The sequence below is a fragment of the Flavobacterium frigidimaris genome (assembly GCF_002217275.1).
GTDB lineage: Bacteria > Bacteroidota > Bacteroidia > Flavobacteriales > Flavobacteriaceae > Flavobacterium > Flavobacterium aquidurense.
Window position 1 is genome coordinate 57672 of the sequence record NZ_MUGV01000029.1, and the last position, 56867, is coordinate 114538.

Below are 56867 nucleotides of genomic sequence, written 5' to 3' on the forward strand. Positions count from 1 at the left end.
TTAAAGTACTTTATATAACTACACAATACAAATACAATGCCTAAAGACACATCAATAAAATCAGTTTTAATAATAGGATCAGGACCTATTGTTATTGGTCAAGCTTGCGAATTCGATTATGCAGGATCTCAATCTGCACGTTCTATTCGTGAAGAAGGAATTGAAGTTATTTTGATAAACTCAAATCCAGCGACTATTATGACCGACCCAACTATGGCGGATCATGTATATTTGAAACCATTAACTACAAAATCGATTATTGAAATTCTAAAGGAACATCCACAAATTGATGCTGTTTTGCCAACAATGGGTGGTCAGACTGCTTTGAATTTATGTTTGGAAGCTGAAGAAAAAGGAATTTGGCAGGATTTCGGAGTGAAATTAATTGGGGTTGATGTAAATGCAATTAATATTACCGAAGACAGAGAGCAGTTCAAACAACTTTTAGAAAGAATAAATGTACCAACTGCACCTGCAAAAACGGCTACTTCTTACCTTGAAGGAAAAGAAATTGCTCAGGAATTTGGTTTTCCACTTGTAATTCGTCCTTCGTTTACTCTTGGAGGAACCGGAGCAGCGATAGTTTATAAAAAAGAAGATTTTGATGAGCTTTTAACACGCGGACTTGAAGCTTCTCCAATTCACGAAGTTTTAATTGATAAAGCTTTAATGGGATGGAAAGAATACGAGTTGGAACTTTTAAGAGATAAGAATGATAATGTTGTAATTATCTGTTCGATCGAAAATATGGATCCAATGGGAATTCATACCGGAGATTCGATCACGGTTGCACCAGCAATGACTTTGTCTGATACAACTTTTCAAAAATTACGTGACTATGCGATCTTGATGATGCGTAGTATCGGAAATTTTGCTGGAGGTTGTAACGTACAATTCGCAGTTTCACCAGACGAAAAAGAAGATATCGTTGCGATCGAGATTAATCCTCGTGTATCTCGTTCATCAGCTTTAGCATCAAAAGCGACGGGTTATCCAATTGCTAAAATTGCTTCTAAACTGGCTTTAGGGTACAACTTAGATGAATTGCAAAATCAAATTACAAAATCGACTTCGGCTCTTTTTGAACCAACTCTTGATTATGTAATCGTGAAAATACCACGTTGGAACTTTGATAAATTCGAAGGTGCTGACAGAACTTTAGGACTTCAAATGAAATCTGTTGGTGAGGTAATGGGAATTGGGCGTTCGTTCCAGGAAGCATTACACAAAGCGACTCAATCTTTAGAAATTAAAAGAAATGGGTTAGGAGCTGACGGAAAAGGATATAAAAACTACGAACAAATTATCGAGAAACTAACTTTTGCAAGTTGGGATCGTGTTTTTGTAATTTATGATGCAATTGCAATGGGAATTCCGTTGAGCCGTATTCATGAGATCACAAAAATCGATATGTGGTTCTTGAAACAATACGAAGAACTATATACTTTAGAAAAAGAAATTTCGAACTATAAAATTTCAAATCTTCCTAAAGAATTGTTACTTGAAGCGAAACAAAAAGGTTTTGCCGACAGACAAATCGCACACATGATGAATTGTCTGGAAAGTGAAGTACATACTTTACGTATGGAAAAAAATGTGAACCGTGTGTTTAAATTGGTTGATACTTGTGCAGCAGAGTTTAAAGCGCAAACGCCTTATTACTACTCTACTTTTGAAGCTGAAATCGAAAAAGCAAATGGTGAGCGTTATGTAGATAACGAAAGTATTGTTACGGATAAAAAGAAAATCATAGTTCTGGGTTCAGGGCCAAACAGAATTGGACAAGGAATTGAGTTTGATTATTCTTGTGTGCACGGAGTTTTGGCTGCAAAAGAATGTGGTTACGAAACGATTATGATCAACTGTAATCCTGAAACGGTTTCGACTGATTTTGATACAGCAGATAAATTGTACTTCGAACCGGTTTTTTGGGAACATATTTACGATATTATTCAGCATGAAAAACCAGAAGGTGTTATTGTGCAGTTAGGTGGGCAAACAGCTTTGAAATTGGCTGAAAAATTATCGAAATACGGAGTAAAAATTATCGGAACTAGTTTTGATGCACTTGATTTAGCAGAAGACAGAGGACGTTTCTCTGATTTATTGAGAGAATTGCATATTCCTTTCCCACAATTCGGAATCGCAGAAACAGCTGATGAAGCTTCTGCCTTAGCAGATACTTTAGATTTTCCATTATTGATTCGTCCTTCTTATGTATTAGGAGGTCAGGGAATGAAAATTGTAATCAACAAAAAAGAATTAGAGGAGCACGTTATCAACTTATTGAAAACGATTCCAGGTAATAAATTGCTTTTAGATCACTATTTAGCAGGAGCAATCGAAGCTGAAGCAGATGCGATTTGTGATGCTGATGGTAATGTTTACATCATCGGAATTATGGAGCACATCGAACCTTGTGGAGTTCACTCCGGAGACAGTAATGCTACATTGCCTCCTTTTAACTTAGGAGAATTCGTAATGCAACAGATAAAAGATCATACATATAAAATTGCTAGAGCTCTTAAAACGGTTGGTTTGATTAATATTCAGTTTGCGATTAAAGATGATACGGTTTATATTATTGAAGCAAATCCTAGAGCTTCGAGAACAGTACCTTTTATTGCAAAAGCTTATGGAGAGCCTTATGTAAACTATGCTACAAAAGTAATGTTGGGTCATAATAAAGTAACTGACTTTGATTTTAATCCGCAATTAAAAGGATACGCGATAAAACAACCAGTTTTCTCTTTCAGTAAATTCCATAATGTAAACAAAGCATTAGGACCAGAAATGAAATCGACTGGAGAAAGTATCTTGTTTATTGATGACTTAAAAGATGATCAATTCTATGAATTGTACTCAAGAAGAAAAATGTATTTGAGTAAATAATCTCAAATTCTGATATAAAAAAAGCTCCAATGAAAATTGGAGCTTTTTTGTTTTTGTGCAATTCTAAAATTTACTCAGCTTGATTGAAGCTCATATTATCTCTTGTATTTTTTTGTACCGAAATAGCGCCAAATAATGCTAATAAAAAGGCAAATGCATAGAAACCTTTTTCGCTTGGTGAAATAGTAGCATTCCAAAGTCCAACGGTTAATAATACAATTGACAATAATGTTCCGAACCAGCAAATTCCGTAATACATATCCGTTACGGGAAGTTTTTCAAGTCTGTCTCTTACACTTTTTTGTAATGAAACAACAGCAAAAAGGCCAAACATTAAAACGGTAAAGTAATATCCTTTTTCGTTTAATAGCATTTCTGCTCTTGCAAGGCCAACAATATATCCAACCATTCCAGCTCCAAGAGCTACCCAAGATGCCGCTATAAAGGCATTCGAAGTTTTTTGTACCATAATAATCTAAGTTTATTTATATTTCGAAAAAATTCCTGAATCGGTAGCAGTCCAAAAACAACATTTTTGACCACTTATTTTTAGACCGCTATTTGCCCATGTATTGCATGTATGAAACAAGCTGTAGCTTCCGGTGGCTTCATAGAAAGCGTCGGTTTTACCATAATTTGCATTTGTCTTTATGTTTAAGAAACTTCCAGAAGCATCTTTTTGGAAACTTTCAGAGATATACTTTATTAAACGGTTGTATTGCGCTCTGCTAATCATTATTTTTTTACAATCGTCACCTTCTTTTAAGTTTTTGTAGTAAGTTGCATGAATTGCAGTTGTACTTAAGCCCGATGCAGCTTTGAATGCTACAGATGCTTTTAAGTCAGACCATTCAGGTGTTTCCAGGTAAAAACCTTTGTCTCCCCAACCCATGGCAATATATTTGTAAGTTGAATCTGCAGCTTTAGTGTTTTCAAATTTTACTTGTTTGCTCCAGTCGATCTGATCAGTTTTGGTAGGCATTACAATATCCGTATGCACACCATTTGTTAAAATGTATATTTCGACTTCGGGTTTTGTTTTAGGTTCTTGATTTACGGTTATTTTTGAAAGAGAAAATGCAACTATTAGGTATAGTAAAATAAAACCTAAGAAACCTAGAAATATTTTAAGTACAATTTTTAATGCTTTTTTCAATGTTTTGTATTTTTGGTTTTAGCTTGTAAGTCTTGTTATTTAGTAAGTTTTGGACAATAAATAAAATTTTGCCACGTGCAAATATACTTAAATTCACTTCCAATAATTTAAAACATACTAAAAAAATTATTAAGTATAATCTTTCATTTAATATCAAAAAAAAAGCCCCAAATATTTGGAGCTTTTCTTGTCTAAGTAAGATGATTATTTTTTATTAACCAATTGCTGCAAAGGCTTCAATTGTTCCATGTCAATTTTTGATTCTTTCAAAACAGACATTAAGGTCATGATATTATTCGGATTCATATTTTTTCCTAAAACACGAACTACTGCAAAACCATTTTCCTTTCTGTTGGCAAAAATCACAAATTCTTCAATGTTTTCATCCGTGCCAACGTAACTTATCGAAGCGCCATCTTTACCTGAACCAAAAGACATTAATTTTTGGTATTTTGGATCCTTTAAAATAGCTTTAACTTTTGTTCTTTCTGTTTCAAATTGCGCCTGATTTGTAGCATTTGCTTTGAATGCCAGGATGTTCATTTTGTCAAAAGAATTTAAAGCTTCAGTCTGTGCTGCTGTTAATTTCGATTTTTCAACGTTTAAAATAGTTGGTGAAATATCCAGAGCGATAAAATTCTTATTTTCTGTATTCTGTACAAAATATTTCTGTAATGAAGGTTCAGAATTACAACTTATCAAAGTAAGTAATACTAAAATGGCCGTGGTAAAAACATTTAGTTTCATGATTATTTTTTGCCTTTAGAGGCTTTTTTTAAGTCAGAACCTCCAGGAAGTTGCATTTTATCTGTTAGTACCGAGATTTCGTTGATATCAAAATTACCTGTTAAAGATAGTAAAACCGTTTCGTCACCTTTAGCTCCGTCAACGTACATTAGTAATTCTCTTACCTGCGAGTCTGTTGCTCCTGATTTTACGGATATTTTTACGTTTCTGCCACCGTCATTTATCCTCATTAATTCTTCTAAACCAGCAGTTTTAACATATTTATCTGCTGAGGCTTTCATTTCAGCTTCGATTTTAGGGTTTTTTGTTGTAAACACTTTTAGGTAGTCTAATTTTTTAATCAGACTGATGTATTGCTGCATTTCTTTATCAGAAGCGTCAACTTTTACTTTGCTCATTAAATCGAACATTTTTTTGTTTACAATTACTGAGGTTACATCGTCCTGACCATCAAATTTATCAAATGCTCCCTGAGCATAAAAAGCGGTGCTAACGAATGCGAAAACTAGTGTTATGATGAAATTTTTCATTTTTTTTGATTGATTTAATTACTGTTTAAAAATTTTGTTTTTTGATTGTTCGTATTCCTTAATGTATTGTACACTTCCAATACCTACATTTACATTGTTTGATAATAAGGCCAAAGCTTTTTGCGTTGCGGCAAGAGCTTCTTCCGGATCATCATAGGTTCCTAATTCTGATTGCGCTACAACCTGAGTCGTAGTTTTTTGACTTGCAAAATAAAAGGTTCCGATTCCCAGTAAAACAACAACTGAAGCTGCAATCGATAACCACACCACATTTCGTTTCTTAGTTTTTAGTGGTATCTCCTGTGTCGATTTTTGTTCTTTTACCTGAGAGAAATAACCAAACATTGGTTTGTATTGCTCTAAATGCTGCGCAACATTCGGTGAAGAAAAGTATTCTTTTAATTCTTTTTCTTCAGCAATAGTAGTTTCTCCCTGAAAGTATTTTTCTAATATATTTTCTATTTTATCTAATTCCATAACTGTGTGTGTTAACCATTGATTCTCTTATTTTTTTTCTCGCTCTCGAAAGTGCTACCCGAATAGCCGTTTCATTCATGTTGACAATTTTAGCAATTTCATCAAATTCATATTGCTCAACATCGCGAAGCTGAATTAATATTTGGAGTTGCTCGGGCAACTGATTTATAATTTTTTCGACCCATTCCAGGCTATCGGAATCTTCTAATTTTTTATCCAATTGAGGTTCGCGGTCTGTAAAATTGTTGTGAACTATTTTCAGATTTCCGGCTCTTTTAGATTTTAACTGATCCAGACAATAATTTTTGGTCATTGTCATTGCAACAGCTTCAATATTATTATAAGCGTCTAGATTTTCTTTCTTATTCCATAATTTCACCATTACTTCCTGAGTGGCGTCTTCAGCTTCTTCAGTACTGGTAAGCAATCTTTTTGCCAGACGAAAAACTTTGTCTTTAAAAGGATTGATTAATTCTATAAACGCAACTTGATTCATAATTGGTTATTTGTTGGTTTTTGGTCGGTTATAAATTACTTGCGGATTATGATTTTTTCAATTAATCAGTATTTACAAGTAAGCTTATATAGTCAAGACGAGGCACTATTATTTTTGTTACAACGTGTTTGTGATTTTTTTTTGAAAAAATTGCTGAAACTGAATACAGTTAAAACTAAAGGTAGTATTTTTACGTTAATATAGTATTGAATACCACTATACCTACCTATATGAAAACAATATTAAAGAGTTTATTGCTACTGTTTTTGCTTGCTTTTGCATTGCAATCATGTGAAGATCAGGATGATGTTGCTGCTCCGGCAGATTTGCAAGTGAATGATTTTATCTGGAAAGGACTGAATCAGTTTTACTTATGGCAGCCTGATGTTCCTAATTTAGCAGACAATCGCTTTAGTTCTCAGGAGGCTCTTAACTCTTTTTTAAAAGGATATGCTGAACCCGAAGATTTATTTCAGGACTTACTTAATAAACCGATTAGCAAATTTCCGAAAGGACAGGCAATAGATCGTTTTAGTTGGATTGTAGATGATTATACTGTTTTAGAACAGGAACTTCAAGGGACATCAAAAAATAATGGAGTCGACTTTAGATTGAGTTATAAGCCAGGAAGTACTACAGACTTGGTTGGTTTTGTACGATATATTATTCCAAATTCTGATGCTTCAACTAAAGATATTAAACGTGGAGATTTATTTACAGGAATAAATGGAGCACAACTTACGGTTTCAAATTATCAATCACTTTTAAATGCTGATAGCTATACCCTTAATATGGCTTCATATAATGGAAGCGCTTTTACCACTAATGGAAAAACGATTGCCTTAGTTAAAACAACTTTAGATGAGAACCCGATTTTTATCAATAAAGTTATTATTTCTGGAAGTCATAAAATTGGTTATTTAATGTATAACGGATTTTATGCTAATTATGATGCTCAGCTTAATGCTGCTTTTGCTACATTAAAATCACAGGGAATTACTGATTTTGTTTTAGATTTAAGATATAATGGTGGTGGTTCTATTCAAACTGCATCGAGATTAGCGAGTATGATTACCGGTCAGTTTGCTACTAAAATTTTTGCTAAAGAAAAATGGAATCCGAAGGTGAATGAATATTACGAAAGTGAAGATCCCGAATCGTTGAATGTGAGGTTTCCTGATAAAATAGACGGAGCCGGGATTAACAGTTTGAATTTGTCTAAAATATATATTATTACTACTGGTGGAACTGCTTCTGCAAGTGAATTGGTTATTAACGGATTAGCTCCTTATATAACGGTAGTTCAGGTAGGAGAGACAACAGTGGGTAAAAATGTAGGTTCAGTAACATTATATGATTCTCCAAGTTTTGGAAAAACAAATAGAAATCCAAATCATAAATATGCCATGCAGCCTTTGGTTTTGAAAATTGTAAATGCTGTTGATTTTGGAGAGTATACCGATGGTTTGATTCCCACCTATCAACAATTGGAAGTTGCTAGTAATATGGGGGTTTTAGGAGATCCATCTGAGCCTTTATTGAATTTGGCGATTTCAAAGATTACAGGTTCGACGGCGAAGAAAGTGCCACAGGATGAAACACAAGCTTTAAAAACGTTTACAGATGTTAAAGCAATGAACGGAATAAGAAACCAAATGTTTATTGAAAAAGCACCGGAAGGCCTTTTAAGAGCATTGAAATAAAATAGAATAAAAGTAAAAAGGCTTTCAGAAATGAAAGCCTTTTTTACAAAAAAAAATCCAAAAACTAATTCTAAAATTTAGAAATATTAATCGTTGAAGTAAAAACCATTTGGTCCTACACCAACTGTTAATTCTTTTTGCAAACTTCCACTTAAGTTGTAGATGTAAGCTTTACTGTTTGATCCGAAATCTCCTCCATCAGCAACAAAAATCTTATCATTATTTACCGCAAAACCATAAATAGAACCTTTTGCAGAAATTGCTGCAGTAAAAATTGCTGCTGTTGAAGCTGCCGTTGCTGTAGTAGTAATTGCATAAACTGATTTATTTACAGTGTAGTAAATTTTATCATTATAGATATCTAAATTACTTGCACCGTCTAAAGATTCTGGGAATACTATCTTACTAGTTCCTTTGTCTGATAATTTTACTTTTAAGATTTCGCTTCTTTCTCCATTAGGTTTTCTCAAGATATATAAGATGCCATCTTTTACTTCCATAGTATCTGCACCATATCCAAGATTAACTGGAGTTTCTAATGCTTTCGTTGCAGGGTTTACTACTAATAATTTGTCGCTTGAATACGGCTCTGTAATGTATAATTTACCATTTTCTAATAAAATTCTGTTTGCCGTAGCACCCAATTCAATTTTAGATTCTACTTTATTTGTAGCCAAATCAATTACAGCAATATAATCATCCGTATCACCAGTTGCCGGGTTGATGTATGAGTAAGTATTTGCGTTTGTTACGTACGCTTTTCCGTCTTTTACAACTCCGTATCTTGGGTTTATAAGACCTGTTTCAACTTTTGCAACTAACTTAAAAGTGTAACGATTTACAACGTTAATTACGTTTGATCCACCAGCAATGATATACGCTTTATCTCCATCAAAAAAGATATTTTGAAGATATACCCCTGCAACATCGGTAGGATTTGCAGTTTTATACACATCCGATGTGAAATTTGCTAAATCATCACTTGCAAAAGAAACTGAGCCACCCCCAGAATTTCCTTCGTTTAAGATGAAAAATCCGTTATCATAAGCTCCTTTAGGATCATTATTATCGTCATCGTTTGAACAAGAAACAAAAAGCGATACGCTCAATGCTACTAAAAATAGTCTGGTTAACTTCATTATATTAAAATTTAAGGTTTAAATACACATTAAAATTTCTGCCTGGCATTGGCCTGTTTTCAAGACTTTCATAATTTTCATTCCAAAGATTTAAAACCTGGAATCCTAGTTTGAAAGAACTTAAAAATTTAAAATCATAGTCGATTCCTATATTGGAAACCAAGTAAGCATCTACAATTTCATTTGGATCATTGTCGGATTGTGTGTACACAAAACCGTTATATAAAAATTGGTAATAAGCTGAAATATTACTTCTTGAATAAGAAACAGCTGCAGTAACTTTATTAAAAGGAACAAAAAAGAGTTGCTTGTCAGTTGCTATATCTTTAGAAACCGTGTACGCATAAGTGGCGTTGGCACCAAAATAATTTTTGCCATATTGTTTTTTCCAGCTCAGTAAAGTTTCAGTTCCGTAGGTATTGACTTTATCTGTATTTTGAGGTGTCCAGATGCCGTTGCTTCCGGGAACCCAACGCAATAAATCAGTAATCTTGATATAGTAAAATGTCTGCGTAAGCGAAATATTTTTATAAGTAAAAACATTTCCAATTTCTGCCTGATATGAACTTTCCGGTTTTAAATCCGGATTTCCGCCTTCTTCCCAATATAAATCGTTGAAAGTTGGAATTCTGAAATTTCGGGATAAATTCAATTTCAAATTATATAGTTTTCCGAATTGATAAGAAGATCCCAAGGAGAATAAAACAGGTGATTTGTAATTATCGGTAAACTCTTTTCTGATTCCAAATTCGTTTTTCCAATCTTTTGAAAAATCTTGTTTTACCAGTAAAGCGGCGGAGCTAATTTCTCTGGTATTGTCGCCAAAACCACTGCCATAACCTTTGGTTCGGTTGTAATCTAAAATCCCGTTAATTTGTGTTGCTTTAAAAAGAGTATACCCTAAATCAGCCTTGGCGATAAAGCTTTCCGTTTTTCCGAAGGTATATAGATCAGTCGAATTATCAGCGTAATATTGGTAATTTTCAAAAATGTAAGCGGTTTTGAAATTGGTTTTTAATTTTCCGAAATCACCATCGTATTCTAGTAAGTTTCGATTGAAGCCATTAACGTATTTACTTCTGGTTTCTGTTTCAGTTATTAATGAAGTATTTCGGTCTGTGTTAGAAGTTTGGCTGTATAATTTCAGACTATTTTTGGTGTCAAATTTATAACCCAAATTGGCACTCATGGTTATAATATCATATTGTCCATTTTGGTTCCAGCGTTGTTCGCCTTTCCAGGTATATTGGTTCAGGTACTTATAATCGTTTGTTGAACTGTTTTTCGAAAAACCAATCTGAGTACTCCATTTTTTATTTGAAATATTGGTTTTATAATTTATTCCGATCGTATTAAAACTGCCGTAATCTAGTTTTAAATTATTCTCAAAACGATTATAAAATGCCAAATCGTTATTTAAGTGTACAGTTCCTCCAACGGCTCCGCTTCCGTAAATAACACTTCCTCCACCAGCTTTTACACTAACCGAATTATAGTCTGAACCTGATATCGTATTGAAATCAGTACTTCCGTTCATTTGAGAATTAATGTTGATCCCGTTCCAGATTACAGCAGTTTGTGAAGAAGTTGTTCCTCTAAAAGCAACTGTAGAGAGCATGCCTCGTCCGTATTCTTTGAAATAAATAGTAGAGTTGAAGTTTAAAAGATCCGTTAATAAAGCCTCATTTTTATTGATAACAGAATCATTGAGTTTTAAAACCGACTGTGAAGTAGAATATTTTTTAAGGTTAGAATCAGAAACTACAACCGTTTTCAGTTTTGTAATAGAATCGCTCTGCGCCGACATAATCTGGCACAACAACAGCAAGCAAAAAGCAAAAAGTTTTTTTAAAGTCATAATTTCTACACTCTTTTTCCCGAGAGCTCGATATTTGTTATAAAGGCAGGTCTCCTGGCTTGCGTCTTGTTGTTTACCTTCCCATTCGCCGGGGCGAGCAGTGGTTTTGTAGTTAACAACAAGCATTCTTTTCAGAACTTAGCTTACAGTTGCGGGTACAGCTCAAGAATTTACTTGATTCCCTTTTAATGCGTTTTTAAAATTAAAACACAACCTTAAATTTCGGGCAAAGATAAAGTTAAAAATACTGAATTATCAAATTTGTTTTACTTTTTAAGTGAAATTCTAAACAAAACCTTTCCTAGAGTTCGATTTTAATGACTTCACCAAAATCTACCTTATTTTGAAAAGCATCTTTTAATGCTAAAGAAGTATGATGACATAAGATACTTCTGATGATTCCGGCGTGACAAACCACAATGATAGGTTCTTTAATTTTTTTTAAAACTAAATCTGATAAAAATGCTTCCGTGCGTTTATGCAATACAACAAAAGATTCTCCATTGGATGCCCGAACATTTACAAAATCTTCCATCCACGGATTAAGTTGTTCCGGTACTATATCATTCCATTTTTTCATCTCCCAATCACCAAAATCCATTTCCATTAAACGTTTGTCTTCTTCGTAAGATATCGTTTTGATATTGTCCTGAATGTATTGAGCCAAAATTGCACATCTCTTTAAAGGACTTGAGAAAATAATAGCTTCCGTAGGTAATTGCGAAAGAATGTTTTTAAATATAGAATCGAAAGGTTTTGCTAAATCAACATCAGATTGTCCGTAACAAACGCCTTTCTCGCAAGCCGTTTCAGTATGGCGGACTAGATAAATTTCCATATCAAAAGAAAGCTTAAATAATAAACAACTTCGCAAACCTGTTGTGTTGCGCCAAGACAATCTCCGGTATATCCGTCAATCCATTTCTGGAAATAACGAGCTAAAAAATAACGTGTTATAAAAACAGGAATTATAGCTAGAAGGAAGTTGTATTGAAAATAGGAGAGGGCTAAAAGAGGTAATAATCCAAAGATAGATGCTCCTGAAATTTCTTTCCAGGTATGTTTTTTTGCAATTGGTTTGCTTTTGCTAGTAGCATCATCTCTGGAATACTCGTGTGTAAAAGTAATACTGATGGCGGCTAAACGACTTAAGGCATGAGCAGAGAGAAACAAAAGAAAAACTTGTAGAAGCCCGATCGGATTTTCCATCTGAAAAAGAGAAATCGATTCTGAAAGTAATTTAAATTTTAATAAAAATAATAAAACCAAGCCAATGGCTCCATAAGCGCCAATGGCACTGTCTTTCATTATCAGTAAGATTTTTTCTTTAGTCCAGCCGCCGCCAAAACCATCACAAACGTCTGCAAAACCATCCTCATGAAAAGCACCGGTTGTCAGAATAGAAGCGATAATAGCTAAAATAACTGCGATTTCAACAGAAAGAAATTGAGCAAAAATATAAAAAGCCAAAAAAGAAATACTTCCCACAATCCATCCAATAAAAGGGAAATAGCGTGTGGCTTTGTTTAAATAATCAGGATTGTGATCGATGTTTTTTGGACATGGAATTCGGGTATAAAACATTAAACAGGTAAAGAAAATATGTAGTTCTTTTTTCATTTAATTCTTGGTGTGTTTATTTGGCTAAAGCCACTTTTATTGTCATTTTTTTTCCCCCAGATAAATCTGGGGGCTATTCAAAACAATCTGGTAAATCCTCATAGTTTATAATTGAATTGCCTCCAGATTTATCTGGAGGTTATAAAATTGCGCTATTCTGGCTTTAGCCAAATTCTATTTAGCCAATGTTTTATAAAATCCAAATTTGCTAATAAATTCATCATATTCTTCTTGGAAACTTTTCTTTTCATGATGAATTTCTTGCTTCATAATATAATCTCGAACTTTATCAACTACAGATTCTGAAACTGAAACTGCAAAATATTCATCCTGCCATTCAAATTTTTCTTTTGTCAATTTATTTTTATTAATCCAAAAAGAAGATTCTCCTTTAATTAGATGCATGATTTTTTTAATATTTTGTTCAACTCCCAAGGAAACTAAACAATGGCAATGATCTGAATATCCATTTATGAAATCAATATAGATTCCTTTCTCTTTTGCATTGTCACTTATGTGGTTCCAAACTTTTTTTCTCAATTCTACTGAATCTAAAAATGGAAATCTATTTTTTGTGCTCCAAACAAAATGAATGTAAACTTTAATATACGGCATATATAATAACTTAAAATCTCTATTTCCTACTAACCCCGGCACTCTCAAAACTGGCCATTTCATTCAAAAAAGCCTCTGCCGATTTCAAAATAGGAAAAGCAATTGCACAACCCGTTCCTTCTCCGAGACGCAAATCTAAATTTAAAATTGGTTTTGCATGTAAATATTGAAGTAATTTTTGATGTGCCTGTTCCGCAGAGCAGTGGCAAAAAACAGCATTTTTAATTGTGGAAGGATTTATTTTTGAGGCAATTAAAAAAGCGACACTGCAAATAAAACCGTCAATTAAAATTAGCATATTGTTTTCAAACGCAGTCAGCATTCCGCTTGCCATTTGTATAATTTCAAAACCGCCAAAATAAGCCAGTTGCTCTTTTAATTCGGCTTGACCGGAATAATTTTTAATGGCACTTTTAAGAAAATCCTCTTTTTGAAGTAATTTTTTATCTTCAACTCCGGTTCCTTTTCCAACACACTCTTCAATCGGAAAACCAGTTAAAAGACTCATTAAAACAGAAGCTGTAGAAGTATTTCCAATTCCCATTTCGCCAAAACCAATACAGTTTGAACCTGTTTTTGCAATATTTTCGACTATTGTTTTTCCTTTTTCAAAACACAATTGTAATTCGGTTTCGCTCATGGCAGGCGCGTGTAGAAACGATTGGGTTCCCTTAGCGATTTTAGCATTAATCAAATTAGCATTGGTTGGAAAATCATAATTTACGCCCGAATCTACAATGGACAACTGAATGTCATTTTGTTTGCAAAAAACATTGATTGCCGCGCCGCCATCCAGAAAATTACCAACCATTTGTCGCGTTACATCTTGCGGATAAGCGCTCACACCATGATTTGCAATTCCGTGATCTGCTGCAAAAACAACAATATTCGGATTTATAATTTTCGGATTTAAACTTTCAAAAACCGTTGCGATCTGAAAAGCTAAAGTTTCCAGAGTTCCTAAAGCTCCAATTGGTTTGGTTTTACCGTCTATTTTTTCTTGTAATTCTTTACTGAAATCATTTTCATTCTCAGCTTCCCTTTCAGATTTTAATTTCAAATCAGAAATATAACTTTCTGTTACATTTTTAATTTCTGTACAAATTGGAGCTTCTGATTTCTGTTTCCAGTGCAATTGCTGCAACATCGGCTGATTGTTGTAATTCGTGGCTGGTTTTCCAACGCAGAAATAACCCAGAGGTTCAATGTTTTCTGGTAAATCAAGTATTTTTTTAAATTGATGGTAATTCAAAATAGAAACCCAGCCCATGCCGTAACCCTGATCGGTAAGGGAAAGCCAGATATTCTGAGCTGCACAAACCGAACTAAATTTAACTGCTTCATTGCTGCCAACAGTTCCAATCGTAAATTGATTCAGAACTGATCGGTCATAAGCAATAATTAATCCAATAGGTGCTTCTTCAATCGCTTCTAATTTCAGCGATTTATAATGTTCTTTTTGTTCCGGATTATCCGTTAGCGTTTCGGCTTTTTTATTATAATCCAAAAACAAATCTTTAATAGCACTTTTTACATCTGCTGATTTAATGATATAATATCGTGTAGCATCCGTAAGTCCAACCGATGGTGCCCAATGTCCGGCCTGTAAAGCTTTTTCAATCACTTCATCAGGAACTTCATCAGCGGTAAAATGTCGGGTATCACGGCGCGATTTTAAAATATCATCTAAGTAGCTCATTTAAATTCCAGTTTTTTTAAATTCCAAATTCCAATGAATGACAATTGCAAAAATCAAAGTCATTTTCATTGTAGAATTTAAAGGTTTAAAGATTTAAGTAAAGGTAAAGTAAAGCGTTGGAATTTGGAATTTAAAAAAATTGGAATTTATTTTAGCCTTTTATTTTTACCGGAATTCCAGAAACCATCAAAACCACTTCATCTGCATTTGAGGCCAAAAACTGATTCATCCAGCCTTGCAATTCTGTAAATTTTCTGCCAATATGAGTTTCCGCATGAACCCCCATTCCAATTTCGTTGGTCACAATAATTAGTGTTGCATTTTCCTGACTGGCCATGGCAAGAAATTCTTTTTTTGCTTCTTCCAAACTTACAGCCACATCATATTTTGTATCAACAAAAAAATTGGTTAACCAAAGTGTTACGCAATCAATCAGCGCCACTTTTCCTGAAAAATCAATTTCACTTAAATGTTTTTCTTTTTCAATATTGGTCCAGCGTTCGTCGCGTTCCTGCTGATGGCGGTCGATTCTGTTCTGGAAATCATCATCCCATTTTCTGGCTGTTGCGACATAAACTGGTGTATCCGAAAGTTTCAACGCTAAATTTTGGGCATAACTGCTTTTTCCTGATCGTTCGCCTCCGGTAATTAAGTAAATCATTTTTTTTGAAATGTAAAATGTGAGTTGTGAAATGTAAAATGTGAGTTGTGAAATGTAAAATGTGAAATGTGAAATGCAAGCGTTGAATTGTGAAGGACAAAATGATATTCAATAATGACATTTTACTTTTTACAAATCACATTTCGCAGCTTATTTAATAAGGACAATGACGACAATCATTTCCGCAACAGCTTCCTCTTCTTAAATGAAACCATGTTGTAAAAACACATTTGTCATTTTCGATATAATAATCAATGTCTTCAATGAGTTTTTCTGTTTTGGGTAAAGATAATGCTTTATTATGTAGTGCTCTTTTGGGAGTCATTGTTTCTAAATAGGCGTCAATTTTGTCGACGCAGGCTTCTTTAAAGCAGACTGGACAAAGACAGTCTCCTCCGTCAGAAAGATTAAAAATAGGAGGGAAATCATTACACCAACATTTGTTTTCAACAGAAATATCTCCGCAGCTAAAAGTAGATTCGCAACTTGAGCAAACTTTGGTTTTCGTGGTATTCATAAATAGTAAAAGATGATTTGTTGAATTTTGTAAGAATAAAAGTAAACAAAAAATTTAGAAATTGCCTTACCTTTGTCGTTATTGAAAATTTATATTTTTCAAAATTTAGTATTCAAAATCTGTGCCGATATTGGGTATTAACGATTTCAATTTCCAAAATAGTATAACCAACTTATGAAACATTTATTACCTAAATCCATTTTTGTTTTGTCTTTTTTTCTTTTTATTAGTTGTAAAAAAAATGAAACTACCGAAGTTGCAACATCTCCAATTGCCAAAAATAGTATCGAATATGCGTCTGGACTTTCCATTGTAAAACAAGAAGGATATTCTGTTGTAACGGTTAGCAATCCATGGCCAAATGCCAATGAAAATTTCACTTATATTTTAAAAGAGAAAGACGCTAAGGTTCCTGACAGTCTTCAGTCTTATACAACAATCAACGTTCCGTTGGAAACGGTTGTTGTCACATCAACCACCAATATTCCCTATCTTGAAATGCTGGATGTTGAGAATAAATTGGTTGGTTTTCCGCATACCGATTATATTTCTTCTGAAAAAACCAGAATATTAATTGATAAAGGTTCTGTGAAAAACGTTGGGCAAAACGAAAAATTAAACATTGAACAATTAATCGATTTAGCACCAAATCTGATTGTGACTTTTGGAGTTGACAACAACAATCCGATGCTGGATAATTTGAAAAAAAGTGGTTTAAATGTTATGATCCAGGCGGATTGGATGGAACAATCTCCACTTGGGAAAGCAGAATGGATTAAGCTTTACGGCGCCTTATTTGGTAAGGAAGATAAAGCCAAAGAATTGTTTGATAAAATTGTTGAAAGCTATAAGCAGGCTAAGAAATTAGTAGCAGACAAACCTGCAACTACAACAGTGTTATACGGTTCTATGTATGAAGATGTTTGGTATGTGGCAAAAGGAAATAGCTGGGTAGCGCAATTTATGAAAGATGCACAGTCTAATTATTTATGGGCCGATTTAAAAGGTACCGGGAGTGAAGGTTTGTCGTTCGAAAAAGTGTTAGACAAAGCTAAAACTGCAAACGTTTGGATTGCGTCAGGATCTTTTCTGACTTTGGCCGAATTAGAGAAAGCAAACCCACATTATAGTGAATTTGACGCTTTTAAAAACAAATCTATTTATACTTTAGAAAGTAAATTTGGAGCAACTGGCGGAACCATTTATTATGAGTTATCTCCAAGCCGTCCAGATTTGGTTTTAAAAGATTATATCAAAATTTTTCATCCGGATTTGTTACCGAGTTATGAGTTTACTTTTGCATCTAAACTGAATTAAATTGGCAAACAAAAAACGAAATACCATTTTATTTATCGTTCTTGGTTTAGGGCTTTTGCTAATGTTTTTTGCGAGCCTTAGTTTAGGTTCGGTAAATATTCCCTTTAGAGATGTTTATGCAAGTCTGACGGGAGGCCAAGCCAGTAAATCGACCTGGGAATATATTATTATAAATTACCGTTTGCCAAAAGCAATTACAGCAATTTTAGTTGGAACCGGGCTTTCGATCAGTGGTTTGTTAATGCAGACATTATTTAGAAATCCGCTTGCAGGACCGTATGTTTTAGGATTAAGTTCAGGCGCAAGTCTGGGTGTAGCTTTTGTAATTCTGGGTGCTGGATTTTTGCCTTCTTTTTTAAAAGTTATTGCCTTATCATCATACGGAATTGTTTTGGCTTCGACCATAGGAAGCACACTTGTTTTATTGTTGGTTTTAGTGGTTTCACAACGCTTACGTGACACGATGGCAATCTTGATCGTTGGATTAATGTTTGGAAGTTTTACCACGGCAATTGTCAGTGTTTTAACTTATTTTAGTACTGCAGAACAGCTTCAGAAATTTACTTTTTGGTCCTTAGGTAATCTTGGAAATCTTTCCTGGAAATCAATAACTGTTTTATCAGCCAGCGTATTTTTTGGTTTAGTTTTAAGTGCGGGCAGTATAAAACCTTTGAATGCTTTGCTTGTGGGAGAAAATTACGCAAGAAGTATGGGGTTAAATTTAAGAAAAGCACGTTTGATCATTATTTTTGCAACCAGTATTCTAGCCGGAAGTATAACTGCTTTTGCAGGCCCGATTGCTTTTATTGGTCTGGCAGTTCCGCATATAGCAAAACTAACTTTTCAAACCAGTAATCATATGATTCTGTTTTGGAGCACATTGCTTTTTGGAGCTATTATTGTATTATTCTGCGATATAGTTTCTCAAATGCCAGGATTCGATGTTACGCTTCCTATAAATGCAATTACGTCGATAATTGGCGCGCCGGTAGTAATTTGGTTATTAATAAGAAAAAGAAACTTTCAGTAAAAACTTACAAATATTTAATATCTTAGTTTTTTAAACACATAGAAACATAGTTTTGCACGCTTAAAAAAAGGCATTTCACTTTTCTTCAAAAAACATAGTTGTAGTGAAAGTTAAAATGTGGTTCTATATTTAACTAACAATAATGATTACTCAAAAATATTTAGACGAACTAACCTATAATGTAATTGGTGCTTGCATTGAAGTACATAAAATAATTGGAAAAGGATTATTAGAAAATGTGTATCATAAATGTTTGAAGGAAGAATTACAACATAGAAAGCTGAACTTTTTTACTGAAATGAAAGTTCCTTTGATTTATAAAAACAAAGAATTGAGTGCAGATCTAAGATGTGATTTATTTGTGGAAAACTGTTTAGTAGTGGAATTAAAAACGGTTTCTGAAATCAGTCCCATTCATGAAGCGCAATTGTTAACTTATATGAAACTATGCAAAGCCCCAAAAGGAATTATAATTAACTTTAATTGCCAAAATATTTATAAAGAAGGCCAAAAAACCTTTGTAAATGAATATTTCAAATTATTACCAAAGTTGTAGCAACATACGCTATGTGTTAATTTACAAGTAAATTTTAAAATCAACTATTCCACATAAAGAAAGAAAACTATGTTCTCTATGTGTTTAAAAAGTAGCCCCACAATGAAAACCATACTAAGCACATCAAATCTAACAATTGGCTATAAATCCAAGAAAGCAACTGTGACTATTGCTGAAAATTTAAATTTGAATTTAGATTCAGGAAAACTCATTTCATTAATTGGTGCAAACGGAATAGGGAAATCAACTTTATTGCGAACTATAACTGGAATTCAGCATCCATTAGGCGGAAATGTTTTTCTGAATGATAAAAACATAGCGGCTTACAATCCTTTAGATTTAGCACAAAATTTAAGTTTGGTTTTAACTGAAAAATTACCACCAAGTAATCTTTCTGTTTTTGAATTAGTAGCGTTAGGACGACAGCCTTATACCAATTGGATTGGGACTTTAACCCCAGAAGATATAGAGAAAGTTCAGGAAGCGATGGCATTGACTCAAATTGAACATTTGGCTCAAAAAAGACATTTTGAAATAAGTGACGGACAATTACAAAAGGTTTTAATTGCGAGAGCTTTGGCACAAGATACGCCTTTGATTATTTTGGATGAACCGACAACACATCTTGATTTATTACATAAAGTTTCGCTTTTTAAATTGCTAAAAAAGCTAACACAAGAAACGCAGAAATGCATTTTGTTTTCGACTCACGATATCGATTTGGCAATTCAGTTAAGCGATGAAATGATCATCATGACGCCAGAATTTGTGGTGCAGGATGAACCTTGTAATTTAATCTCAAAAGGAAGTTTTGAAACCTTGTTCAAAGACGAACATATTGTTTTTGATGCCGAAAAAGGGAAGTTTGTTATTACGTAGAGGTTCTAAGTCCCAGCGGGACGTCATATTTATAGAAATGTTAATTACGTTTTAATACAACCCTGTAGGGGTGAAATATTTATTTTTTCAAATTCAAAAATTAAGATATCGCTCCGCTGGAGCTCCAGGAGGTGATTTAATATTGAGCTATAAACATAACGCTCCTCTGGAGCTTATAATTATAATCTTAAACTTTCTTCAGTCCAATCTGTCTCTTAGCTTCCCCAACCACAAAAGCCACAGAATTCGCAATATTAAAACTACGGATTAATTTCGACATCGGAATCGTTAAATGATTCTCAAAACGAGCTAAAACTTCTTGGCTTAAACCAACACTTTCTTTTCCGAAAACCAACCAGTCTCCATCCTGAAAATCAGTTTCTAAATAGGATTTCTCCGCATGTGAACTCATTAAAAAAACACGTGACAGATCTGGAATCTGCTGAATCCATTCTTCTATATTTTGATATTCGGTTACGTCAAGGTGCACCCAATAATCCAAACCGGAACGTTTCAGGTTCTTATCATTAATCACAAATCCGAAAGGATGAATTAAATGCAGGCGACTTTCAGTTCCCACACATAAGCGTCCAATATTTCCAGTATTATTTGGTATTTCAGGTTCTACAAGAACAACGTTTAGCATTTTTTTATTTTAAAAAGTTAGATGTTAGATTTTAAAAGTTAGATGATTGGTAGTCAAAATAATTATCTAATTGACATATTTTCTAATTATCTAATTGAAAATCGGAAACTTCCAGAACATCTCCAACTTTTAAGTTTTGCAAATATACATTTCCTATTCGAACGCGAACCAATCTTAAAGTAGGAAAACCAACCGCAGCAGTCATTTTACGAACCTGACGAAACTTTCCTTCATTTACAGTTATAGAAGCCCAGGAAGTTGGTCCATGGCGTTCGTCTCTGATTTTTTTTGCTCTCGCTCCAAAATCTGGAATTTCAGTAACAATAAAAGCTTTACAAGGTTTAGTTATATACTTTCCGCCGTTAAAACCAATTTCAACGCCTTTCTGTAATTCTTCAATCGCTTCCGGAGTTATGACCCCATCAACCTGAACGTAATATTCCTTGTCGACTTTTTTGCTTCTTATTTGTTCACTTACTTTTCCATCGGTTGTAAGTAAAAGCAATCCTTCTGAATCTTCATCTAAACGGCCAATTGCCATCGTTCCTTCCGGAAAATTATATAATTCACCCAAAAGCTTTTTCTTTCTTTTTAGCTCGTAAATAAATTGACTTAAGTAGCCGTAAGGTTTAAAAAGAATGAAATGTTGATGCATGTTTTATTTTTTTGCAAAGATAGTCTTGTTTGTTAAGTATTTCCAAGTAATACCTAAGCTCTATTTGTCATTTTCTTCAGCCATAAAATGATAAACCAAATAGTTGTGATTCCAAATAGGATTAATAAAGGAACATAAAAATCCTTAAAAAAGTCATGAAAATAACTTCCAATTAAAATATAGGCAGATGCCATGCATAGTTTTATAATTATAAATTCGGCATTTGACCAACTCGTTTTTGCTTTGAAAAAAATCATAGTTCTGGATTTAAGTATTGCTTTAAAAAGTAATTTGTGACAGGATAATCGTCAATACTAATTTACTATTATTTTGATAATTATGATGTTGCAAATTTAAGGACAAGTATGAAATGGTTTCTTAGAATCCAAAAGCTATGTTAAAAGACTTAGTTTTAAGAGTGAGAATTCGTAATATTATATAGTAATGAAAAAATATAATGTTATGGAAAATAATAATCTAGGCTCAAAAAAAATAAATGGAGTACAAAAAAATATTGATGATTCTAAAGGGAAAAATGTTTCTCACGATAATAAAGTACATGAATCAGAATTGAAAAAAGAAGTGGTAGCCGATACAGAAGGAAATAAAGAAATTGTAGATCGCGCGAGAAATGTTAACGAAAAAATTGAAGAAACTTCAAAAGAAGTCAATCCGGATAATCCAAATGTAAACCGAGGAGTTTCTTCTGAAGAAGAAGCAAAAAAAACGGTAGAAAATAAAGATCGAAATTCTGATATAACACCCAATCGTTATCCCAATTCAGATCCGGAAAGTCATGAAGACAGAGGAAATATGAAATTGGATGAATAGTTTTTTACTCTTTTAAATAGTGATTTTTTTGTAGAAATTGACCGGTTTTTTCGAAAATAACATTTGATTGGCAAACTGCGTTAATCTTATTCTAAACTTATTTTTTAAGCGTGTCAGACATTAAGATCTTCGTAAATTGTAGTGATAAATTTAAATTTTAATAATATGGCACTTTTAGAAAACAAAGTAGCTTTTGTATCCGGTGGCGGTTCAGGAATTGGACGTGCAGTGGCAGAAGCTTATGCTCGCGAAGGAGCAAAAGTAGTACTTTCAGATATAAATGTAGAACATGGAGAAGAAACAGTAAAGGTGATAAAGGATAATGGTGGAGAAGCATTTTTTGTAAAAGGTGATTCATCAAGTGCGAACGATAATAAACAGATGGTTGAAGTAACCGTTTCAAAATACGGCCGATTGGACATTGCATGCAACAATGCCGGAATGGGTGGTCCTGCAAAACCAACCGGAGAATATGAACCTGAGGCATGGGATAAAGTGATTGCGTTGAATTTAAGTGGCGTTTTTTACGCTTGTCGCTATCAGTTAGAACAAATGGAGAAAAACGGTGGCGGCAGCATTGTTAATATTGCTTCGATTCACGGACAGGTTGCTGCTCCCAATAGTCCGGCATATACAGCCTCTAAACATGGAGTTGTGGGATTGACAAAAAATATTGCCGCTGAATATGCCTTAAAAAACATTCGATGCAATGCCGTAGGACCGGGTTATATCGAAACCGCTTTGTTAAAAGACAATCTAAATAAAAGTATGATGGATGCTGTTGCAGCAAAAGCACCAATGAACCGATTGGGAACTGCTGAGGAAATTGCTGAGCTGGTTGTATTTCTAAGCTCTGAAAAATCATCTTTTACAACCGGTAGTTATATTATTGCCGATGGTGGTTATACTGCTGTTTAAATTTAAATTACTGGAAAAGAGGAAAAGCTGTCTTAGTCATAAGGCAGCTTTTTTTTTGGTTGAAAATGACTCGAGATTTTATTGGACTGTATTTTTGTAAATAGCTATAATTCAAATACAAGTAAAAAATGTTTTTATTTGCATTTGATAAAAATCTTACAATTAAATTATGTTTTGACAATATTATCTTAACTTTAAAGCGATAACTTTAGCCTCTAAAAACTCTATTTCTTAACCTATGAAAAAGATCTACTCAGTTCGCCATTTGATGGCTTTTTTATGTTTTTTTTATTTCTCGGCAGTTGTTTTTGCCCAGACATTTCCAGCAAAACGATCACTTCCTTATGAACAAAATTTTGACGGATTAGCCACGAGTGCTGTCATTTATCCGGATGGATTTCAGGGCTGGACAGCAAGTACTTCGCCAGGTTCGGCTTTTAATACAAGTGCCGCTATAGGTGTAGACAGGCCTCTTACTGCAAATGGTACAGCTTTTATTGGTACTGGTAATATTTATAATTATGATGGGAAAATTGGATTTTTGAACACGGGAATGCTTGATTTGTCAATTGGATTTGCTTTTGATGCCACAAATCAAAAAGCGATTCAGGTTCAGTTTGATGCAATGACCATTCGTAATCCGTATGACGTCCCTCCAACAACAACTAATACGCGTATAAATGAGATGGTTTTGCAATATAGGGTAGGAACAACTGCTCCCTTTATTTCATTAGTATCAACGGCATATTCAAACAACGATGCAAAACAAATAACGGCTATTACCACTCCTCAAAATCTAAAAAGTTTTAAGATTACGTTACCTGCAGAGTGTAATAATCAGCCTGAAATTCAATTGCGATGGATTTCAAGACAAGTTTCGGGATCTGGTTCGAGACCTTCTTTTGCAATTGATAATATTGCTATTAAAAGCGATGTTGTTGCCCCTGTAAATGCAGTTGGTTATCCAAAAGCAGAAGATGTTTTATCAAATAGTTTTAGTTTTTCAAATAAATTAGACGAAGCAGGTAAAACCTATTATGTTCTATTGCCTGGCGGAAGTACAGCTCCAACTGAATCTCAAATAAAAGCAGGTCTGGATGCTAATGGTAATGCGGCTTTGCAGGCGGGAGTATTAGATGTTACAGATCCGGCTCAGGTATATTTAAAAAGTTTCACAGGCCTTGCAATTAGTACTTCTTACTCTGTTTTTTCTATTTCTGAAGATCTTAATGGAAATATACAGACTACTGCTGTAAAAACAGACGCTACAACTTCAGCGGCAGTTATTCCATCTGTAACAACAACTGTTTCGTCTCTTGACTTAGGATTTTCAGAAGTAAATTTCAATTCAGAAAGTTTAACATATCAAATTCAGGCAGCTAATCTTTCTGCTACTGTTACAGTTAATGCGTCAGGGAATTTTACAATTTCAAAAGATAATACCGTGTTTGGATCTTCCTTACTATTTGCAGTGGCTGATTTTGCCTCAAATGCAACTCCCACTATTTATGTTCGTTTTACACCAAACGCTACAGGTAGTTTTTCAGGACAAATAACACATGAATCTGCCGGAGCAACAAGCAAAATAATTGCATTAACAGGAACTGGAATTAATCCATACGTGCAAGGTTTTAACGATCCTGCAGTTTTGAGCAATAGCGGATGGACACAGTATAGCGTAGCGGGTAATGTAAATGTATGGGCAAGCACTACCGTTACACGAAATATAAATTCAGGAAACGGAGCGGTCCTTATAAATGGTTTCTCTGAAAGTGGAGCCAGTAAAGATTGGTTGATTTCGCCTAAATTACGTTTAGACAATTTTACTCAATTTCCATTGTTGTCTTTTTACTCGCGCAAATTTTATGCAGGTCCTGACTTGAAATTAATGGTTTCTGTTAATTATGATGGGAAAAGCAATCCGGAAACTGCAACATGGATAGAATTACCGGGAGATTTTCCTGTACTAACAGGTGTTTACAAACAATCTCAATATATAGATTTAAGTGCTTATAAAACCGACCATACCTATCTGGCCTGGGTTTATGTGACAACAGCAGGAGGAACAAATAATGCAGCTGAATGGTCATTTGATGATTTTGCCTTAACAAATGAACCAGGTTATGTTGCAGCAAATCCTATCTTAGATTTTGGAGATGTTGCTGCAAATACAATATCTCCAAGTCAGTCTTTTATTTTTAAGGCAAATGGCTATAATGATATAACAATTAAAGCTCCTGCAGATTATCAGTTGTCATTGGATAATAGTTCTTTTTTAACTGAGGTTGCAGTTACAGCGGCAGAGGCAACGGCTGGAAAAACGGTTTATGTTCGATTTGCTCCTTCTGTAAAAGCATTGAGTATTTCCGGATCTTTAACAGTTATCGGAACAGCTTTAAGTAAACAAATTGGTTCTTTAACCGGTTCTTCATTGCCAAAAGCAGATACTTTTGATATTGTAACTTATAATTTGGAGTTTTTTGGTACCGATGTGAAAGGTACTGACGGTGTTGAATTTGGTCCAACAGATGATGCTTTGCAAATAGAAAACGTTGCTAAAGTAATGAACAAATTAAATGCAGATGTCTATGTTGTTCAGGAAGTTTCAGATGATCCCTCTTTAGATCTTTTAATTCAGAAAATTAACATCAACGGAAAAACATTCGATAAATCTGTTTCGACATCATGGTCTTATTCATTTAATGATCCTGATCCAAATTTTCCTCCGCAAAAATTGGTTGTACTTTATAACACACAAACTACGACTGTAAAAAGTACACGTGTTATGTTTAAGAAATTATATGATGAAGTTCGTGCAGGAACAAAAACATTACCCAATTATCCGGGAACAACCGCAACCGTAAATACAAGTTCCAGTTTTTTTTCATCAGGACGTTTACCTTATTTAGTAAAAATAGAAACGAATATTGGCGGAATTAAAAAAGAAATAAATTTGATTGATCTGCATGCACGTGCCAACAGTGGTTCAGATATTTCAAGATACAATATGCGTAAATACGATGCAGAGCTGTTAAAAGACAGTCTGGATGTTGCGTTTCCAAATGCTAATTTTATGATTTTGGGAGATTTTAATGATGATGTAAAAGCATCTGTAATTGCAGGAAATCCTTCTTCTTATCAAAAGATTGTTGAAGATACAAATCGTTATAATGCGCTTACTTTAGATATAAGTAAGGAGGGCGCTTACAGTTTTTTAAGTTCTGGAGGATTTTTAGATCATATCGTTATTTCTAATGAATTGACAGATCAATATATTAAGAATTCTATTGCTGTTTATGATCCGCGTAGTGATATTCCAAATTATACTACCACAACTTCAGATCATGGTCCTGTAATTGCTCGTTTTGAATTGAAGAAAGATGTTTTATCTACCCTTGATTTCGGAAGAGATACTGGATATTTTGTACAAGCCTATCCTAATCCGGCAAACGATGTTGTAAATATTGCAATAAAAACGAAAGAAGATAAAATTTTGAAATTAAGGCTTTATGATATATCAGGACATTTAGTTCTAAATCCAATTGAACTAAAAGTGAATGAAGAAAAAAGTGATGCCATAATTCAATTAGGTAGTCTTAGATCTGGAATTTATGTATATACCTTAAGTGAAAATAGTAAAGTGATTTATAGCAATAAAATCATTAAAAAATAGGGAGAGAAAATAATAAAGTAAAAATGGCTGTCTATGAAATAGGCAGCCATTTTTTATGCTACTATTCAAGTAACTCTCTAAAAGTATCAAAATCAGGTTCAGGTGTTATTTCAAAGAAATATTGCAATTGCCAATTTTGAGTTTTCTTAGCCTGTTTGCTATTTGTTTCGTCCCAGGGCGGATAAACTCTTATGGCTCTTTTTCCTTCTGTTACGGTTGTCGAAAAAATCCCTTTTTCGAGTAAGACGGCCTTAGGAAAAATAAACTGCCCAAAAAGATCATCTTTTCGAACGCTGATAAAAACAAAATCGATTAAGTCTGTTGTGTCAAAAGGTTCAATTGTTCCTAATCGGCTTCGTTTCCACAAAGTAACAAATTGGCCTGTTTTTGTTGGGGTAATTTTGGCTTCTCTGTAGCAAATAAATTTCTCATTGAGATAAAAACGATAAGCACTGTAATCAATGCTTTCACTTTCCTGCTGCGGCTGCGAACAATCAAAATCAAAACAATCATAAACCAGTTCTTTGGCTAAAAGCAAATCTTTGGGGATAGATTTGTGATTTGTCCAATGGTTTTTTACGATCATTTTAAGAAGACTCGCTTTTAAGCTTGTTTTCAAAATTATAGTAGGTTTAGGGGTTACGTAGGTTTTTGGGTGTTAAATATATTGTTTTTTTATTTAAAATGAAACATTTAGTCCAAAATTTAGTCCCCATTGAAATTGATTAAAAGATTGGCTATTCAATGGGTTTATATAATAATTCATAGCAGGCTCTACAAACACATTAGTTTTTTTATAAACACGGTATTGTACTGTACTACTTAATGTTGAGCCGTATACGAAATCATTTGCATTTAAATTTTCTCCCAGAGAATTTCCATCTATAGCAACGCTGTTTGAAATCAATTTACCAACAAATCCCCCTGTATTTAAGCTAATAGAAGCTTTGTTTTTAGAAAAAATAGCGTACGAAACTTCTAATGGCATCTCAACATATCTTAAACTTTGATCTAAACTTCCACTTTGTACGTTGTTGCTGCTGAGTGCATTTTTTGTGGTATTAGATACTAATACATAACTATCGCTGCTCGCAATTTGCGGAACGGTAGAATTTTGGACAAGATAATCTCCGGTTGTCAGGAAAGCATTATTTGCTGTTTTTATATAAGAAACGTTTGCTACGCTCTGGCCCAATTCATTGATTTTGAAGCCAGAACCAACCGCCCATTTTTTATTGATTTTATATTTAGTTTTAACTCCGTATGTACTACTTTGTTTGGAGTCATTTACGTTGCCTAAAGTTTTGTCATTTTTATAATTTTCAGAATTAGCAATTCCTGCAAAAACTTCAAGCGCCCATTTTTCAGCTGTTGATTTAGTTTTCGGATCCTTTTCTTTTCCTTTTTTAACTTCAGGAATTATACCTTTTTCTAAATTTTGAAGTTCGGCTAACTGAACAGAATCTTGTTTACTTAAAACATTGCTAAATTTCGAATTACTTTTTGGAGCACTATCAGCAACGGTCTTTTCTGTCTTAATAGTTGTTGTTGCTGCTACTTCTTTTTTGTTATCCGTTATTGTTACTTGTTTTTTGCCCAAATTTGAATCTGAAGAATTTGATGCAATACTATTTGTATTCGAATTCATTTGATTCTCAAAAATAGAATTTGACATCTGATTTTTTGATGGAGAATTGAAATGATTTTGTTGCTTTCCGGTTGTAAATGTTTTCTCTGCCAAAATTTTGTCAGCATTTCTTTTTTCAGTTTCAGAGAATTGATTCTTTTCTGCTGAATTAAATGCGTTTTGATTTTTTGAAAAGGAATTGAATTGATTGTGATTTCCGGTAGTAAATGTCTTTTGTGCGACTACCTGATTTGTGTTTGTCTTTTCAGAATTTAAATTTTTATTTTTCGAAAACGAATTGAATTGACTTCTTTTTTCTGATGCAGTTGTTTGTTGGGTTACAGCTTGGTTTGTAGCACTGTTTTGAGAATTTAATTTTATATCTGAAGAATCAGTATTACGTTTGTTTTTAGAATCGGAATGAGCAATTGCCACTTCTTTTGTTTGATTTTCATTAGTATTCGCTGTTTTATCTTTTGAGGTTTTTGCAGAAGTACCTTCTACAATTCCAGATTTCTTTTCGATACTTTTTTCTTCTGTCGAAATTACTTTGATATCGTGATTGTCTTTCTTGTTTTCTTCGATAACAACATTATTATTTCCTCCGGTGTTATTCTCTAAAGTTTTGATTCCGGTATTTGAGCTAAAATATAAAACAGAAGGAAGAAGCAGACCTAATAAAAGGCATGCCGCTGCTGACCACCAAAGAATAGCTCTTTTTTTCTTTTTAGGTTGGTCTAATTTTTCCTCAATGTTTGCCCACAGTTCAGGAGGCGGAACACTTGAAAAGTTTTCCATTGATGAAAAAATATCTTCTATATTTTGTTTTTTCATGCTATTTTAAAATTTTTTATGCTCAAAATTCTTTTTTGCAAAATCCGCTTCGCTCTGTTTAAATTTGACTTTGATGTTCCTTCTGAAATTTTTAATAATTCGGCTATGTCTTTGTGTTTCATTTTTTCAAAAACATACAAGTTAAAAACAGTCCGGTATTGATCGGGTAAATCCCGAATATATTCCAGTAATTTTTCTTGCTCTATCGGAATATTATCTAATTCTTCTTCTTCGGTAAAATCAGTATCAGGATCAAAAACATCCAAAAAGAAACTTTCTTTTTTCTTCTTGTTTAAAGTTTCGATAAGCTTATTTATGAAAATACGTTTTAGCCAGCCTTCAAAGCTTCCTTCAAATTTATACTGGCTAATTTTCTGAAAAACAATGACAAATGCTTCCTGGAAAACATCCTTTGCATCATCTTCATTTTTCATGTATTTTAGACAAATACCATACAAGACAGGAGAGAACAACTGATAAATTTTCAGTTGTCCAGCTCTGTCATTTTGCATGCATTGCCTGATATATTTTTCTAAATCGTCTTTCAAAAAGGGTTAAATTTTGGTTTTGCAAAAATAGTTTTTATAAACTTAAAAAACTACCTTTTATAAATACTACGAGAAGCATCCTGGTTATTGCTAACGATTGTTAAGTTTTGACTATCAATATTTTCTATAATATAAGTTTTGCCTTCAAAAGTAATCAGGTCATGCTCTGAATGGTCAAAAAAGCCAATACCTTTTTCTATTTGATATGTACTGTTTCTTATTTCTACGTCATTTTTATAAGTGATAACTCTCCCATCCTGGGTAAAAACAATTTTTTTATTAAAACCGCTGGTTTTTGGTGTTGCGGTATAAGGATTAGAAGATCCTCCTATTGACTTTTCCCAAATCCAGGTGTTTATAATAGAACCGGATATAAACCTTTTCGTTTCGAGCGAGTATGCCGCAGTGAAAAGGCTAAATACAATAAAAAATAAAAAATGTTTTTTCATAATCTGCTTATTTTAAACTTGTGATTTTATCCTGAATCGCTTTTTTGAAAACCTTAATCTCTGCACTTTGATCTGCTGTGTCGTTGTTGTCAATAAAAATTTTAGTAACTGTTGAACCCTGAGTAAATTCAAAATAGATTCCACCCTGATCAGCTGAGTCTGGTGTTCCGTATGTTTTGGTTTGTCCTTTTATGCTTAAAATTTCAGTTGGTATGTTTTTCGCAAACAAAGTATACTCGTTTCTTGTTGTTGTCGTAGTATATTTATATTGAGCAAATTCATATTTAGCAGGTACTACATTTAGAAATTTCTGAATGTTGTAATCATTTAACTGAAAGAATTTTTGACAATCTGAACTCAAACATTTACTATTATAAGTTCCCATTACAATATTATCAGAGGTCTCACTTGTTCTGTTGAAAATTATAGGTTTTTCAGTTTTAGGAATCAAGATAAAATCTGACGGATAAGTTGGAGAAGAGGATAGCGTTTCGCCAACCTGTGGACTCTTTTCGTAAAAATTAATTACGATTTGACAGTTGTTTTCTACAATACTGGTAATTTTTATCGCATAGCCACTTGTAGGTTTTGCCCCTGCAAAAATTCCTACTAAGTATTTTTGAGTAAAATCGATAGTAGGATCACTCGCAACAGTACAGGTATTTTCGTGTTTGGTAAAGTAGTAATCCATTCTTTCCTGAGTATTTACTACTATAGCAGCTGGATTAGTAGGTAAAGTTTTGATCGTGTAATTGCATAAAAGTGGAAATCCTGTAAAAGCTACATTTGTGTTTGCTCCGCAATCTACATTCATGTCATCGTTACTAAGAGAGCAGGCACTAAATCCAAAAGCTATAAACAAGCTTAACATTAATTTTTTCATGGTAATATTTTAATAGGTTATATTAAGTAGATACACTTTTTTGAAATGGTTGCGTTGCATCATTATTTTTTTCTACTATTTTTTTGAGATTGTTTATTTAATTTAAGATTGATAATAATTCGTGAAATTTTAATTTTAAAAATTCTGACTACGTATTATTGCGTACTTTTACGTAAAAAAGAACTTAGTTATGTTTGATTTTCTTCCGTTTTTATTGGCTTTTATTGTAGCGTTATTTCTTGGAATTTACTTAGGAAAAATGTTGTTTTCGGCTAAATTTCAATCAGAAAAGGTGAGTTTAGAAGAAAGATTAAATGCTAATATGAATCAATTACAATTGCAGAGAGAGCAATTTGACAGTGAAAAAAGAAATTCTGAGAAGTTACTTCAATTAAATACGGCCGAAAAAGAAAGTATCCGAACTGAAAAAGATAGTCTGGCCATTCAACTTTCTAAAAAAGAAGTAGATTTTGAAAATTTGTGGGAACGCCATAAAGAACAAAAAGGGGAGATAACTGAACTTCAGGAGAAGTTTACCAAAGAGTTTGAAAACCTGGCCAATAAAATTCTTGAAGAAAAATCGGCTAAGTTTACAGAACAGAATAGTGTGAACATGAAGAATATCTTGTTGCCATTGCAGGATAAAATTCAGGGATTTGAGAAAAAAGTAGAACAAACGCATAAAGAAAGTATCGATTATCACGCCGCATTGCGTCAGCAGATTGTTGGTTTAAGTGAAATGAATGCCCAAATGAGCAAGGAAACCCTGAACTTGACCAAAGCTTTGAAAGGTGATAGTAAGATGCAGGGAAATTGGGGTGAATTGGTATTGGAACGTGTTTTAGAAAAATCGGGTCTGGAAAAAGGACGTGAGTACGAAGTACAGCAAAGTTTTACAAATAGCGAAGGAGCTCGTGTTTTTCCTGACGTTGTTATCAATTTACCTGACGGCAAAAAAATGATTGTCGATTCTAAAGTTTCATTGGTCGCCTATGAAAAATGGATCAATGAAGAATCTGAAATACTGAAAATTGATTATTTAAAAGAGCATGTCAATTCTATTAAAAGACACGTAGAACAACTCGGAAATAAAAATTATCACGATTTATATCAAATTGAAAGTCCTGATTTTGTTTTGCTTTTTATCCCAATAGAACCGGCATTTGCGATTGCATTAAACGAAGATTCTGCCTTATACAATAAAGCATTTGACCGAAATATTGTAATTGTAACGCCAAGTACTTTACTGGCAACTTTAAGAACGATCGACAGTATGTGGGCCAACCAGAAACAGCAGGAAAATGCTTTTGAAATTGCCAGACAGGCAGGAGCTTTATATGATAAATTTGAAGGTTTTGTTGCCGATTTGGTTAGAATTGGTAATAAAATAAAAGACACCAAAAATGAGTACGACAGTGCTATGAATAAATTGGTAGACGGAAAAGGAAACCTGATTTCGAGTGTCGAAAAATTAAAGAAAATGGGAGCAAAGGCTAAAAAGTCGCTTCCTGAAAATATTATTGCAAGAGCCTCAAATACAGAGGATAATCAGCTACTAAACTAAAATATTTACCTACTTAATAATACCACAATTTATATGACTGCAGATTTCAAACCCGTTTCTTCATCGAAAATAAGTATATCCGAATTAATGTTGCCTTCACACACCAACTTTAGTGGAAAAATTCATGGAGGTTATATTCTTCAATTACTGGATCAGATTGCTTTTGCTTCTGCATCAAAATTTTCCGGGAATTATTGTGTGACGGCTTCAGTCGATACGGTAAACTTTTTAAAGCCAATTGAAGTGGGAGAATTGGTAACCATGAAAGCTTCGGTTAATTATGTGGGAAGAAGTTCGATGGTTGTTGGAATTCGTGTTGAAGCAGAAAATATCCAGACAGGAGCGGTTAAACATTGTAATTCCTCTTATTTTACAATGGTTGCCAAAGATAAAGAAGGTAAAAGCGTGCAGGTTCCCGGACTTATATTGTCTAATTTAGAAGAGGTTCGCCGTTTTAGAAAAGCAATTAAACATAATGAAGCTAAAAAAGAATTTCAGGAACATGAAAAAGTTACAAAAGTAAATTCGATTGAAGATTTGGCAAGTTTAGATCAATATAATGTACTTTTAGAAATTAGTTAAAAGTAAAAGTTTAATTTAAATCAAAGCAAAATGGTAAAATTTGGATATACAATTTTATATGTAGAAAATGTCGAAGAGTCGATAGCCTTTTATGAAAATGTATTTGGTTTTTCAAGAAAATTTATAACTCCTGACAATGATTATGGCGAATTAATTACGGGTGAAACAACACTTTCTTTCGCATCAAAAAAACTGGCAAGCGAAAATTTAAAAGATGGTTTTGTTGAAAGCAACTTAAACAATAAACCTTTTGCCATTGAAATTGGTTTTATTACAGATGATGTTCCGGAGTCGGTACAAAAAGCAACTTCTTTTGGAGCAGTACTTATAAAAGAACCCACTGCAAAACCATGGGGACAAGTTGTGGCTTATGTCAGGGATTTAGATGGATTTTTAGTGGAGATTTGTACTGAAATGAAATAGAAAAAAAACATTTCACAGAAAACATTTCACATTTTACACCAAAAAAACATTTCACAAATATTTAGCATATCGCAGCAACTAATAGCTCGAAAATTTCGTAACTTTAAGTATATAGATAAGTTACTAAAATTTCACGGAGTATTGCCATTCGATTTTTAAAAAATCTGATTCTTTTTTTAGTTAATCGCACTAAAAAAAAACCGAATGACATAATTGTTTAATTGCTGACGATTATGAAAAGAACTACATTATTAATCTTGCTTTTTTCTGCATTTTCTTTGTTTGCTCAGGAAAAATTTATGACCAATACGGCAACAGTAAATTTTGAGGCTTCAGTGCCCTTGTTTGAAGAAGTAAAAGCAGTAAATAGATCTGTTGCGATTGTTTTGGAACCTAAAACAAGCGTGTTCATCTGCACTGTTACTGTAAAAGATTTTCGTTTTAAACTGGACTTAATGCAAGAACATTTTAACGATAATTATATGGAAAGTAATCGCTATCCAAAAGCGGTTTTTAAAGGTAAAATTGCCAAATTTGACTTGAAGGATATCAATGAAACTGAAAAAGAATATACGATAAAGGGTAAATTGACGGTTCGTGGAAAATCAAAAGAAATTGAAGTGAAGGCTTATTTGAAGAGAGTAAAGGAAGGAATACAAATTCATTCTGATTTTCCAATTGCTGTATCTGATTTCAATATCCAGATTCCAAGTAGAATAGCCGAGAAAATTTCACAGACGGCAAATACAGATTTAATAGGAGTGATACGAAACGAAGATGCTTTTCTGATTACTTTAAAATAAATTACGAAAATAAATCAGGATAAGCTGGTTGAAAGTGTTGCCTCAATATCATTATATTGAAATTCGAAACCTGCTTTCTTTATTTTTTCAGATGAAATTCTTTGCCCTTCCAAAACAGCAATGCTCATTTCTCCCAATGCAAGCCTGATAATAAATTCTGGTATGTTTGGAAGCCAAATAGTATATCCATATAAATGGGCCAAAATTCTTGACAAATTTGCATTTGTGGTATTATCAGTAATAGTGGCATTGTATGCACCTTGCATTTCAGTGTCAACTATTGCTTTTAAGTAAATCTGGCATAAATCTTCTATATGAATCCAGGGTAAGTATTGTTTTCCCGAACCTAAAATAGCACCAAAACCGGCTTTAAAACTGGGTGTTATTTTTTTTAGAAATCCTTCATCTTTCCCTAAAACAATTCCCGTTCTGATTTTAACTGTTCTAATTCCTAATGTAGCAATTTGATCAGCAGCGTGTTCCCATTGTTGACAAGTAGCGCCTAAAAAGTCATTTGCAGGAGGTGTTTCTTCAGTACAAATTTCCTGAGTTGTAATAGCACCATAAAGCCCAACCGCAGAAGCTGAAATAAAAGCGTCTAAAGTTTTATTATTTTCTTTTAAAATAGAAAAAATGAGTTCGATGGGTTTTGTGCGACTTTCTAAAATTGCTTTTTTACGTTTTTTAGTCCATCGTTTTTCTACAATTCCTTCGCCAGCCAAATGAATAATATAATCTGCATTTAAGATGGCATCCTGCTCAATAAAATTATCTTTTAAATTCCATTTGTAGTACGTAATCGATGGTGTATTTTTTTTATTGGAACGACTTAAAATAGATATCGTAAAGCCATTTTCGATAAGAACATCTGTAAGATGCTTGCCGATAAATCCAGTTCCTCCGGTAAGTAAAACATTCTTAGCCATTATATTATAATATATTTAACAGTGCATCTTGTTTAACGATAAGTAAAGGTACTTAAACATTGCTTACCTTTAGGGCAAATTCTAAATTTAAATGAAATGGCCACTAAAAAGAAGATAATCAACAAGGAAGATATCGTTTCAATGTACATGAATGAAGTTTTAGAAAAGGGACAAAAGCCAAAATCAGTTTATCATTTTGCCAAAGAAAATGATTTTACGGAAGCGGAATTTTATGCTTTTTTTGGAACACTGGAAGGTTTAGAAAAAGAGATATTCAGACTCTTTTTAGTTAATACAATTGATTTGCTGCATAAAAATTCCGATTACCAGGAATATGACATGAAGAATAAAATGTTGAGTTTTTATTTCACTTTCTTCGAGATGCTGACAGCCAACAGAAGTTATGTTTTGCAATCATTAAAACTCGACAGAAATCCATTAAAAAATTTAGTACAACTGACGTCACTACGCGAATCGTTTAAAGAATATGTTGCTGAAATCCTGACAGACGATTACAGATTAGAGCAGGAAAAATTTCAAAAATTTCAGGAAAAAGGAATTCAGGAATCAGCGTGGTTGCAATTGATGATGACGATTAAATTCTGGATGGATGATGAATCTGCCGCTTTTGAGAAAACAGATATTTTTATCGAAAAGTCAGTTAATGCTTCATTCGAATTGATGAATGTAGCACCACTAAATCATTTGATAGATTTTGGGAAATTTCTGTTCAAAGAAAAAATATACAGCAAACAATGAAAACAATCGATTATATACCAACATCAAAAATAGAAAGAGCTGGAAAACTGGTGCAAACCGGAGCTAAAATAGGTGTAAACTATGTTAAACATTATGCCGAAAAAATGGTCAATCCAGACTTAAGCAGAGATAAATTAAATGAAAATAATGCCGAGGATATTTATGACGGATTAAAAAGCTTAAAGGGCAGCGCACTTAAAGTAGCCCAGATGTTAAGCATGGACAAAAATTTTTTACCTCAGGCTTATGTCGAGAAATTCTCCTTATCGCAGTTTTCTGTTCCGCCACTTTCGGCACCGTTGGTTTTAAAAACATTTAAAACAAATTTCGGAAAAACGCCTTATGAAATCTTTGATGAATTCAATGCCAATTCGGTAAATGCAGCAAGTATTGGTCAGGTACATCTGGCTAAGAAAAATGATAAAAAACTGGCTGTTAAAATTCAATATCCAGGCGTTGCCAACAGTATTTCTTCAGATTTGGCTTTGGTAAAGCCTATTGCAATTCGAATGTTTAATTTACAGGGAAAAGATTCTGATAAATATTTTAAGGAAGTTGAAGACAAACTGATTGAAGAAACCAACTATTTATTAGAATTAAAACAAAGCCAGGAAGTTGTTGCAGCCTGCAATAAAATTGAAAATATTATCTTTCCGAATTATTATCCGGAGTTTTCATCAGAGAAAATCATCACGATGGACTGGATGACCGGAATCCATCTTTCGGAGTTTACGGCTAAAAATACAGATCAGGAAGTAGGAGATAAGTTGGGTCAGGCACTTTGGGATTTCTACATGTATCAAATTCATGTTTTGAAAAAAGTACATGCAGATCCGCATCCCGGGAACTTTTTAGTGAACGATCAAAATCAATTAATTGCCTTGGATTTTGGCTGTATGAAACAAATTCCGGAAGATTTTTATGTACCGTATTTTGAGTTAATCAATAAAAATGTAATTACAGATCCGGTACTTTTCAATCAGAAATTATTTGAATTAGAAATTCTACGTCCTGATGATACGCCTTCAGAAATAGCATATTTTACTGAGATGTTTCATGATTTGTTATCCCTTTTTACAAAACCTTTTAAAGACGAGACCTTTGATTTTGCCGATGAAAGTTTTTTCGAAAGCATTGCAAAACTTGGGGAGCGTTTCTCAAACGATACTAATCTCAAAAAAATGAACGGAAATCGCGGTTCTAAGCACTTTATTTATATGAATCGAACTTTCTTTGGTTTGTACAATTTAATGTTTGATTTGAAAGCGAAAATTGTGGTTGCTAATTATTTGAAATATTAAAAAATCGTTTATTTTGTTTCAGGTTTCAGGTTTCAAGTTGACAAGATTGTGCAAATCACTTTGCGAACTTTGCGGTTAATTTAACGCAAAGCGCGCGAAGATTTTTGTGGTATGTATTTGTAATTGGCTTTATTAAGTTCGCAAAGCTTTGCGAATATAACTTTGCGGTCTTTGCGTAAACCCTTTGCGACCTTTGTGGTTAAACTTGAAACCTGAAACAAAAAAAACTTATTTCAAAATTCCTGCTTTATAAGTCGCAATCGCCCGATCTCTTGCAAAAGCGTGATCAACCATAGGTTCATTATAACCCAAATCAAATTCAGGAATCCATTTTCGAATATAAATTCCTTTTTCGTCAAATTTCTTCTGTTGAATTTCGGGATTAAAAACTCTGAAATAAGGTGCTGCATCACAACCCGTTCCGGCGGCCCATTGCCAGTTACCAACGTTGGATGCCAATTCAAAATCTAATAATTTCTCTGCAAAATAAGCTTCGCCCCATTGCCAGTTTATGAGTAAATGTTTGCATAAAAAACTCGCCACGACCATACGAACACGATTGTGCATATAACCAGTTGCATTCAATTGACGCATTCCGGCATCGACCATTGGGTAACCCGTTGTTCCGGAACACCAGCGTTTGAAATCCACTTCATTATTACGCCACTGAATGCCGTTGTAAGCCGATTTAAAATTGTGATTAACGCAATTTGGAAAGCTGAAAAGAATCTGAATAAAAAACTCTCTCCAGATTAATTCGCTCAAAAAAGTTTGATTTTTTTGGTTCGCCCAATTTACCAATTTTCGGATACTAACGGTTCCGAAACGTAAATGTGGCGAAAGATAGGAGGTACTGTCTAAAGCCGGAAAATCTCTGGTTTCTTTGTAATTGCCAATTTGTGTTAAGTTGTGAGGAAGGACTTTTATCTCGCTTTTTTCAAAACCTATTTTGCTTAATTCTGGAAATATAAACTGATTTTTTGCAAAAGTTGAGAAAAATGGTTTTGTATCATATTCAGGAGCTTGTCCAGAAAGATGGTATTTCTCCAGCCATTTATTTTTATAGGGTGTGTAAACGGTATAAGGAAGTCCGTCTGCTTTTGTGATTTCTTTTTCTTCAAAAATCACATGATCTTTAAAGGAAAAGGATTCGATATTATTCTCTTTTAAGAAAGAAGAAATTGCTTCATCACGTTTAATAGCAAAAGGTTCGTAGTCTTTATTAAAAAAAACGTGTTGAATATCATATTCGTCTAAAAGTGATTTCCAGACTTCTGTAGTTTTTCCTTTTTTAATTAAAATAGAAGAACCAATTGCCTGAAGCTTTTCATTTATTTTTTGAAGCGAATCATAAATAAAATTTACCCGCGCATCACTTTTAGGAAGATTTTCCAAAATAGCATCATCAAAAATAAATAACGGTATTACGGGAAAGTCAGATTGTAAAGCATGAAATAATCCGGTATTGTCTTCTAAACGCAAATCGCGTCTAAACCAGAAAAGAGTAACTTTTTGTTTTGCCATTATTTGTCAGGTACTGTGTTTTCGCCACGAACTCACGAATTTTTTTGACATTGATACTTTTTTAGTCGTGAATTACTTCGTCTGTTCCCGTCGGTCGAGTCGTGGCTATTTTTTTTATGTTTTTTATTTGTATTAATCGATTTGATTGTCAACCAATACTTTTGAATTGAATAGTTCTTCAATTTTATTATGGCGATAATCAAAAATCGTTTTTAGCTTACTTTTTACAACCAGTGTGTTCATTATTCGTCCTAAGTATCCTAATGGGAGTGCATAATGAACAATGTCTACCATTTTTGTTCCATTAGCTACAGGTTCAAAAAAATGTTTGTGATGCCACAAAGAATAAGGTCCAAAACGTTGTTCGTCTATAAAATATTGATTTTCTTTTGAAACGGTGATGATCGTAACCCAATTAATTTTAATACCTAAAAGAGGTTTTAAAGTATACGTAATAATTTGTCCGGGATACATTCGTTTACCATCAAAATCCTGAATTTCAAAACTCATGTTGTCAAGCGTTATGGTCTGAAGATTTTTTGGACTTGAAAAGAAATCCCAACATTCTTCGACACTTGCATTTACATGTTGAACGGTTTCTATTTTGTATACTTTCATAAAATCAGTTATTACAGATAGTTCTTAAGATATGATTGCGTTAGGGATTGCAGTGGAGCTCTTTTTGTGGCTGGCCTTTTTGCCAGGCATAAAAAAGCGGGAACGAAAAGCCCGACCCGCCGCGGCGGGGAACGCCCAAAATCTTTACATTTTATAATATTTAAAAGGAACAAATAACATTCCGAAACATTCTCCTTCTTCTTTTCCTAAATGTTTGTGGTGAATTTTATGTGCTTTTCGTAACCCGATGAGGTACTTGTTTTTGGTATTTTTAAACCATTTAAAACGCTGATGAATTAAAACATCATGAATTAAGAAATAGCAAATGCCATATAAAGTTACGCCACAGGCAATAAAAAACAAATAATTGAATCCGCCCTGAACGCCAAAATAAAAAAGAACAATACTCGGAACGGCAAAAATAACAAAGAAGATGTCGTTGCGTTCAAAAGCATGATCGTATTTGGGTTGGTGATGATCTGCGTGAAAGTACCACATTAATCCATGCATTACGTATTTGTGCGTAAGCCAGGTAACGCACTCCATGAAGAGAAAAACACCTAAAAAGATTAAGAAGGAAATCATTTTTTTATTTGTTGAAATATTAAAGTTGCAATTAAAATCACTCAAATTTTAACTTGAAAATATAAAAGATTGACTCTATAAATTATCAGACCAATTTTAGCTTGTAAGTTACAAAAGATTGCGCTAAAAGTCCCGCTTTTGTGTAATTTGAAACCCTGATTCTCGAATTTCCAATTTCATAGTAGGGTGTGTTTTTTAGTTTCTGAAGTAGCTTTTTGTAATAAATATAAGCAGTATAAACGCCAAATTTTGCTTCCATTGGAAGTTTTACAATTCCCTGATAAGCAATTTTAAAATCTTCTTCGATTTCTTTGATAATGGCTGTTTTAGCATTCTCATCAAAGGATTTTAAATCGACTCCTGGAAAATAATTTCGGTTTAAAACTAAGTTGTCGTCTTTTAAATCCCTTAAGAAATTCACTTTCTGAAAAGCTGAACCCAATCGCATTGCTTCGTGTTTCAGTTGCTCGTATTTTTGATTGCTTCCTTTTACAAACACCTTTAAGCACATTAAGCCCACAACATCTGCTGAACCGTAAATATAATCTTCGTATTCGGATTGCGTGTTGTAAGTCGATTTTATCAAATCTAGTTTCATGCTTTTAAGAAAAGCCTGAACTAGATCATCTGTTATATTATATTGTTTTACAGTATGCTGAAACGAGTTTAGAATAGGGTTGAGGCTAATGCCCATTTCCATGGCTTTATAATGTTCTTTTTCAAAATCATTGATGAGGTTTTCTTTGTCGTAATCATGAAAAGAATCGACGATTTCATCTGCAAAACGAACAAAGCCGTAAATGCTATAGATGCCATCTCTGATACTTGGCGAAAGCATTTTTACAGCAAGCGAAAAAGAAGTACTGTAGCTTTGGGTTACCAATTTGCTACATTTTAGAGAAACGGTGTCAAATAGTGATTTCATCTTTTTACGATCTTAGAGATTGGTGAATTAATTCAGCTACTAATTTTCCCGAAATTAAGGCGGGCGGAACTCCTGGACCAGGAACGGTTAATTGCCCTGTAAAAAATAAATTACGAACTTTTTTACTTTTTAGTTTTGGCCTTAAAAAAGCAGTTTGTAAAAGTGTATTAGCCATTCCGTAGGCATTTCCTTTGTAAGCATTATAATCTGCTACAAAATCATTTTTGCAGAACGATCTTTTAAATATAATATTATTTCTGATTTTTTGCTGCGTTAGCTCCTCAAAACGAGTGATTATTTTTTCGAAATATTCTTCCCGAAGTTCTTCTGTGTCTTTTATTCCTGGTGCTAACGGAATTAAAAAGAAGCCGCTTTCCATTCCGTTTGGTGCTGCAGATGCATCTGTTTTAGATGGGAAATTAGCATAGAATAGTGGTGCCTCGGGCCATTTCGGGTCATCATAGATATCTGCTGCGTGTTGGTTAAAATCAACATCAAAAAATAAGGCGTGATGGGTAATGTTCTCTATTTTTTTATTGAAACCAACAAAAAATAAAAGAGAAGAAGGTGCGAAAATACGGCTTTCCCAATATTTTGCTGAATAGCAGCGATGTGTTTCGTCGAGTAAAGTTTCGGTATGCTGATAATCGGCACCACTTACAATGATATCTGCTTTTATGGTTTTTCCGTTAATTATGATTCCGGTTGCGGTTTTGTTTTCAACTATAATTTTCTCAATCGACGCATTCGTTTCAATAGTAACTCCTAGTTCAATTGCCAGTTTTTCGATTCCACGAACGACATCAAACATTCCGGTTTTAGGATGCCATGTTCCTAAACCAAAATCGGCATAATTCATAAAATTATAAAAGGAAGGCGTTTTGGTTGGTTTGGCACCTAAAAATAAAACAGGAAATTCTAGAATCTGAATTAATCGCTCGTTTTTAAATTTCTTCCGAATATCACTGCTTACCGTGCCAAAAAACTGATTTAATTTTAATGCAGTTTGTGGCGTAATTAATTCTAAAGGCGAAACTCCCGGACGGTATACCAAATCTTTAATGGCAATATCATAATTGCTTTTAGCCTGATGAATAAAAGCTTCCAGTTTTGATCCGCTTCCTTTTTCAATGCCTTCAAAAGTGGTTTTTATTGCATCAATATTATCATAAATATTGATAAAATCATTAATTCCAAAATAAACACGATACGCAGGATTTAATTTGATAAGCTCATAATAATCAGAGGTATTTTTGCCGAAATCAGAAAAGAATTTTTCAAAAACATCTGGCATCCAGTACCAACTTGGTCCCATGTCGAAAGTAAAACCATCTTTTTTGAATTGTCTTGCTCTTCCGCCAATAGATTCGTTTTTTTCATAAATAGTTACCTTGTTACCTTGTTGAGACAAGTAACATGAAGCGGCTAACGAAGAGAAGCCAGAACCTATTATTGCGATCGTTTTTGTCATTTGTTTAACAAATATACAAAAACTTTAAACAAAACAATTATATTCTTTCCAGAGTCTCTTCCATTGTATAGAAAAGTTTTATTCTATCTGGTAGAATAGTCTCGTCAATGTGCTCGATCATATTACCCATAAGCCAGATTTCGTTGTTTTTTGCCAGTAATTTTTGCCCCATAGATTTTACATATTGATTAATTACGCTACGATCAGGCTGAACGGTCATGAAAGAAACAAATGTAATATTCTCGAAATATTTAGTAAGATCCTGTAAATTCTCAATTGGCATACTTTCTCCTAGATAAATGGTTTTGTAACCTTTTAGAAGAATTTCATATTGTATGTACAATAAGCCTATTTGATGAACTTCATTAAGCGGTAACGAAAGAACAAAAACGCGATCTGTTTTCGCTGGTTTTAAAATCTGAAGACTCTCTGTATATATTAAAATCTTTTGCTTAATTAAATGAGATATAAAATGTTCATTTGCCGGACTAATAGTTTCAGATTGCCACAACAACCCCAGTTCTTTTAATAAAGGAAGAAAATGGTCTTTGAATACTTCGCTAAATGTTTTTTCTGAAATAAGCCAGTCAAATGTGGTAAAGAATAATTCCTGGTCAAAATTCATCATTGCCATCTTAAAGGATGTGATAGCATAATTTTGAGAATTCTTCTTTGAAATGATTTCACGAACCAGTTGCGGAATTTTTTCCTCCGGATAAGTGGCTATCTTAGATATTTTATAACCGTATTCGTGTAATAGGGTTATGTTTAAAAGCTTTTGTAAATTATGGACATTGTAAAGTCGGATGTTGGTATCCGTTCTCATCGGTTCAAGAATGTTATATCTCTTTTCCCAAATACGAATGGTATGTGCTTTTATTCCTGATAAATTTTCAAGGTCTTTTATGCTAAAAACGGTCTTTATGTTGTTTATCATTATTACGATTTTGGATAAACAAAAATAGAATAAAATCTGAGATTACATTTAAAACTTGATTAAAATGATAGATTATGAGAAGTTTGTAGTATCATACTGATTTAATTTGTCCAAATACAAGATCGTTTTAGAACCATCTTTACTTCTATTGTACATGGTAACGAATTTTGCGCCATAAATGATTTCATTAAAGGTATACGATGTCTTGGCTGCCACGGTATTACTGAACATATCATCGAATGTAGTAATGAAAACTAAAATTTCGCCGTGGATTCTTTTAAAATCTTCTTCGGTGAAATTATATAACGGACTATTTTCTGTTATCGGATGTACTAGTGTCCAACTTAAAGATAATGCGTTGATCCTGTCAAGTTCTAAATCTAACGTGTAAAATTTGTTTGTTCGTTCACCATTTTCTTCAGTGCTCATTCCGAGTGTTACTTTTGCTTTTGCATCAGTAAAATTGGTATTTTTAAAAGGTACAATACGAATCATTAATCCTTTACCTTCTCCATATGGAGAAATTAAGGCATTATGAGAGAATTTTAAAAAAGCAGTTGGTTTGCTGAATCTTCCAAAAAATAAACCAGTAGCAATAGCAAAACTCAATAAACCTATTAAAGCCTCAGCGGCAGATAATGCGCTGGTTAAAAACCCATTTGGACTAATGTGTCCGTATCCTACGGTTGTGAAGGTTTGTGCGCTAAAAAAATAAGCTTGTCCAAATTGTATTAATGCACTTTGTGTTGGTGCAATTCCGTCAAGATGTTCAATTCCAATTGCGTAATAAAATAACGCAAAAACAAAATTGATGGCAATGTAGAAACTAAATAAAATTAGCATGAACTTCCAGTTAGGCATGTCGATCATGGTATGGTACCAACTGATACGACGAAGAATGTTCATTCCTCTTTTCTCGATATTTGGTGTTCCGTTTTTGTTTACAAATCTACCGCCGTAACTGTTTGCATTAGTTCCAAATCCTGAATTTTTATCGGTTTTTATTTGGTTATTTGCTTTTTTAAGAAGTGCCATTCAGTGTTAGTTTAAAGAACAAATGTAAGGATATCTTTTATATGATAAGGCTATCGGTTTTAAACAGAAAAGCAATCAGTAAAAAGTGTTTTTTACTGATTGCTTTTTTATTATTGTCAGCTATTTTTTGTTTTACTTACAAAATGTTGCTTTGTTTTTTTTGGCGCTCTGGCTGCCCAGTTCAATCGCTTTAGAGAAGTCTTTGCAGCAATTTTTTTTGTCTCCGATTTTATTATAGGCCAAACCTCTTAAGTTGTAAGCAACATAATCTTTTGGATTTAATTCGAGTGATGAAGTACAATCTGCAATGGTTTCCTTAAAGTTCATCAATTTGTAATTGACATTGGCTCTTCCGGTATAAGCATCAGTATTCATGTCGTTTAATTCGAGCGTTTTGTTAAAATCGACAAGAGCTCCTTTTAAATCATTGAGGTTGTATTTGGCCACACCTCTGTTTTGATACGCTTCGACAAATTTAGGGTCCATATTGATTGCCTTTGTGTAATCGGCGATGGCGCCTTTTGTGTTACCAGCGTCGGCTTTTTTCATGGCTTTGTCAAAATAAGTCGTTGCCGATTGGGCCCAGGTTGAGCAGCTGATCATAATAAATGATACAAGTAATAATTTTTTCATAAACCAATTTGGGATTAGTTAGTAGGTTAATTAATTCTGAGACGAATTTATGAAAGTTTTATTTTGTAAGAGAAATTCTTTTGTGAAAAAATGGTAATTAAATTTAAAATATTAATTCACGAATGTAATCATGGCTTTTTTTAGAATTAACCTGTTATGAAAATGAGTTCCCTAGCCCAGATAGGAGCGGTATCCTTTTTCTTGCTCCTTTAGCAAGGAAAAGATACAAGCGGATAGCTGGATTAGCTCCTAAAAAAAACTAGACCTTTAAACAACCACGAAAACCTCTTGCGGCATAATACGATTCGGCACCATTATGATACACGAAAGTTCTGTCATAACGGAAATCAGAAAATAAAGCGCCTCCCAATTTACGAACTTCCGGAGTGGTGGTTATCCAGCTTGAAGTTTTGGTGTCAAAATTTCCTAATTCCTGTAAATTTCTGTATTGTTCTTCGGTCAGGATTTCGACGCCCATTTCTTCGGCCATATCAAGAGCACTATTTTTGGGTTTGTGTTCTTTTCTTGAATCTAATGCTTTGCGATCGTAGCAAAGACTTCTGCGGCCTTTTGGGCTTTCAGCAACGCAATCGAAAAATATATATTCATTTGTGTTTTTATCATAACCCACAACATCTGGTTCGCCATCGGTTTTTTCCATTTCGAGAAGCGACCAGAGTTTTTCAGGATTTGCTTCCAGTTTTTCATGTACTTTATTCCATTCAATATCGGCATGTCGTGTTTTGTTTTTCTCAAAACGCGTTTTTAAAATGCTAATGATTTCCTCTTGCTGTTCTGGTGCTATTTTATTTTTACTCATGATGTTTTTATTTGTGTAGTTATACTTTGTGTGCAAACCAGCATTTAATTAATCTTTTAATCCTTTTCCTTCAAGAATATCCGGAATAGCTTTTTCAACTCTGGCTTCGCGTGTCTTTGCCTGTTTGGGTTGAGCAAAATATAATAAATACCCTCTTTGTCGGCCTGGTGTCAAAGCTTCAAAAGCTTTTTTTACCTGGGAATCCTCCTTTAATTTTTTTTGAAATTCTTCAGAAACGGGAAACTCTGAAGTTTTTTTCAATTCGACTCTCAAACCTGCTTTTTCAATTTCAATAGCTTCATAGATATAAGCTTTTAAAATGCTTTTTTGTTTCACTATTTCTTTAAGATGGGTAAATCTGATTTGTCTCGCTGCCTGAACATTCTCAGATTGCTGAATCAGGATTCCTTCTGTGTCCTTTAATAAAGCGCCTTTAAAAAATAAAAAAGCACAATACTCCTTAAAGTCGTGTATTAAAACAATATTGTTTTTTTGCTGCACATAACACGGTGTTCCCCATTTTAATTCTTCTGTTAATTGACAATCTAATGCAATCGTTCTTAATTGTTCTAATTCTTTCTGCCATTTACTGGCTTTGTCAAAATAAAAATCAACTTTCGGATTCATGTTGTTTGTTTTTTAATAGTTAAGCTGAAATGGTTTTTCTTTCTATAGGTCTAAAATACCAGGAAAGAACAGTTAAAACAAGTAATAAAGTGGGGCCAAAATAAGCAATAGCTTCGTCGGCTTTGGCAAAGTGCGATACAATAGCACCAGACATCGCGAAAAAGAAGCCTGCATATGCCCATTCTTTTAGTAACGGAAATTTTGGAAGTAGTATTGCAACTACGCCTAATAATTTCCAGACGCCTAAAATTACAAGAAAATAAAGAGGATAGCCCAAATGTGCCATCATGTCAACTTCTTCTTTTATTTGCAGTATTTGTACTATTCCGGTTGATGTCATTCCTAATGCCAGCCAAAGTGTGGCGGCCCAGTAGATAATTGTGTTTCTCTTTGTCATGATGTATTATTTTAATTTACTTACTATTTCCTCAAGTCGATTGTGTGCCATATTAATACCTTGTTTAAACGGGAGCTGCATCATTTGGTTTCTAAGCGCGTTTGATTTGTAAACAATTTGCATAGTTAGTTTGCTTGTACTTTCTGTGAGAGCTTCAAATTCAAGGAACTCTAATTGCACTGCAAACGGTGAATTTTCCATTTCGAATGTTCTGGTAATTTTTTGATTGGGAATAAAATCATGAATAGTCCCATTTATCTGTAGTACTACATTTCCTTTTTTATCACTGGTTTCAAATTGATAGCCACCGTGTTTTTTGTTTTCGAGTTTTAATACTTTGGTTCCCATCCATTGCGCTACAATTTCGGGTTCTATGTAAGCTTTGAAAAGCAAGGAAACAGGCAAGTCGAATTCTCTTGTAATGATTAGCTCTTGTTTTCCGTCCTCGGCATTTATTTTTGTTTTTAATTCCATGTGGTTTAGTTTTCTGGTTTGTAGTTTTTCATTATATCCTCAAGTTTGTTGAATCTGTCGTCCCACATTTTTCTGAATGGTTCAATGAACTCGGCAACTTCCTTCATTCTTTCCGCATTTATTGTGTAGTGTACTTCCCGTCCGTTTTGTGTTTGCTGAAGTAATTCACATTCAGTTAGAATTTTTAAATGTTTTGATACGGTTGGCCTTGCTGTGTCAAAGTTTGATGCTATTGCTCCGGCTGTCATCGAATGTGAAGTCACTAAAAGTAATATAGCTCTCCTTGTGGGGTCTGCAATGGCCTGAAATACATCTCGTCTTAAATTCATTGTGAAGTTATTTGGCTACAAATATATGTGTAGTTATTTAACTACGCAAATATTTTGGACTATTTTTTTTGCTTAATGTATTGTAAATGAGGTGTAGGTGTTGTTGTTTGTTTTGAGATGGCGAAAGTTAGAGTTTGTGAGGTATGAAAAGAAAAAGGTACAAAGGAAAAAATTTTTCCTTTGTACCTTTTTGGTGACCACGGTGGGATTTGAACCCACACGCCCTTACGAGCACCACCCCCTCAAGATGGCAAGTCTACCGTTTCTCCACGTGGCCTAAAATGAAAAAAGGCCAAGTAATAAAAATTACTCGACCTTTTGTGACCCGACTGGGGCTCGAACCCAGGACCCCATCATTAAAAGTGATGTGCTCTACCGACTGAGCTATCGAGTCATTGCTATCAAGGAAAGTATTTTGTTAAATCACAATTTGTGACCCGACTGGGGCTCGAACCCAGGACCCCATCATTAAAAGTGATGTGCTCTACCGACTGAGCTATCGAGTCATATTCTTTCCTTGAATGCGGGTGCAAATATAAGGAGTTATTTTTGATATTTGCAAGCTTATTTATTATAAATTTGTCTTTTTTTAATCAAAATTTACAACGTCTTAATTTTTAGGCAATTATTAAAATGAAAAAAATCGTATTATTAGGATATATGGGTTGCGGAAAGTCAACTATTGCCCAAAATCTTTCAAAAAATATAAATATTCCATTTCTAGATTTGGATAAATGCATCGAAAAAAGAGCAAATTTGTCTATAAATGAAATTTTCGAGCAACATGGAGAAATCTATTTTAGAAAATTAGAACATGAAATGTTCGTCGAATTACTTCAATCTTCAGAAAATAACATTATCGGATTAGGAGGAGGAACTCCATGTTATGCGAATAATCATTTATTATTGCAAAGAGATGACATTACATCTGTTTATTTAAAAGCTTCAATAGCTACTTTATATAATAGATTAGTGTACAATAAAAGTAAGCGTCCTTTAATTGCGAATATGAATGAAGAAGAAATGAAAGAATTTATTGCAAAGCATTTGTTCGATCGCAGCTTTTATTACAACCATGCGCAACATAAAGTTGTGGTTGATGATAAAACGGTCGACGAAACGGTTGAGGATATTTTGGCGCTGTTAGCTTAAAAAGGCATAATCACCCTCTTTGTCGTCGAAAACGACCTGAACGTGCTCTAATAATGATGTAGAAAGAGAAATGCCTTTAAAATCGGCTTTTACCGGGTATTTTTTATGATTTCTATCTACAAGTACTGCTGTTTTGAATTTCTTAAGCGGAACGTCTAAGAAATGACGAACAGCATAGATTAATGTTGTGCCAGAGTTTAAGACATCGTCAACTAGTACCAGGCCTTTGTTTTGGTACTCTTCTTTGGTTAAAGAAGTCTGAATTGGCAATTGCGGATTCTGTTTATCGACTTTAACTTCGCAGGTAGAAACTTTAAGTGTTGAAATAGTGCTTAAGGCAACTGCAATTTTTTGGGCAAAAATAGATCCGTTAGAAGCGATTCCGGCAATCACAACTTCTTCTTCGTCAACAAAAGTTTCGTAAATTTGGTAAGCAATACGTTTGATTTTGTGTTCGATTTCCTGATTCGTTAAGATGATGTTTTTGCTCATGATTTATTTTTTTTGCTAAAATACAAATAAGAATTTTAGATTTTAGATTTTAGATTTCGGATTTTTAACGGAATTTACTCTGTTTCTTCATCATCAAAAATTTCATTCCCATATTCGTCAATATCTCTTCTGTCTTTTTTAGTTGGTCTTCCTGTACCAGTTTTTCTATAGTGCTCTTTAGATAGTTTTAATAATTCTAAATGCGCATAAGCTTCAGCTGGTGTTTCGTTTTTGCGATAGATATCGACCAATTTAGCTCCAACGCGACTTTCAGGAATATCAAGTACAGTAATAATTTGTGTAATCTGATCTTTTCTAAATGTTATTTTGTCTGTTGGAAAAACTTCTTTCGATGGCTTGGCAACCTGCCCATTTACAGTAACATGGTTCTTTTTGCATGCTTCAGTAACCATGTTTCTGGTCTTATAATAACGCACGCACCATAAGTATTTATCTATTCTCATAATTTTTCTAAAATCGAAGTTAAATTCTTTACAAAAATAAATCAATATTGTATCTTGCGCACCTAAAAAATTAACAATAATGAATAAATTTAAATATTATTTTATTTTATTGCTTGCCGGCATTTCTTTGGTTTCTTGTAATAAAAGTGATGATGATGATGCAGTGGTAGTTCCTTTGAATGATTATACCGTACAATATAAGGCTGATAACGACTCTATTGTTAAATATTTAAATACTAATTATATTACGGTTACCAATGCTCCGGGTACTCCACAAGATCAGGACGTTGTTATTAGTAAAATTACAAATCCTGCAACGCAGCCTTCTATTATGTCTTATCTTAATAGTGCTACTTTTCCTAAGTTGTTGACTAGAGATGTTTACAATGATGATATTACTTATAAAGTTTATTATTTGATATTAAGAGAAGGAACGGGGCAAAATCCAACGAATACAGATAAAATTGTAGTTGATTATAAAGGTAATTTGCTAAATGGGACTGTTTTTGACTCATCAAATGGGACTCCGTTTAAAGCTCTTTTATGGCAGTATGATCCAGATGGAGCAGATGGTTCTCACGGTAGTCTTATAGATGGATGGTCAGAGATTTTTCCAAAATTTAAAACAGGTACTTCTACGACATCTAATGATGGTGTAGTTTCTTATAGTGATTTTGGTGCTGGTGTAATGTTTTTGCCTTCAGGGCTAGCTTATTATGAAACAGCTAAAACAGAATTCCCTGCATATTCACCTTTAGTGTTTAGTTTTAAATTGTATGATTTGCAAAGACTAGATCATGATCAGGATGGTGTTCTTGATTATCAGGAAGATATTAATCACGATGGATATTTGTATGATTTTACGGATACTGTGAAATATCCACACCCTCCTGCAGATTTAGTTGATGATACTGATGGGGATACTTTTGCTGATTTTGTTGATCCTGATGATGATGGGGATGGATATACAACCCGATTTGAAGTGACAAAACCAACTGGTGCTACCTATTCTGGATTAAGTAAATATTATCCTTATGATCCTATTTTAGATAATCCGAATACGCCTAATACAGATGAGTCTGAAATTTGGGGTATTCCAAGAAGACCAACAGGAGCGCTTGCAGATCCTACTAAACCAGAATCCATTACAAATTCAAGAGCGTTTTTACCAGCAGATTACACAGATCCTGCTCGTTTAAGAATGCATGTAGATAAAACTTATCCTTATCAAAAGAATTAAAGTTTAATTCATATAAATTGTAAAACCTCGAAAGTGATTTCGAGGTTTTTTTTATGAAGTAAAAAAAACAGTATGATTGGTTTTCTAAAGATGGTTTATTCCTGAGTTATGAGTAATGGTTGGATTGTTTGGTTTTTTCTTAATGAAAAATAATAAAACTTGAATTAAAGTTAAAGCATAAAAAAACCTCGAAAATCACTTTCGAGGTTTTTTATATAAAGTAAGAAATCTAAAATTATTTTCTTTTAATAACTCTTTCTACAGCTTCAACAATCGCTTGATTGTTTAGTTTGTATTTTTCCATTAATTGCTCTGGTGTTCCAGATTCACCAAAACTATCGTTTACTGCTACAAATTCTTGTGGAGTTGGATTGTTTAAAGCTAATACACCTGAAACACTTTCTCCAAGACCTCCAAGGTAGTTATGTTCTTCTGCAGTAACCACACATCTTGTTTTAGCAATCGATTTAAGAATAGCTTCTTCATCAAGTGGTTTGATAGTGTGAATATTGATTACTTCAGCAGAAATTCCTATTGCTTCTAAAGCTTCAGCAGCGATAAGCGCTTCCCAAACTAAATGTCCTGTTGCTATAATTGTAACATCAGTTCCTTCGTTTAATAAAATCGCTTTTCCAATTACGAAAGGCTCGTCAGCAGGAGTAAAGTTAGCCACAACCGGACGTCCAAAACGTAAGTAAGCAGGACCGTGGTGATCTGCTAATGCTAATGTAGCTGCTTTAGTCTGATTGTAATCGCAAGTATTGATTACAGTCATTCCCGGCAACATTTTCATTAAACCAATATCTTCTAATATTTGGTGTGTTGCGCCATCTTCACCAAGTGTTAAACCAGCATGAGAAGCACAAATTTTTACATTTTTATCAGAATAAGCAACTGATTGACGAATTTGATCGTAAACTCTTCCTGTAGAGAAGTTAGCAAAAGTTCCTGTAAATGGAATTTTTCCTCCAATTGTTAAACCTGCAGCGATACCAATCATATTAGCTTCTGCGATTCCAATTTGGAAAAAACGCTCTGGATGATTTTTTTTGAAATCATCAAATTTTAATGATCCAATTAAATCAGCACATAATGCCACAACGTTTTCGTTTTTTTGACCTAGTTCAGTCATTCCCGCTCCAAAACCTGAACGGGTATCTTTACTTCCTGTATTTGTATATTTTTTCATTTTTGTCTTTTATGAGATGCTAGTTTCTAAGTAACTATGTTTCTAAGCTGAAAACTGTCACTGAGACTGAACACTTTTTTAGTAATCGATTTGATCTGCAGAATAGTTTTGAGCTAAGGCAGCTGCCAACTGATCGTTGTTTGGTGCTTTACCATGCCATGCATGTGTGTGCATCATAAAGTCTACTCCGTTACCCATTTCAGTGTATAATAAAATACAAACTGGTTTTCCTTTTCCGGTTCTAGATTTAGCATCAGTTAAACCTGAAAGAATAGCATCGATGTTGTTTCCTTCTTTAATTTCAAGAACGTCCCAGTCAAAAGCCTCAAATTTTGCGCGGATGCTTCCCATTGGTAAAACTTCGTCAGTTGTTCCGTCGATTTGTTTTCCGTTAACGTCAACAGTTGCAATAAGGTTGTCTACTTTTTTAGCAGAAGCATACATAATGGCTTCCCAGTTTTGACCTTCTTGTAATTCACCATCACCATGTAAAGTATAAACCAAATGATTATCTCCATTTAATTTTTTAGCCTGCGCAGCACCAAGTGCTACAGATAGACCTTGTCCTAATGATCCAGAAGCAATACGCACTCCAGGTAAACCTTCATGAGTTGTTGGGTGTCCTTGTAAACGAGAATTTAATAATCTGAAAGTGGCAAGTTCTGAAATAGGGAAATAACCACTACGAGCTAAAACACTATAAAATACTGGAGAAATGTGACCATTTGAAAGGAAGAAGATGTCTTCTCCAATTCCGTCCATATCAAAACCTTCTTTGCGGTCCATAATATTTTGGTAAAGTGTTACCAAAAATTCCGTGCAACCTAGTGAACCACCCGGGTGGCCTGAGTTGACAGCATGTACCATTCGAAGGATATCTCTTCTTACTTGGATAGTTAAATCGCTTAATTGTTGTGTGTTAGGCTTCATTTTATTTGTAAAAGTTAAACTGTTGCAAAAGTAATTTTTATTTTGCGGGTTGACAAATGATTTTTTGCTTTAGTTTGACGGAATTGTTAAATTCTATTCTTTTTTTTATTGATGAAGAAAAAAAATGCAAAATCTTGTAAATAGTACATAAAAGTTTGCCACAGATGAAAGGATTAAAATGATTGTAAAAATCACTGTTAATTCTTTCATCTGTGGCAAAAAAAATAATTTTTGAAAATTATGTAATTTGTGGCAAAAAAGTTACTCGGTATCGCCTTCGCTGTAGAAATTATTTTCTTCGTCTTCTGATCCAATTTCTTCCTGTTCATCATCAAGTTCGGCACCCGGAATATCTAAGTCATTTCCCAGTTTATCACTGTTTTGTTTCCATTCGTGGTTGTCCGGATTGATGGTTCTTTCTCCGGAAATATCTTCCAGATCAATGTCTTCCAGTTTGTCTTCCTGATTATAGATGTCTTCACTTGCCGGATAATCTAAATTTTCTAAATTTCTCTCGATTTTATCTTCTTTAATTGGGTTATTATCGTCTGAATTTATCATAATTTCTACTTTTTAAATTGATTACTAAAGTTATGAAATTATTGCTTGCATAATGTTATATGTTTTAAGTGCAAAGTTTAAGCATTCACATAATTTATCTTATTTCTAGAATGTCGCTCCAGGTAATTAATTGAATGTTATTTTCCTGAAGTTTTGTTTTGCATTCCTGACTTGTAAAAAAATCAAAATCGATTTGACGCCATGCTGAACCAAAATTCGGATGATTAATTGTGATACCTTTCATTTCGTAATCATCAAAAGCGAGGTGAAGCAGGAATACATTAAAGCCCGGAGCAATAGAATCTAAAGCTTCTTGATAAGATTTTTTAAGTTCACCTTTTTCGAAATCAGCAAAGTTTCCAATAATAAGGTTGTCGGCTAAAAGCGTATTTTCAAAATTATATTTTTCAGTAGATAAACTGATCGACTCCACAAATTGTCTGTTGATGAAAACGGGTAAATTGTATGTTTCTCCAAGTTCTTTATAAATTTCTAAAATTTCAGGAGTAACACCAACACTACACATGTGAGAATCGAGATGTGAAGGTTGGATTCCGAATTGTAATGCTTTTTCGATTTGGGCAATAAGTTCTTTTTTTATTTCGGCCGGCTTTGCGTTGTTTTTAAAGTCTGCTCTGTTTTTATGAAAATAGCCGTTTTGGTCTGTTAAACTTGAAACTTCGCTTGCGGGAAGAATTGGAGCGAATTTGTAATTCTCCCATTCACAGGTTAAAGTTAGATGTATGCCGCAATCGAATTGTGGATTATTTTTGGCAAATGTTGCGATTTCATAAAACCAGGCGCAGGGTACCATTATACTATACGAGTTTACAGATCCGTTTTGAAGGGCTTTAATCGTTGCTTGATTTTCTGAATGTGATAATCCGGCATCGTCGGCATGAATAATTAGTAGTTTGGTGTTTTCGGGGTATCCCAGTTTTTGTGCTAAGTTCATTGCTTCGTTGATTTTTTGCTCGCAGATTTGCTTCGTCTGTTCCTAAGGCTCGGGTTGCAGATTTTTTTTTCTTCAAATTTAGAAATTTCTCCTGGAACGCCCGAAGGAAATAAAATCCAATTTTTAAATCCCAAATTCCAATTTTCAAATTCCAAATTCCAGATTTTCTTTGTGAGGGGTTTCAGTTTAATTAGGATCATTATCTAAATTATCCCATTGCCGAATTATCCCATTTTCTAATTGCCAAATTATCTAATTAATTTTCCCTGAAATTAGCTTATCTTTGCCGACTGAAAAAAGAAACAGATGAAGTTTGATTTATTACAAAAAGATCCGCAATCGAAAGCGAGAGCGGGAAGTATCACTACAGATCACGGCGTAATTGAAACGCCTATTTTTATGCCTGTTGGTACAGTAGCTTCGGTAAAAGGAGTGCATCAGCGTGAATTGAAAGAAGATATTAATCCGGATATTATTCTTGGAAACACTTACCACTTATACTTACGTCCGCAGACTGAAATTTTAGAAAAAGCTGGTGGATTGCATAAATTCATGAACTGGGATCGTAATATTTTGACAGATTCCGGTGGATATCAGGTTTATTCTCTTTCTAACAATCGAAAAATTAAGGAAGAAGGAGTGAAGTTTAAATCGCATATTGACGGTTCATATCACTTTTTTACACCAGAAAATGTAATGGAAATTCAGCGTACTATCGGGGCTGATATTATCATGGCTTTTGATGAGTGTACGCCTTATCCTTGTGATTACAGATATGCGCAACGCTCGATGCACATGACGCACCGTTGGTTGGATCGTTGTATTAGCCATTTAGATAAAGTTCCTTATAAATACGGATATGAGCAAACGTTTTTTCCAATTGTTCAGGGAAGTACTTATAAAGATTTACGTCGTCAATCGGCTGAATATATTGCCAATTCAGGTCAGCAAGGAAATGCTATTGGTGGATTATCAGTAGGAGAGCCGGCAGAAGAAATGTATGCAATGACTGAAGTTGTCTGCGAAATTTTGCCAGAAGACAAACCTCGTTACCTGATGGGAGTTGGAACTCCTATAAATATATTAGAAAATATTGCGTTAGGTATTGATATGTTTGATTGTGTGATGCCAACACGTAACGCAAGAAACGGAATGTTGTTTACAGCAAACGGAACGATCAATATTAAGAATAAAAAGTGGGAAGCTGATTTTTCTCCGATAGACGAAATGGGACACACTTTTGTAGATACAGAATATACAAAAGCTTATTTGCGTCACTTATTTGCTGCTAATGAATATTTAGGAAAACAAATTGCTACTATTCATAATCTTGGTTTCTATATGTGGTTGGTTCGTGAAGCTAGAAAACATATCTTAGCAGGCGATTTTAGACCATGGAAAGAAATGATGGTTAAAAATATGAGCCAAAGATTATAAAAAAGTTTCAGGTTATTTTGGTTTCAGGTTTCAGGTTCAGTTGAGAACGTGAAACCTGAAACTTGAAACTTGAAACTTTTAAACTTGAAACTAAAAGTTTTATGCTGACTATAATAGACAAGTATATTTTAAAAAGATATTTAGCCACCTTCTCGGTGATGCTGCTATTATTTATTCCGATTGGGATCGTAATTGACGTTTCTGAAAAGGTGAATAAAATGCTGGAAAACAAGATTCCGTTTTTGGATATTGCGATCTATTATTACAACTTTACCATTTATTTTGCGAACTCTTTATTTCCAATATTTTTATTTTTATCTGTAATATGGTTTACTTCAAAACTGGCCAATAATACAGAGATTATTGCGATTTTGAGCTCTGGAATTTCATTTACGCGTTTTCTTCGTCCTTATATTATAGGGGCGTCGATTGTGTCGGTTTTTGTGCTTTTAATGGGGTTTTATATCGTTCCTGCCGCAAGTGAAGGTTTTAATAATTTTAGGTACACCTACTTAAAAGGAAACGGAAAAGAGCTGATGCATGGTGAAAACACTAATGTATACAGGCAAATCAATGACAATGATTTTATCTTCGTTAATAGTTTTCAGGAAGAGTCTAAAACGGCTTTTAATTTTTCATTAGAGCATTTTGAAAAAGATAAACTGAAATATAAAATCACAGCTAGCCGTATTAAATGGGACCCGAAAAAGAAAACCTATATTTTGTATGATTATACAAAAAGAACTGTTGGTGAATTA

61 protein-coding genes, 3 tRNA genes and 1 riboswitch (1 of these 65 only partly in view) are annotated in these 56867 nt (G+C 33.8%); of the genes, 19 read left to right on the forward strand and 45 right to left on the reverse strand.

The window, feature by feature from the left end; translation table 11 throughout:
- Positions 1–36: 36 nt before the first annotated feature.
- The gene (gene carB, locus B0A65_RS16695; RefSeq protein WP_074659594.1) at positions 37–2892 is read left to right on the forward strand and encodes a carbamoyl-phosphate synthase large subunit; all 2856 of its coding nucleotides are present in this window, start codon (positions 37–39) and stop codon (positions 2890–2892) included.
- 70 nt (positions 2893–2962) lie between these two features.
- Here the strand turns inward: carB and yiaA are convergent, their stop codons facing one another.
- The 6 genes from yiaA to B0A65_RS16730 form a co-directional block, all read right to left on the reverse strand.
- A complete protein-coding gene (gene yiaA / locus B0A65_RS16700) occupies positions 2963–3361 on the reverse strand; it encodes an inner membrane protein YiaA (protein WP_074659595.1) in 399 nt (132 codons plus the stop codon).
- A 12-nt stretch (positions 3362–3373) separates the two neighbouring features.
- Positions 3374–4048: a TIGR02117 family protein gene (locus B0A65_RS16705; RefSeq protein ID WP_074659596.1), complete on the reverse strand. Its 675-nt coding sequence runs from the start codon at positions 4046–4048 to the stop codon at positions 3374–3376.
- A 204-nt stretch (positions 4049–4252) separates the two neighbouring features.
- On the reverse strand, positions 4253–4795 hold the full coding sequence (locus B0A65_RS16715; RefSeq protein ID WP_074659598.1) for a DUF4252 domain-containing protein: 543 nt from the start codon (positions 4793–4795) through the stop codon (positions 4253–4255).
- Positions 4796–4797: 2 nt separating this feature from the next.
- Positions 4798–5325: a DUF4252 domain-containing protein gene (locus B0A65_RS16720; protein ID WP_026984096.1), complete on the reverse strand. Its 528-nt coding sequence runs from the start codon at positions 5323–5325 to the stop codon at positions 4798–4800.
- 18 nt (positions 5326–5343) lie between these two features.
- Positions 5344–5802, reverse strand: a complete 459-nt coding sequence (locus B0A65_RS16725) for a hypothetical protein (protein WP_074659599.1) — start codon at positions 5800–5802, stop codon at positions 5344–5346.
- Positions 5789–6298 carry an RNA polymerase sigma factor gene (locus tag B0A65_RS16730; RefSeq protein ID WP_074659600.1) on the reverse strand — a complete coding sequence of 170 codons (510 nt, stop codon included), beginning with the start codon at positions 6296–6298 and terminating at the stop codon, positions 5789–5791. The genes B0A65_RS16725 and B0A65_RS16730 overlap by 14 nt, the downstream gene beginning before the upstream one ends.
- 230 nt (positions 6299–6528) lie before the next feature.
- On the opposite strand from B0A65_RS16730, the gene B0A65_RS16735 reads away from it, so the two are divergent.
- Positions 6529–8001: a S41 family peptidase gene (locus tag B0A65_RS16735; RefSeq protein ID WP_074659601.1), complete on the forward strand. Its 1473-nt coding sequence runs from the start codon at positions 6529–6531 to the stop codon at positions 7999–8001.
- Between the two features lie 86 nt (positions 8002–8087).
- On the opposite strand, the gene B0A65_RS16740 is transcribed toward B0A65_RS16735, so the two are convergent.
- The 8 genes from B0A65_RS16740 to B0A65_RS16775 all read right to left on the reverse strand — a co-directional run bounded on the left by B0A65_RS16740 (position 8088) and on the right by B0A65_RS16775 (position 16110).
- Complete coding sequence (locus tag B0A65_RS16740; RefSeq protein ID WP_074659602.1) at positions 8088–9140, reverse strand: YncE family protein; 1053 nt, start codon at positions 9138–9140, stop codon at positions 8088–8090.
- 4 nt (positions 9141–9144) lie between these two features.
- Positions 9145–10998, reverse strand: coding sequence for a TonB-dependent receptor plug domain-containing protein (locus tag B0A65_RS16745; RefSeq protein ID WP_074659697.1), 1854 nt, complete (start codon positions 10996–10998; stop codon positions 9145–9147).
- A gap of 27 nt (positions 10999–11025) precedes the next feature.
- Positions 11026–11231, reverse strand: a riboswitch (cobalamin riboswitch).
- Between the two features lie 68 nt (positions 11232–11299).
- A complete protein-coding gene (cobC, locus tag B0A65_RS16750) occupies positions 11300–11836 on the reverse strand; it encodes an alpha-ribazole phosphatase (RefSeq protein WP_074659603.1) in 537 nt (178 codons plus the stop codon).
- Positions 11821–12618 (reverse strand): adenosylcobinamide-GDP ribazoletransferase, encoded by a 798-nt coding sequence (locus B0A65_RS16755; RefSeq protein ID WP_074659604.1) that lies wholly within the window; start codon positions 12616–12618, stop codon positions 11821–11823. Before B0A65_RS16755 ends, cobC begins: the two co-directional genes overlap by 16 nt.
- Positions 12619–12792: 174 nt before the next feature.
- A complete protein-coding gene (gene tnpA, locus B0A65_RS16760) occupies positions 12793–13233 on the reverse strand; it encodes an IS200/IS605 family transposase (protein WP_074659605.1) in 441 nt (146 codons plus the stop codon).
- A gap of 19 nt (positions 13234–13252) precedes the next feature.
- Positions 13253–14932, reverse strand: coding sequence for a nicotinate-nucleotide--dimethylbenzimidazole phosphoribosyltransferase (gene cobT / locus B0A65_RS16765; RefSeq protein ID WP_074659606.1), 1680 nt, complete (start codon positions 14930–14932; stop codon positions 13253–13255).
- 151 nt (positions 14933–15083) lie between these two features.
- Complete coding sequence (cobU, locus tag B0A65_RS16770; protein ID WP_074659607.1) at positions 15084–15593, reverse strand: bifunctional adenosylcobinamide kinase/adenosylcobinamide-phosphate guanylyltransferase; 510 nt, start codon at positions 15591–15593, stop codon at positions 15084–15086.
- A gap of 154 nt (positions 15594–15747) precedes the next feature.
- Complete coding sequence (locus B0A65_RS16775) at positions 15748–16110, reverse strand: DUF5522 domain-containing protein (protein ID WP_074659608.1); 363 nt, start codon at positions 16108–16110, stop codon at positions 15748–15750.
- Positions 16111–16284: 174 nt separating this feature from the next.
- Here B0A65_RS16775 and B0A65_RS16780 point away from each other — a divergent pair, with 174 nt between their 5' ends.
- From B0A65_RS16780 to B0A65_RS16795, 4 genes are all read left to right on the forward strand, one after another.
- Positions 16285–17427 (forward strand): ABC transporter substrate-binding protein, encoded by a 1143-nt coding sequence (locus B0A65_RS16780; RefSeq protein ID WP_074659609.1) that lies wholly within the window; start codon positions 16285–16287, stop codon positions 17425–17427.
- A gap of 1 nt (position 17428) precedes the next feature.
- Entirely contained in the window at positions 17429–18457 is a 1029-nt protein-coding gene (locus B0A65_RS16785) for an iron ABC transporter permease (protein ID WP_089069648.1), read from the forward strand.
- 142 nt (positions 18458–18599) lie between these two features.
- The gene (locus B0A65_RS16790; protein ID WP_207556447.1) at positions 18600–19013 is read left to right on the forward strand and encodes a GxxExxY protein; all 414 of its coding nucleotides are present in this window, start codon (positions 18600–18602) and stop codon (positions 19011–19013) included.
- Positions 19014–19115: 102 nt separating this feature from the next.
- Positions 19116–19892 carry an ABC transporter ATP-binding protein gene (locus B0A65_RS16795; RefSeq protein ID WP_074659611.1) on the forward strand — a complete coding sequence of 259 codons (777 nt, stop codon included), beginning with the start codon at positions 19116–19118 and terminating at the stop codon, positions 19890–19892.
- 187 nt (positions 19893–20079) lie between these two features.
- On the opposite strand, the gene B0A65_RS16800 is transcribed toward B0A65_RS16795, so the two are convergent.
- The 3 genes from B0A65_RS16800 to B0A65_RS16810 all read right to left on the reverse strand — a co-directional run bounded on the left by B0A65_RS16800 (position 20080) and on the right by B0A65_RS16810 (position 21450).
- A complete protein-coding gene (locus B0A65_RS16800; protein WP_074659612.1) occupies positions 20080–20538 on the reverse strand; it encodes a tRNA (cytidine(34)-2'-O)-methyltransferase in 459 nt (152 codons plus the stop codon).
- An 82-nt stretch (positions 20539–20620) separates the two neighbouring features.
- Entirely contained in the window at positions 20621–21193 is a 573-nt protein-coding gene (locus B0A65_RS16805; RefSeq protein WP_074659613.1) for a pseudouridine synthase, read from the reverse strand.
- 53 nt (positions 21194–21246) lie between these two features.
- Positions 21247–21450, reverse strand: a complete 204-nt coding sequence (locus tag B0A65_RS16810) for a hypothetical protein (RefSeq protein ID WP_074659614.1) — start codon at positions 21448–21450, stop codon at positions 21247–21249.
- Positions 21451–21655: 205 nt separating this feature from the next.
- Between B0A65_RS16810 and B0A65_RS16815 the strand changes: the two genes are divergently transcribed.
- The 3 genes from B0A65_RS16815 (at position 21656) to B0A65_RS16825 (ending at position 26615) form a co-directional block, all read left to right on the forward strand.
- Positions 21656–22024 (forward strand): hypothetical protein, encoded by a 369-nt coding sequence (locus B0A65_RS16815; RefSeq protein ID WP_074659699.1) that lies wholly within the window; start codon positions 21656–21658, stop codon positions 22022–22024.
- Positions 22025–22189: 165 nt separating this feature from the next.
- On the forward strand, positions 22190–22942 hold the full coding sequence (locus B0A65_RS16820; RefSeq protein WP_074659615.1) for an SDR family NAD(P)-dependent oxidoreductase: 753 nt from the start codon (positions 22190–22192) through the stop codon (positions 22940–22942).
- 238 nt (positions 22943–23180) lie between these two features.
- Positions 23181–26615, forward strand: a complete 3435-nt coding sequence (locus B0A65_RS16825) for a T9SS-dependent choice-of-anchor J family protein (protein WP_074659616.1) — start codon at positions 23181–23183, stop codon at positions 26613–26615.
- A 61-nt stretch (positions 26616–26676) separates the two neighbouring features.
- Here the strand turns inward: B0A65_RS16825 and B0A65_RS16830 are convergent, their stop codons facing one another.
- From B0A65_RS16830 to B0A65_RS16850, 5 genes are read right to left on the reverse strand one after another with little or no spacing between them, the layout of a single operon-like run.
- Positions 26677–27234, reverse strand: coding sequence for a MepB family protein (locus tag B0A65_RS16830; protein WP_317044622.1), 558 nt, complete (start codon positions 27232–27234; stop codon positions 26677–26679).
- A 60-nt stretch (positions 27235–27294) separates the two neighbouring features.
- Positions 27295–29076 carry a hypothetical protein gene (locus B0A65_RS16835; RefSeq protein ID WP_074659618.1) on the reverse strand — a complete coding sequence of 594 codons (1782 nt, stop codon included), beginning with the start codon at positions 29074–29076 and terminating at the stop codon, positions 27295–27297.
- The gene (locus B0A65_RS16840; RefSeq protein WP_074659619.1) at positions 29073–29624 is read right to left on the reverse strand and encodes an RNA polymerase sigma factor; all 552 of its coding nucleotides are present in this window, start codon (positions 29622–29624) and stop codon (positions 29073–29075) included. Before B0A65_RS16840 ends, B0A65_RS16835 begins: the two co-directional genes overlap by 4 nt.
- 50 nt (positions 29625–29674) lie before the next feature.
- Positions 29675–30073, reverse strand: coding sequence for a hypothetical protein (locus B0A65_RS16845; protein ID WP_074659620.1), 399 nt, complete (start codon positions 30071–30073; stop codon positions 29675–29677).
- A gap of 7 nt (positions 30074–30080) precedes the next feature.
- Positions 30081–30956, reverse strand: a complete 876-nt coding sequence (locus B0A65_RS16850) for a protease complex subunit PrcB family protein (RefSeq protein WP_074659621.1) — start codon at positions 30954–30956, stop codon at positions 30081–30083.
- Positions 30957–31146: 190 nt separating this feature from the next.
- On the opposite strand from B0A65_RS16850, the gene B0A65_RS16855 reads away from it, so the two are divergent.
- From B0A65_RS16855 to B0A65_RS16870, 4 genes are all read left to right on the forward strand, one after another.
- Complete coding sequence (locus B0A65_RS16855; RefSeq protein ID WP_074659622.1) at positions 31147–32520, forward strand: DNA recombination protein RmuC; 1374 nt, start codon at positions 31147–31149, stop codon at positions 32518–32520.
- 33 nt (positions 32521–32553) lie between these two features.
- Positions 32554–33102 carry an acyl-CoA thioesterase gene (locus B0A65_RS16860; protein ID WP_074659623.1) on the forward strand — a complete coding sequence of 183 codons (549 nt, stop codon included), beginning with the start codon at positions 32554–32556 and terminating at the stop codon, positions 33100–33102.
- Positions 33103–33132: 30 nt separating this feature from the next.
- On the forward strand, positions 33133–33525 hold the full coding sequence (locus B0A65_RS16865; protein ID WP_074659624.1) for a VOC family protein: 393 nt from the start codon (positions 33133–33135) through the stop codon (positions 33523–33525).
- A 233-nt stretch (positions 33526–33758) separates the two neighbouring features.
- The gene (locus B0A65_RS16870; protein WP_074659625.1) at positions 33759–34328 is read left to right on the forward strand and encodes a YceI family protein; all 570 of its coding nucleotides are present in this window, start codon (positions 33759–33761) and stop codon (positions 34326–34328) included.
- Between the two features lie 14 nt (positions 34329–34342).
- Here B0A65_RS16870 and B0A65_RS16875 read toward each other — a convergent pair whose 3' ends face one another.
- Positions 34343–35254: a TIGR01777 family oxidoreductase gene (locus B0A65_RS16875; RefSeq protein WP_074659626.1), complete on the reverse strand. Its 912-nt coding sequence runs from the start codon at positions 35252–35254 to the stop codon at positions 34343–34345.
- A gap of 96 nt (positions 35255–35350) precedes the next feature.
- Here B0A65_RS16875 and B0A65_RS16880 point away from each other — a divergent pair, with 96 nt between their 5' ends.
- Both B0A65_RS16880 and B0A65_RS16885 read left to right on the forward strand, forming a co-directional pair.
- A complete protein-coding gene (locus B0A65_RS16880) occupies positions 35351–36013 on the forward strand; it encodes a TetR family transcriptional regulator C-terminal domain-containing protein (protein ID WP_074659627.1) in 663 nt (220 codons plus the stop codon).
- Positions 36010–37314: an ABC1 kinase family protein gene (locus B0A65_RS16885; protein ID WP_074659628.1), complete on the forward strand. Its 1305-nt coding sequence runs from the start codon at positions 36010–36012 to the stop codon at positions 37312–37314. Before B0A65_RS16880 ends, B0A65_RS16885 begins: the two co-directional genes overlap by 4 nt.
- Positions 37315–37542: 228 nt before the next feature.
- Here B0A65_RS16885 and B0A65_RS16890 read toward each other — a convergent pair whose 3' ends face one another.
- From B0A65_RS16890 to B0A65_RS16965, 16 genes are all read right to left on the reverse strand, one after another.
- Positions 37543–38838 (reverse strand): cryptochrome/photolyase family protein, encoded by a 1296-nt coding sequence (locus B0A65_RS16890; protein ID WP_074659629.1) that lies wholly within the window; start codon positions 38836–38838, stop codon positions 37543–37545.
- A 132-nt stretch (positions 38839–38970) separates the two neighbouring features.
- Positions 38971–39456 (reverse strand): SRPBCC family protein, encoded by a 486-nt coding sequence (locus B0A65_RS16895; RefSeq protein ID WP_074659630.1) that lies wholly within the window; start codon positions 39454–39456, stop codon positions 38971–38973.
- A 144-nt stretch (positions 39457–39600) separates the two neighbouring features.
- The gene (locus B0A65_RS16900; protein WP_074659631.1) at positions 39601–40041 is read right to left on the reverse strand and encodes a sterol desaturase family protein; all 441 of its coding nucleotides are present in this window, start codon (positions 40039–40041) and stop codon (positions 39601–39603) included.
- A gap of 85 nt (positions 40042–40126) precedes the next feature.
- The gene (locus B0A65_RS16905) at positions 40127–40966 is read right to left on the reverse strand and encodes a phytoene/squalene synthase family protein (protein ID WP_074659632.1); all 840 of its coding nucleotides are present in this window, start codon (positions 40964–40966) and stop codon (positions 40127–40129) included.
- A gap of 4 nt (positions 40967–40970) precedes the next feature.
- The gene (locus B0A65_RS16910) at positions 40971–42437 is read right to left on the reverse strand and encodes a phytoene desaturase family protein (protein WP_074659633.1); all 1467 of its coding nucleotides are present in this window, start codon (positions 42435–42437) and stop codon (positions 40971–40973) included.
- Between the two features lie 37 nt (positions 42438–42474).
- Entirely contained in the window at positions 42475–43374 is a 900-nt protein-coding gene (locus B0A65_RS16915; protein WP_074659634.1) for a MerR family transcriptional regulator, read from the reverse strand.
- A 72-nt stretch (positions 43375–43446) separates the two neighbouring features.
- The gene (locus B0A65_RS16920) at positions 43447–44409 is read right to left on the reverse strand and encodes an ion channel (protein WP_074659635.1); all 963 of its coding nucleotides are present in this window, start codon (positions 44407–44409) and stop codon (positions 43447–43449) included.
- 132 nt (positions 44410–44541) lie between these two features.
- On the reverse strand, positions 44542–45042 hold the full coding sequence (locus tag B0A65_RS16925) for a tetratricopeptide repeat protein (protein WP_242670300.1): 501 nt from the start codon (positions 45040–45042) through the stop codon (positions 44542–44544).
- A 259-nt stretch (positions 45043–45301) separates the two neighbouring features.
- The gene (locus B0A65_RS16930) at positions 45302–45862 is read right to left on the reverse strand and encodes a DUF4256 domain-containing protein (RefSeq protein ID WP_074659637.1); all 561 of its coding nucleotides are present in this window, start codon (positions 45860–45862) and stop codon (positions 45302–45304) included.
- A gap of 48 nt (positions 45863–45910) precedes the next feature.
- A complete protein-coding gene (locus B0A65_RS16935) occupies positions 45911–46489 on the reverse strand; it encodes a YdeI/OmpD-associated family protein (RefSeq protein WP_074659638.1) in 579 nt (192 codons plus the stop codon).
- A gap of 19 nt (positions 46490–46508) precedes the next feature.
- Positions 46509–46886, reverse strand: a complete 378-nt coding sequence (locus tag B0A65_RS16940) for a DoxX family protein (protein WP_074659639.1) — start codon at positions 46884–46886, stop codon at positions 46509–46511.
- A gap of 6 nt (positions 46887–46892) precedes the next feature.
- Positions 46893–47360: an SRPBCC family protein gene (locus tag B0A65_RS16945; protein ID WP_074659640.1), complete on the reverse strand. Its 468-nt coding sequence runs from the start codon at positions 47358–47360 to the stop codon at positions 46893–46895.
- Between the two features lie 5 nt (positions 47361–47365).
- Complete coding sequence (locus tag B0A65_RS16950; protein WP_074659641.1) at positions 47366–47689, reverse strand: ArsR/SmtB family transcription factor; 324 nt, start codon at positions 47687–47689, stop codon at positions 47366–47368.
- A 191-nt stretch (positions 47690–47880) separates the two neighbouring features.
- Positions 47881–47966, reverse strand: a tRNA-Leu gene (locus B0A65_RS16955).
- A 44-nt stretch (positions 47967–48010) separates the two neighbouring features.
- Positions 48011–48083, reverse strand: a tRNA-Lys gene (locus tag B0A65_RS16960).
- A 39-nt stretch (positions 48084–48122) separates the two neighbouring features.
- A tRNA-Lys gene (locus B0A65_RS16965) sits at positions 48123–48195 on the reverse strand.
- A 127-nt stretch (positions 48196–48322) separates the two neighbouring features.
- Between B0A65_RS16965 and B0A65_RS16970 the strand changes: the two genes are divergently transcribed.
- The gene (locus B0A65_RS16970; RefSeq protein ID WP_074659642.1) at positions 48323–48841 is read left to right on the forward strand and encodes a shikimate kinase; all 519 of its coding nucleotides are present in this window, start codon (positions 48323–48325) and stop codon (positions 48839–48841) included.
- Here the strand turns inward: B0A65_RS16970 and B0A65_RS16975 are convergent.
- Together B0A65_RS16975 and B0A65_RS16980 are read right to left on the reverse strand one after the other, a co-directional pair.
- Positions 48833–49333, reverse strand: a complete 501-nt coding sequence (locus B0A65_RS16975; RefSeq protein ID WP_074659643.1) for a phosphoribosyltransferase family protein — start codon at positions 49331–49333, stop codon at positions 48833–48835. The two genes, B0A65_RS16970 and B0A65_RS16975, sit on opposite strands and share 9 nt — an antisense overlap.
- 74 nt (positions 49334–49407) lie before the next feature.
- Positions 49408–49797 carry an RNA-binding S4 domain-containing protein gene (locus B0A65_RS16980; RefSeq protein ID WP_074659644.1) on the reverse strand — a complete coding sequence of 130 codons (390 nt, stop codon included), beginning with the start codon at positions 49795–49797 and terminating at the stop codon, positions 49408–49410.
- Between the two features lie 79 nt (positions 49798–49876).
- Here B0A65_RS16980 and B0A65_RS16985 point away from each other — a divergent pair, with 79 nt between their 5' ends.
- Positions 49877–51037 carry an FKBP-type peptidyl-prolyl cis-trans isomerase gene (locus tag B0A65_RS16985; protein ID WP_074659645.1) on the forward strand — a complete coding sequence of 387 codons (1161 nt, stop codon included), beginning with the start codon at positions 49877–49879 and terminating at the stop codon, positions 51035–51037.
- A 235-nt stretch (positions 51038–51272) separates the two neighbouring features.
- Here the strand turns inward: B0A65_RS16985 and B0A65_RS16990 are convergent, their stop codons facing one another.
- From B0A65_RS16990 to B0A65_RS17005, 4 genes are all read right to left on the reverse strand, one after another.
- Complete coding sequence (locus B0A65_RS16990) at positions 51273–52226, reverse strand: transketolase family protein (protein WP_074659646.1); 954 nt, start codon at positions 52224–52226, stop codon at positions 51273–51275.
- 78 nt (positions 52227–52304) lie between these two features.
- On the reverse strand, positions 52305–53156 hold the full coding sequence (locus B0A65_RS16995) for a transketolase (protein WP_074659647.1): 852 nt from the start codon (positions 53154–53156) through the stop codon (positions 52305–52307).
- 261 nt (positions 53157–53417) lie between these two features.
- Positions 53418–53717, reverse strand: a complete 300-nt coding sequence (locus B0A65_RS17000) for a hypothetical protein (protein WP_074659648.1) — start codon at positions 53715–53717, stop codon at positions 53418–53420.
- Between the two features lie 94 nt (positions 53718–53811).
- A complete protein-coding gene (locus tag B0A65_RS17005; protein WP_074659649.1) occupies positions 53812–54672 on the reverse strand; it encodes a polysaccharide deacetylase family protein in 861 nt (286 codons plus the stop codon).
- 306 nt (positions 54673–54978) lie between these two features.
- On the opposite strand from B0A65_RS17005, the gene tgt reads away from it, so the two are divergent.
- Complete coding sequence (gene tgt / locus B0A65_RS17015; protein ID WP_074659651.1) at positions 54979–56109, forward strand: tRNA guanosine(34) transglycosylase Tgt; 1131 nt, start codon at positions 54979–54981, stop codon at positions 56107–56109.
- A gap of 101 nt (positions 56110–56210) precedes the next feature.
- Positions 56211–56867, forward strand: partial view of an LptF/LptG family permease gene (locus B0A65_RS17020; protein WP_074659700.1) — the 5' portion only. The gene runs 432 nt beyond the window's last position; only the first 657 of its 1089 coding nucleotides appear in the window; it begins with the start codon at positions 56211–56213; its stop codon lies off the right edge, out of view.

Bases quoted from the DNA above. Each gene is read 5' to 3' on its own strand.
- B0A65_RS16975 (WP_074659643.1), bottom strand. From the start codon at position 49,333: ATGAGCAAAAACATCATCTTAACGAATCAGGAAATCGAACACAAAATC.
- B0A65_RS16755 (WP_074659604.1), bottom strand. From the start codon at position 12,618: ATGAAAAAAGAACTACATATTTTCTTTACCTGTTTAATGTTTTATACC.
- B0A65_RS16900 (WP_074659631.1), bottom strand. From the start codon at position 40,041: ATGATTTCCTTCTTAATCTTTTTAGGTGTTTTTCTCTTCATGGAGTGC.
- B0A65_RS16850 (WP_074659621.1), bottom strand. From the start codon at position 30,956: ATGAAAAAATTAATGTTAAGCTTGTTTATAGCTTTTGGATTTAGTGCC.
- B0A65_RS16980 (WP_074659644.1), bottom strand. From the start codon at position 49,797: ATGAGAATAGATAAATACTTATGGTGCGTGCGTTATTATAAGACCAGA.
- B0A65_RS16740 (WP_074659602.1), bottom strand. From the start codon at position 9,140: ATGAAGTTAACCAGACTATTTTTAGTAGCATTGAGCGTATCGCTTTTT.
- B0A65_RS16930 (WP_074659637.1), bottom strand. From the start codon at position 45,862: ATGAGTAAAAATAAAATAGCACCAGAACAGCAAGAGGAAATCATTAGC.
- B0A65_RS16860 (WP_074659623.1), top strand. From the start codon at position 32,554: ATGACTGCAGATTTCAAACCCGTTTCTTCATCGAAAATAAGTATATCC.
- B0A65_RS16845 (WP_074659620.1), bottom strand. From the start codon at position 30,073: ATGAAAAAACATTTTTTATTTTTTATTGTATTTAGCCTTTTCACTGCG.
- B0A65_RS16810 (WP_074659614.1), bottom strand. From the start codon at position 21,450: ATGATTTTTTTCAAAGCAAAAACGAGTTGGTCAAATGCCGAATTTATA.
- B0A65_RS16730 (WP_074659600.1), bottom strand. From the start codon at position 6,298: ATGAATCAAGTTGCGTTTATAGAATTAATCAATCCTTTTAAAGACAAA.
- B0A65_RS16915 (WP_074659634.1), bottom strand. From the start codon at position 43,374: ATGATAAACAACATAAAGACCGTTTTTAGCATAAAAGACCTTGAAAAT.
- B0A65_RS16795 (WP_074659611.1), top strand. From the start codon at position 19,116: ATGAAAACCATACTAAGCACATCAAATCTAACAATTGGCTATAAATCC.
- yiaA (WP_074659595.1), bottom strand. From the start codon at position 3,361: ATGGTACAAAAAACTTCGAATGCCTTTATAGCGGCATCTTGGGTAGCT.
- B0A65_RS16825 (WP_074659616.1), top strand. From the start codon at position 23,181: ATGAAAAAGATCTACTCAGTTCGCCATTTGATGGCTTTTTTATGTTTT.
- B0A65_RS16950 (WP_074659641.1), bottom strand. From the start codon at position 47,689: ATGAATTTAAGACGAGATGTATTTCAGGCCATTGCAGACCCCACAAGG.
- B0A65_RS16880 (WP_074659627.1), top strand. From the start codon at position 35,351: ATGGCCACTAAAAAGAAGATAATCAACAAGGAAGATATCGTTTCAATG.
- carB (WP_074659594.1), top strand. From the start codon at position 37: ATGCCTAAAGACACATCAATAAAATCAGTTTTAATAATAGGATCAGGA.
- B0A65_RS16995 (WP_074659647.1), bottom strand. From the start codon at position 53,156: ATGAAGCCTAACACACAACAATTAAGCGATTTAACTATCCAAGTAAGA.
- B0A65_RS16935 (WP_074659638.1), bottom strand. From the start codon at position 46,489: ATGAATCCGAAAGTTGATTTTTATTTTGACAAAGCCAGTAAATGGCAG.
- B0A65_RS16990 (WP_074659646.1), bottom strand. From the start codon at position 52,226: ATGAAAAAATATACAAATACAGGAAGTAAAGATACCCGTTCAGGTTTT.
- B0A65_RS16855 (WP_074659622.1), top strand. From the start codon at position 31,147: ATGTTTGATTTTCTTCCGTTTTTATTGGCTTTTATTGTAGCGTTATTT.
- B0A65_RS16885 (WP_074659628.1), top strand. From the start codon at position 36,010: ATGAAAACAATCGATTATATACCAACATCAAAAATAGAAAGAGCTGGA.
- cobT (WP_074659606.1), bottom strand. From the start codon at position 14,932: ATGAGCTACTTAGATGATATTTTAAAATCGCGCCGTGATACCCGACAT.
- B0A65_RS16895 (WP_074659630.1), bottom strand. From the start codon at position 39,456: ATGAAAGTATACAAAATAGAAACCGTTCAACATGTAAATGCAAGTGTC.
- B0A65_RS16865 (WP_074659624.1), top strand. From the start codon at position 33,133: ATGGTAAAATTTGGATATACAATTTTATATGTAGAAAATGTCGAAGAG.
- B0A65_RS16820 (WP_074659615.1), top strand. From the start codon at position 22,190: ATGGCACTTTTAGAAAACAAAGTAGCTTTTGTATCCGGTGGCGGTTCA.
- B0A65_RS16790 (WP_207556447.1), top strand. From the start codon at position 18,600: ATGATTACTCAAAAATATTTAGACGAACTAACCTATAATGTAATTGGT.
- B0A65_RS16780 (WP_074659609.1), top strand. From the start codon at position 16,285: ATGAAACATTTATTACCTAAATCCATTTTTGTTTTGTCTTTTTTTCTT.
- B0A65_RS16815 (WP_074659699.1), top strand. From the start codon at position 21,656: ATGGAAAATAATAATCTAGGCTCAAAAAAAATAAATGGAGTACAAAAA.
- B0A65_RS16800 (WP_074659612.1), bottom strand. From the start codon at position 20,538: ATGCTAAACGTTGTTCTTGTAGAACCTGAAATACCAAATAATACTGGA.
- B0A65_RS16745 (WP_074659697.1), bottom strand. From the start codon at position 10,998: ATGACTTTAAAAAAACTTTTTGCTTTTTGCTTGCTGTTGTTGTGCCAG.
- B0A65_RS16970 (WP_074659642.1), top strand. From the start codon at position 48,323: ATGAAAAAAATCGTATTATTAGGATATATGGGTTGCGGAAAGTCAACT.
- tnpA (WP_074659605.1), bottom strand. From the start codon at position 13,233: ATGCCGTATATTAAAGTTTACATTCATTTTGTTTGGAGCACAAAAAAT.
- cobC (WP_074659603.1), bottom strand. From the start codon at position 11,836: ATGGAAATTTATCTAGTCCGCCATACTGAAACGGCTTGCGAGAAAGGC.
- B0A65_RS17005 (WP_074659649.1), bottom strand. From the start codon at position 54,672: ATGAACTTAGCACAAAAACTGGGATACCCCGAAAACACCAAACTACTA.
- B0A65_RS16870 (WP_074659625.1), top strand. From the start codon at position 33,759: ATGAAAAGAACTACATTATTAATCTTGCTTTTTTCTGCATTTTCTTTG.
- B0A65_RS16725 (WP_074659599.1), bottom strand. From the start codon at position 5,802: ATGGAATTAGATAAAATAGAAAATATATTAGAAAAATACTTTCAGGGA.
- B0A65_RS16925 (WP_242670300.1), bottom strand. From the start codon at position 45,042: ATGAAAAAATTATTACTTGTATCATTTATTATGATCAGCTGCTCAACC.
- tgt (WP_074659651.1), top strand. From the start codon at position 54,979: ATGAAGTTTGATTTATTACAAAAAGATCCGCAATCGAAAGCGAGAGCG.
- B0A65_RS16905 (WP_074659632.1), bottom strand. From the start codon at position 40,966: ATGAAATCACTATTTGACACCGTTTCTCTAAAATGTAGCAAATTGGTA.
- B0A65_RS16720 (WP_026984096.1), bottom strand. From the start codon at position 5,325: ATGAAAAATTTCATCATAACACTAGTTTTCGCATTCGTTAGCACCGCT.
- B0A65_RS16775 (WP_074659608.1), bottom strand. From the start codon at position 16,110: ATGAATACCACGAAAACCAAAGTTTGCTCAAGTTGCGAATCTACTTTT.
- cobU (WP_074659607.1), bottom strand. From the start codon at position 15,593: ATGATTTACTTAATTACCGGAGGCGAACGATCAGGAAAAAGCAGTTAT.
- B0A65_RS16735 (WP_074659601.1), top strand. From the start codon at position 6,529: ATGAAAACAATATTAAAGAGTTTATTGCTACTGTTTTTGCTTGCTTTT.
- B0A65_RS16940 (WP_074659639.1), bottom strand. From the start codon at position 46,886: ATGACAAAGAGAAACACAATTATCTACTGGGCCGCCACACTTTGGCTG.
- B0A65_RS16715 (WP_074659598.1), bottom strand. From the start codon at position 4,795: ATGAAACTAAATGTTTTTACCACGGCCATTTTAGTATTACTTACTTTG.
- B0A65_RS16805 (WP_074659613.1), bottom strand. From the start codon at position 21,193: ATGCATCAACATTTCATTCTTTTTAAACCTTACGGCTACTTAAGTCAA.
- B0A65_RS16875 (WP_074659626.1), bottom strand. From the start codon at position 35,254: ATGGCTAAGAATGTTTTACTTACCGGAGGAACTGGATTTATCGGCAAG.
- B0A65_RS17000 (WP_074659648.1), bottom strand. From the start codon at position 53,717: ATGATAAATTCAGACGATAATAACCCAATTAAAGAAGATAAAATCGAG.
- B0A65_RS16945 (WP_074659640.1), bottom strand. From the start codon at position 47,360: ATGGAATTAAAAACAAAAATAAATGCCGAGGACGGAAAACAAGAGCTA.
- B0A65_RS16985 (WP_074659645.1), top strand. From the start codon at position 49,877: ATGAATAAATTTAAATATTATTTTATTTTATTGCTTGCCGGCATTTCT.
- B0A65_RS16835 (WP_074659618.1), bottom strand. From the start codon at position 29,076: ATGAAAAAACAAAATATAGAAGATATTTTTTCATCAATGGAAAACTTT.
- B0A65_RS16910 (WP_074659633.1), bottom strand. From the start codon at position 42,437: ATGACAAAAACGATCGCAATAATAGGTTCTGGCTTCTCTTCGTTAGCC.
- B0A65_RS16920 (WP_074659635.1), bottom strand. From the start codon at position 44,409: ATGGCACTTCTTAAAAAAGCAAATAACCAAATAAAAACCGATAAAAAT.
- B0A65_RS16890 (WP_074659629.1), bottom strand. From the start codon at position 38,838: ATGGCAAAACAAAAAGTTACTCTTTTCTGGTTTAGACGCGATTTGCGT.